Here is a 43,087-nt window from a genome sequence, read left to right as displayed (position 1 = left end):
ACCCGCGCGAGGCGGCGCCCGCGCTGGCCCGCTGGGTGGCCGAGCAGCCGCGCGGGCGGGTCCGGTGGGGCACCGCCGTCACCGGCGTCGAGTCCGGCACGGTGCACACCACCCGCGGCCCGGTGCACGGCGACCGGATCCTGGTCTGCGTCGGCCACGACGTGGACTACCTGTTCCCCGACATCGCCGAGGACCACCAGGTCCAACGCTGCCGGCTGACCATGGCACGGGCCGAGGCCCCGGCCGGCTTCCGCACCAACACCGCGGTGCTGACCGCCACGTCGATGCTGCGCTACGACGCCTTCACCTCCCAGTCCTCGGCCGCCCTGCTTCGGGCGGAGGTGCTGGGCCACAGCGCGGAGCTGCTGGACATCGGCGCCAATGTGATGTTCACCCGGCTGCCGGACGGCAGCGTCCTGGTCGGCGACTCGCACCACTACGACGCCACCACCCCGCCGTTCGTCGACGAGCGCACCCACGAGCTGCTGATCGACGCCGTCGCCCGGGTGCTGGGCGTGCCGACGCTGCGGATCCTGGAGCGCTGGCAGGGCGTCTACGCCACCAGCCCGCGCGGCCCGCTGCTGGTGCGCGACCTGGCCCCGGGGGTGCGGGCCCTCTCGGTCACCTCGGGGATCGGGATGACGCTGTCCTTCGGCCTCGCGGCCGCCGGCTTCGACGGCACCCTGGCCGCGACCGGCTGACCCGGTCGGCACCTGTCACGGCCGGAGCGCCCCGCCAGGACGAAAGAACCGGCCGGACCTTCGCAGGTCCGGCCGGTCTCCTTCCGGGCGCGTCGCCCGGTGGTGCTCAGAAGGCGGAGTGGGCGAACCAGTGCGCCAGCAGCTCCGCGTCCCCGGCCAGCTCGATGCCGGCCGCGGTGCGGTCGAGCCGCCCGTACAGGAGCAGCAGCAGGTCGGCGGCGCAGGCCCGGACGGTGGCGTCGGCCGCCGCAGCGGAGTCGTCGAGGCCGAAGCCGTCGGGACGCAGCCGGACCAGCCAGTCGCCCTCGCCGTCGGTGCGGGTGAAGCGGATGGTCCGGTCCTCGGCGCGCAGCCGCGCCGTGTCGGGGGCGAACAGGGTGGCGAAGGGCAGGTTGGTCAGGAACTCGGCCACGCCGTCGGCCGCGAGGGCCGGGTCGATCTCCGGCGCCAGACCGAGCGCGGTCTCGGCGTCGACGCGGTGGACGAGGGTCTCGAACAGCATCCGCCGCACCCAGAACCGGGCGTGCTGGTCGGCGCCCCAGGCCCACATCGGCGCATCGAGGTCGCCCTCGGCGAACGCGGCGCCGGCCTCCTCGGCGGCCTCGGCCAGCCAGTCCGGGAGGTCCTCCGGCCGCTCCGGCAGCCGCAGGTCGACGTCCCGGCTGCGCGGCGGCTCCTGGATCCGCTGGTGGAGCAGCACGGTGAACCAGCGCTGGGCGCTGCCGGTGTGGCGGACGAGGTCGGCGAGCGTCCAGTCGGGGCAGCCGGGCACCGGGAGGGCGGGGTCGGCCTGCCGTACGGCGGCGACGAAGCGGGCGGTCTCGGCGGCGACGGCGGCGCCGTGGTCCAGCGGGGTCATGGGGGCTGTCTCCAGTGCTACGGGTGTCGCGTGCCACGGGTGTCGCGGCGCCTCGGGCCGGATGGCGCCCGATGGCTTGCACGCTCAATTTTTCATCAGCTGAAACAATCGCGACGACGCTAGGCCTGAAAGGTTGAGCCTGTCAAGTAACTCTCCGGGTGCGCACCTCCGGGACGGCCCCCGTCCGCCCCCCGCCGACCGGCTACCCGGCCGGCGCGGGGCGGACGGTGAGGCCGGGGCGGCGGCGGTGGACGGTGAGGTAGACCAGGCCGTCCTCGCCCGCGGAGAGGGCCCGGCGGGCGCCGTGCGGGAGCCAGGCCGTGCAGCCGGGGGAGAGGGCCTGCCGGCCGTTGTCCGTCGCCAGCTGGCCGCTGCCGCCGAGCACCTGGACCAGGACGTCGAGGTCCGGCTCCACGTGCGCGGCGACCTCGGCGTTCGCCGGGAGGCGGATGATGTTGGCGTCCAGCTGGCGCCCCTCCTCCCGCAGCCGCCACAGCGCCCCGCTCCGGTCGGCGGGGGCCTGGTGGAGCAGGGAGTCCAGGTGGGTGAGCACACCCGGTCCGGGGTGGGGCGTCAACGCGGTCTCCTGACGGTGGGTGGGCGGTTCGGCCCGTGGATTCTACGGAGCACCGCGGGCGTCCGGCTCAGTCGGCGGTGAGCAGCCGGGCGACGGTGGCGTCGACGTCCAGGTGGTCGGACTCCGATCCGGCGGGCACCAGGGCGAAGGAGTCCGAGAGGAACGCCGTGACGACGTCCTCCGGGGCGCTGACCAGGGCCCGGCCGACGGGCCCCCGCAGCGTGATCAGGACCTCGCCCTCGGGCCCCGGGCAGATCCGCACGTCGCCGCTGCCGACCGGGCCGAGCCGGCCCTCGTTGAGCAGCTCGCGGCTGAAGTACCAGGACACCCGGGCGCCGTCGCCGGTGCACCGGCACGGGGTGAGCGGGAACGCCAGGCAGGCCGCGTACGGGAGGCCGGCGTCGAAGCGGAGTTCCGCCTGGACCGGGACGTCCGGTTCCGCGCTGTCGGGGAAGGTGACGGGCACCGGGCGGACGGTGGACAGCTGCATCGCTTCGGCCTCCTGCGATCGTGACGCGCCGGGCGGGGGCGGCCCGGCCTACCCGGGGCGCCTACCCGGTGCACCGAGGGGCAGCGTCCAGGGGAGGAATCTCCACGATTCCCCCGCATCGCACCGCCGCGGAACCCCCTTGGCGTCAGCTCAGTACCAGTGCTTTCACTCGCACGAATGAATCGGCGGGCTGTCCGGAGGTCTCGGCCTGCCCGTGCCGGGCCCGTACCGCAGCACGCTGGAAGCGCGCCGCCCCCGCCCCCCGCCGGCGCACCCCTCCCGAACGGAGCCCGCACGTGACCAGCCCCCGGCCCCTCCAGGCAGCCGCCGCACTCCTGCTCGCCGCCGCCCTCGCGGCCTGCTCCAGCTCGGGCACGCCGACCAAGGCCAGTCCGAGCACCGCGTCCGGCCCGGCCGTGACCAGCCCCGCCGCCACCAGCCCGGCCGTGACCAGCCCCGCCGCCACCAGCCCGGCCATGACGAGCCCCGCGCAGAGCAGCACGGCGGCCAGTGCCGACGCCCTCCAGGTCACCATCAAGGACTTCGCGTTCGCCCCCGCGACCCTGACCGCGGGCCCCGGCCAGACCGTCACCGTGCTGAACCAGGACTCCGTCGCCCACACCCTCACCGCCGTCGACAAGTCCTTCGACACCGGCACGATCCAGCCCGGCGCCAGCGCGACCTTCACCGTGCCGCAGCAGACCGGCGCCCACCCGTACATCTGCACCATCCACCCGTTCATGCACGGCACCCTCACCGTCGGCTGAGCCGCCGTGGCGACCCCCGCACCCGCCCGGCGCACCGCCCACCTGCTGCTGCGCCTGGCGGCCGCCGCCGGACTCGCCGTGGACGCCGCCGTCCACGCCCGGCTCGCCGAGCGCTACGACGCCGTCGGCGACACCCTCAGCCAGGGCACGCTGTTCCGCGCCGAGGCCGCCGCCGCGAGCCTCGCGGTGCTGCTCGTCCTGCTGCTGCGCCGCCGCACCGGCGACCTCTTCGGCTGGCTGGTCGCCGCCTCCGGCCTGGGGGCGCTGCTGCTCTACCGCTACGTCGACGTCGGCCCCCTCGGCCCGCTGCCGAACATGTACGAGCCGTTCTGGTTCGCCGACAAGACGCTCGCCGCCTGGGCCGAGGGCGTCGCCCTGGTGGCGCTCACCGTCCTGCTGTCCGCCCGCGGCCGGCGTTGACCCGAGCCCCGGGGAGACCGCCCCGCCGCCCGGGTGAACGGGCGGCGCGGCGGGGGCGACGGGCCGGGGGCCGGGCGGACCGGCGGCGATGATCGCCGGGTTCCCGGAGGCCCTCACCGTCGGAGGCGGACATGCGGATCCTGCTCCTCGCCAGCGCGTTCAACAGCCTCAGCCAGCGGCTGCACGCCGAACTGCGCGACCGGCGTCACCGGGTCGACGTCCACCTGGCCGGTGACGACGACGAGTTGATGGCAGCGGTGAACCGGCTGCGGCCGGACCTGGTGCTCGCGCCGATGCTGCGCACCGCGATCCCGGAGCGCCTCTGGTCGCAGCTCACCTGTCTGATCGTCCACCCCGGCCCGCCGGGCGACCGCGGCCCCTCCTCGCTCGACCGGGCGGTCCAGGAGGGCCGCACCGAGTGGGGCGTCACGGTGCTCCAGGCCGAGGAGGAGATGGACGCCGGACCGGTCTGGGCCTGGGCGCCCTGCCGGCTCCCCGAGCGCGGCAAGAGCGACCTGTACCGCAACGAGGTCTCCGACGCGGCCGTGGCGGCCGCGCTGCTCGCCGTGGAGCGTGTCGCCTCCGGCACCCACGCGCCCCAGCCGCAGCACGGCCCCGGCTGGCGCAAGAGCATCCGCACCCGGCCGCTGCTGCGCCAGGAGGAGCGCCGGATCGACTGGACGGGCGACCCCACCGAGGAGGTGCTGCGCCGGCTCCGCGCCGCGGACTCCCAGCCCGGGGTGCTGGACGAGCTGTGCGGCGCCGAGTGGTACCTGCACGGCGGCCACCCCGAGCCCGAGCTGCGCGGCCGCCCGGGCGAGCTGCTCGCCACCCGGGCCGGCGCCGTCTGCCGGGCTACCCGGGACGGCGCGGTGTGGCTGCCCGAACTGCGCCGCCGCCGCACCCCGGGCGGCCCCGCCACCGTCAAGCTCCCGGCGGTCACGGCGCTCGGCGCCCTGCTGCCGCCCGTCCCGGAGCGGCCGGCCCCGCTGATGCCGGCGCAGGACGACGAGCCCGGGTGGTCGGACATCCGCTACCGCGAGGACGGCCCGGTGGGCTTCCTGCGGTTCTCCTTCCCGGGCGGGGCGATGTCCGCCGAGCACTGCCGCCGGCTGCTGGCCGGGTACCGCTTCGCCCTCGGCCGCCCGACCTCGGTGCTGGTGCTGGGCGGCGGCCGGGACTTCTTCTCCAACGGCATCCACCTCAACGTCATCGAGGCCGCGCCCGACCCGGCCGCCGAGTCCTGGGCCAACATCACCGCGATGGACGACCTGGTCGCCGAGGTGCTCACCACCACCGACCGCCTGGTGGTCGCCGCCCTCGCGGGCAACGCCGCGGCCGGCGGGGTGATGCTGGCACTGGCCGCCGACGAGGTGTGGTGCCGCCGCGGCTCGGTGCTCAACCCGCACTACCGGCTGATGGGCCTGTACGGGTCGGAGTACTGGACGTACACCCTCCCGCGCCGGGTGGGCGCGGCGGAGGCCGAGCGGCTGACCGGCCGGGCCCTCCCGGTGTCCGCGTCCGCCGCCGAGCGGATCGGCCTGGTCGACCGGGTGCTCGACGGCGGTCCGGAGGAGTTCGGCGCGGGCGCGGCCCGGATGGCCGGGCTGCTCGCCGCCTCGCCCGCCACCCAGCGCCGGATCGCGGCGAAGAAGGCCGCCCGCGAGGCCGACGAGCGGGTCAAGCCGCTCGACGCGTACCGGCGGGAGGAGCTGGCGGTGATGCGCGGGCAGTTCTTCACACCCGAATCGCCGTACCACGCGCTGCGGTCCGCGTTCGTCCACAAGCGCCCGGTCACCGCCGGGCTGCCCGCCCCCCGGTGACCCGAATAGCCCGCCGGGCTTGCGCGCACATGGCCGCCCCGCCGAGTCCGTGGACGGGCGGGCGGCCCGAACCGTTGCTATGACTGGGTCCGAGCCATTTCCTCCGGCTCCCATCCCCGAGGAGGCATCCTCATGGGTGCTGCAACAACCGACACCGACGTGGTGCACATTCTCTGGATCAACGCCGGTCTCAGCTGCGACGGGGACTCCGTCTCGCTGACCGCCGCGATGCAGCCCAGCATCGAGGAGATCGTCACCGGCGCGCTGCCCGGCCTGCCGAAGATCGCGGTGCACTGGCCGCTGATCGACTTCGAGTGCGGCCCGGTCCAGGGCGCGGACAACTTCATCGAGTGGTTCTTCAAGGCCGACCGCGGCGAGCTCGAACCGTTCGTCCTGGTCGTCGAGGGGTCCATCCCCAACGAGAAGATCAAGAAGGAGGGTTACTGGTGCGGCTTCGGCGACGACCCCGCCACCGGCCAGCCCATCACCACCAGTGAGTGGCTGGACCGGCTCGCCTCCAAGGCGACCGCCGTGGTCGCGATCGGCACCTGCGCCACGTACGGCGGCATCCACGCGATGGCCGGCAACCCGACCGGCGCGATGGGCGTGCCGGACTACCTCGGCTGGGACTGGAAGTCCAAGGCCGGGCTGCCGATCGTCTGCGTGCCGGGCTGCCCGATCCAGCCCGACAACTTCGCCGAGACGCTCACCTACCTGCTCTACCAGCTGGCCGGCTCCGCGCCGATGATCCCGCTCGACGACAAGCTGCGGCCCGCCTGGCTGTTCGGTGCCACCGTGCACGAGGGCTGCGACCGCGGCGGCTACTACGAACAGGGCCAGTTCGCCACCGACTACGGCACCCCCGAGTGCCTGGTGCGGCTCGGCTGCTGGGGCCCGGTCGTCAAGTGCAACGTCACCAAGCGCGGCTGGATCAACGGCGTCGGCGGCTGCCCGAACGTCGGCGGGATCTGCATCGCCTGCACCATGCCGGGCTTCCCCGACAAGTTCATGCCCTTCATGGACCCGCCGCCCGGCTCGCGGGTCTCCAGCGGCGCCAGCACCGCGTACGGCGCGGTGATCCGCCGGCTGCGCGCGATCACCCTGCAGACCGTCGACAAGGAACCGAAGTGGCGCCGCACCGGCCGCCACCTGACCACGGGTTACCGCCCGCCCTGGTGACAGGGGAGGGCCGCACACCACCCGGTGTGCGGCCCCCGTCGAGCTCCGCCCGGCCAGTGCGACCCGCAGACCCCGTAGACAAGGACACGCAGAGACGATGGCAACACCGACGACCAGGGCGGCCGGCGACGGCAGCGGCCTGACCGAGATGTCGTGGGACCCGATCACCCGCATCGTGGGCAGCCTGGGCATCCACACGAAGATCGACTTCAAGCAGAAGAGGGTCGCGGAGTGCTACAGCACCTCGTCGGTCTTCCGCGGCTACAGCGTCTTCATGCGCGGCAAGGACCCGCGCGACGCCCACTTCATCACCAGCCGGATCTGCGGGATCTGCGGCGACAACCACGCCACCTGCTCGGTCTACGCCCAGAACATGGCGTACGGCGTGAAGCCCCCGCACCTGGGGGAGTGGATCATCAACCTCGGCGAGGCCGCCGAGTACATGTTCGACCACAACATCTTCCAGGAGAACCTGGTCGGGGTCGACTACTGCGAGAAGATGGTCCGCGAGACCAACCCGGGCGTACTGGAACTGGCCGAACGCACCGAGGCCCCGCACGCCGGCGACCACGGGTACAAGACCATCGCCGACATCATGCGCTCGCTCAACCCGATCGAGGGCGAGTTCTACCGCGAGGCGCTCCAGGTCAGCCGCTACACCCGGGAGATGTTCTGCCTGATGGAGGGCCGCCACGTGCACCCCTCCACGCTCTACCCCGGCGGCGTCGGCACGGTCGCGACGGTGCAGCTGTTCACCGACTACCTGACCCGGCTGATGCGCTACGTCGAGTTCATGAAGAAGGTCGTGCCGCTGCACGACGACCTCTTCGACTTCTTCTACCAGGCGCTGCCCGGCTACGAGGAGGTCGGCCGGCGCCGCGTCCTGCTCGGCTGCTGGGGCAGCCTCAACGACCCGGACCACTGCGACTTCACGTACCGCAACATGACGGACTGGGGCCGGCGGATGTTCGTCACCCCCGGCGTCGTGGTGGACGGCAAGCTCGTCACCAACGACCTGACCGAGATCAACCTCGGCATCCGGATCCTGCTCGGCAGCTCCTACTACGAGGACTGGCAGGGCAAGGAACTGTTCGTCACCCACGACCCGCTGGGCAACCCGGTCGACCCCCGGCACCCGTGGAACCAGCACACCATCCCCCAGCCGCAGAAGCGCAACTTCGACGACAAGTACAGCTGGGTGATGTCCCCGCGCTGGTTCGACGGCAAGGAGCACCTCGCGCTCGACACCGGCGGCGGCCCGATCGCCCGGCTGTGGTCCACCGCGCTGTCCGGCCTCGTCGACATCGGCTACATCAAGGCCACCGGCCACAGCGTCAAGATCAACCTGCCCCGCTCGATGACCAAGCCCGAGGTCACCTTCGAGTGGAAGATCCCGCAGTGGAGCAACGCCATCGAGCGCAACCGCGCCCGCACCTACTTCCAGGCCTACGCGGCCGCCGCCGCCCTGCACTTCGCCGAGAAGGCGCTGGAGGAGGTCCGCGCCGGGCGCAGCCAGACCTGGGAGCGCTTCGAGGTGCCGGACGAGTCGATCGGCTGCGGCTTCACCGAGGCCGTCCGCGGCGTGCTCTCGCACCACATGGTGATCCGCGACGGCAAGATCGCCAACTACCACCCGTACCCGCCCACCCCGTGGAACGCCAGCGTGCGCGACAGCTACGGCACGCCCGGCCCGTACGAGGACGCGGTGCAGAACACCCCGATCTTCGAGGAGAACTCCCCGGAGAACTTCAAGGGCATCGACATCATGCGCGCGGTGCGCAGCTTCGACCCCTGTCTGCCCTGCGGCGTGCACATGTACCTCGGCAACGGCCAGACCCTGAAGACCATGCACGTGCCCACCGGCCTGAGCGGGCTCACCGCATGACGGCCGAACAGACCGGGCAGCGGATCCAGCAGGCCCTGGACGCCCTGGCCGGCAGCGGCGCCGAGCAGGCGGGCGAGCAACTCGTCCGCGACCTCATGGAGTTCTACGGCGAGGGGCTGGCCAGACTCGTCCCCGCGCTGCCCCCGCCCGCCCTGGACCGGATGCTGGACGACCCGGCGGTGGCCGGGCTGCTGCTCCTGCACGACCTCCACCCCGAGGACCTGACCGCCCGGATCGACCGGGCGCTCGCCGGCCTGCCCGAGCGGGTCGAGGTGCTCGGCTACGAACCCGCGACCGGCACCCTGCGGCTGCGCCGGACCGCCTCCGGCTGCGGCTGCGGCGAGCCGGAGGTGGAGGCCGCCCTCGCCTGCCACGCCCCCGAGGTGACGGCCCTGGAGCTGGAGCGCGCCCCCCAGCTGCTCCAGATCGGCACCCGCCCGCCGCAGCCCGCGGAGGCGCGGTGAACACCCGCAGGGTCTCCCGGGACGGGACCGCCCTGCTGCGCCGGCTGCGCGAGCCGGCCCCGCCGCGCCCCGAACAGTGCGGCCTCTGCGGCCGGGACCTCCCGCCCGGCCACCGCCACCTGGTGGACGTCGAGGAGCGCGCCCTGGCCTGCACCTGCACCGCCTGCGGCCTGCTGTTCCAGCAGCCGGGCGCGGCCGGTGGCCGCTACCGCACCGTGCCGGACCGCTGCCTGGTCGACCGGGACGCCGAGGTGGACGAGCGGGCCTGGTCGGTGCTGGGCGTCCCGGTCGGCACCGTCTTCCTGTTCCGCAACGCCGTGCTGGACCGGCTGCTCGCGTTCTACCCCGGGCCGGCCGGCGCCACCGAGAGCGAGGTGGACGAGGAGGCCTGGCAGCGCGCCCTCGGCACCAGCCGGCTGGCCGCCGCCCTGGAACCGGACGTGGAAGCGCTGCTGCTGCGCCGCACCGAAGGCCGGATCGACTGCTACCTGGTGCCGATCGACTACTGCTACGAGCTGGTCGGCCGGCTCCGGCGGTGCTGGCACGGCTTCGACGGCGGGGCCGAGGCTCGCGCCGAACTCGACGCGTTCTTCGCGCAGTTGGCCGACCGGGCCCGCCCGCTGCCCACGGCGGTGACGGCATGACCGCGCTCGGCTTCGCCTGCACCGGCGTCCGCTCCGCCCCGTACGCGGCCGGGCCGACGCTGGTGTTCCGGCTGCGGATCACGGCACCCGCCGACACCCGGGTGCACGCCCTCGCCCTGCAGTGCCAGCTGCGGATCGAACCCGTCCGCCGGCCCTACACCGACGCCGAGGGCGAGCGGCTGGCGGACCTCTTCGGCGGGCGGGAGCGCTGGGCGACCACCCTCAACCCGATCCAGTTCGCCACCGTGCCGCTGCTGGTGCCCGGCTTCACCGGGGAGACCGAGGCCGACCTGGTGGTGCCGTGCGGCTACGACCTGGAGGTGGCCTGCGCCCGGTACTTCCGGGCACTGGAGGACGGTGAGGTGCCGCTGCTGCTGCTCTTCTCCGGCACCGCCTTCGCCGGCCCCGGCGGCTTCCAGGTCACCCCCGTGCCCTGGGACAAGGAGGCCCGGGTGCGGATGCCGGTGCGGGTCTGGCGGGAGGCCGTCGACCAGCACTTCCCAGGCTGCGGCTGGCTGCGGCTGCCCGAGGACGTGCTGGACGACCTGCTCGCCTACCGCTCCGGACGGGCCCTGCCCTCCTGGGAGGCGACGGTGCGGGCACTGCTCGCGACCGCGGCCGTCGGGGAGGGGGCCCGGTGACGACCTTCCCCGAAGGCATCGAGCACGGCTTCGCGGCCGCCCGGCAGATCGCCGACGCGGTGCTGCTGGAGGGCTACGTGCTCTACCCGTACCGGGCGTCGGCCGCCAAGAACCGGCTGCGCTGGCAGTTCGGCGTGCTGGTGCCGCCCGAGTACACCGTGCAGGGCGGCGAGCACTCCCACCAGCGCACCGAGTGCGTCATGGAGGCGCGGCAGGGCGACCGGCTGGCCGTCGAGCTGCGCTTCCTGCGGGTCCAGCGGCGTACCGTCGAACGGGCCACCGCCACCGGCGGGTTCGAACCGGTGGAACGGCTGGAGCTCGCCGACCGGGTGCTCGTCGAATGGGACGAGGGCGTCGAGGAGCGGGTCGAACTCCTGCTGTCAGTCGAGGAGTTGGCCGACGGCGGAGTGCAGCGGGGGTTCCGGCTGCCGGGCGTCGGCGGCACCGAGCTGGTGCACGAGCACGGCAGTGCCGTCGGCCGGCTGGTGCGGCGGCGCGAGGAGGTCGAAGGGCTGGTGCGGTTGCGGGTCGAGGAACTCCCCGGCCCCTACCGGGCGCAGCGACTCACCGCCGAGGTGGAGAACGCCTCCGCCTGGACGCCGCACCGGAAGGACACCCGGGAGGAGGCGCTGCCGCGCTCCCTGGTCTCCGCCCACCTGCTGCTCGGGCTGGAGCACGGCCGGTTCGTCTCGGCCACCGATCCGCCCGAGTGGGCCCGCCCGGCCGTCGAACGGTGCCGCAACGAGCGCACCTGGCCCGTCCTGGCCGGACCGGACGACGGGTGCCAGGTGATGCTGTCCTCGCCGATCATCCTGGAGGACCACCCGAGGATCGCCCCGGAGAGCCTCGGCACCCTCTACGACTCCACCGAGATCGACGAGATCCTGGCCCTGCGCACGGCGGCCCTGACCGACCAGGAGAAGCGCGAGGCCCGGGGCACCGACGACCGGGCCGGGGCGGTGCTCGACCTGGCCGAGTCCATGCCGCCCGAGGTACTGGAACGCCTGCACGGCGCCGTGCGCGGGCTGCGCGAGATCACCGGCGGCTCCGACCCCGAACAGCCCTGGTGGGACCCGGGCGGCGACCCGGACGTCGACCCCGAGCGGGACCGGGTGCTGGTCGACGGCCGGTCGGTCGGCGCGGGCAGCCGGGTCCTGCTGCGGCCCGGACGGCGGCGCACCGACGCCCAGGACCTCTTCCTGGACGGGCGGACCGGCGTCGTCGAGGCGGTGCTGCACGACGTCGACGGCTCCGTCCACCTCGCCGTCACCGTGGAGGACGACCCGGGCGCCGACCTGTGGCGGGCCCAGGGGCGCTTCCGGTACTTCCAGCCCGACGAGGTCACCCCGCTGGAGGAGTCGTGACCGGCGCGAAGGTGCTGGTCGCCGGGGTGGGCAACATCTTCCTCGGCGACGACGGCTTCGGCGTCGAGACCGTCCGGCGACTGTCCGCCCACCCGCTGCCGGACGGCGTCGAGGTGGTCGACGTCGGGGTGCGCGGCGTCGACCTCGCCTACCGGCTGCTCGACGGCTACCGGACCGCCGTCCTGGTGGACGCCACCTGCCGCGGCGGCGCGCCCGGCACCGTCTACCTGATCGAGGCGGCCGCCGAGCCGCTGGAGGTGCCCGTCCTGGACGGCCACCGGATGGGCCCGGACGCCGTCCTCGGCCTGCTCGCCACGCTCGCCGCCGGCACCGGGGGCCAACCGCCCGCGCGGGTGCTGGTGGTCGGCTGCGAACCGGCGTCGCTGGAGGAGGGCATCGGGCTGAGCGCCCCCGTGGCCGCCGCCGTGGCGGAGGCCGTCCGGACGGTGCTGGAGGCCGTCGAGGAGGCCCTGCGGGAGGCCGCGTCGCCGTCGGGCCCGCAGCCGGAGAGGACTCGGGCGGAGAGGACTCGGGCAGAGAGGAGGACAACACCATGCTGAGGAAACTGTTCTGCGCGGCCCTGCTGGCGGGGATCGGCGCGCTGGTCTGGCAGAGCCTGCCGGACCTCAAGCGGTACGTGAAGATCTCGCGGATGTGAGCCGCGGATTGCTGCGAACGGTGCAGCCCCGGACGCGGTGGCGGCGCGGCTTCGAGCCGTCGCCGCCACCGCCCCCTGTAATGGGGCGCGTTGCCGCCCGCCGTGGGAAGGGACCGATGCACGAGATGTCGATCGCCGCCGCCGTCGTCGAGCAGGTGGACACGGCCGCGCGCGAACACCGGGCCGCCGGAGTGGCCCGGGTCCGGCTGCAGGTCGGCGAGTTGGCGGGCGTGGTGCCCGAGGCCCTCGACTTCTGCTTCGAACTCGCCTGCGCCGGAACGCTGGTGGAGGGCGCGGTGCTGGACACCGAGGCCGTCCCGGCGCGGGCCCGCTGCGCGCCCTGCGCCGTCGAGTGGGCCGTCGGCATGCCGCCGGACCTCGGCTGCCCGGACTGCCGCACCGGCACCGGCGTCGAGCTGCTGTCCGGGCGCGAGCTCCAGATCCTCGACGTCGAGTGGGCCAGCCGCCCCGGCGTCCCGGCCGAACAGAAAGGCTGACGCCGATGTGCCAGACAGGCCACACGGTCGACCTGCGCCGGGCGGTGCTCGCCCGCAACGACGACAGCGCCCGCGAACTGCGGGCCGCGCTGACCGCCCGCGGGACGGTCGCAGTCAACCTGCTCTCCAGCCCCGGCAGCGGCAAGACCGCCCTGCTGGAGGCCGAGCTGGGCCTCGCCCGGAAGCGCGGGATCGAGGTCGCCGCGCTCACCGCCGACCTCGCCACCGAGAACGACGCGCTGCGGCTGGCCCGTTCGGGCGCGCCCGTGAAGCAGGTGCTCACCGACGGCCTGTGCCACCTGGAGGCGCGGATGCTCGCCGGCCACCTGGACGGCTGGCTGCCCCGGGACTGCCGGCTGCTGTTCGTGGAGAACGTCGGCAACCTGGTCTGCCCGGCCTCCTACGACCTCGGCGAATCGCTGCGGGTGGTGCTGGCCTCCGTCACCGAGGGCGAGGACAAGCCGCTCAAGTACCCGACCGCGTTCGGACTGGCCAACCTCGTCCTGGTGACCAAGGCCGACCTCGCCGTGGCGGCCGAGTTCGACGAGGCGGCGTTCCTGGCGAACGTCCAGCGGGTCAACCCCGGCGTGGAGGTGGTGCGGACCTCGGCCCGCAGCGGTGACGGCGTCGGGGCGCTGCTGGAACGGGCGCTGGGCGTGCTGGACGGCGGCGAGGTGCACCGGCCGGTGATGGCGGCGGGGCACGAGCACGCCGGGCACCACCACCACGACGCGGTGCCGGAGCGGCCGTGACGGCACTCGACCGCGAACGGCGGCGGGTCGCCGTCCGCGGCCTGGTGCAGGGCGTCGGCTTCCGGCCGTTCGTCTTCGCGCTCGCCGGGGAACTCGGACTGGCCGGCAGCGTCACCAACACCGGCGAGGGCGTCCTCGCCGAGGTCGAGGGCGACCCGGCCGCCCTGGACGCCTTCTGCCGACGGGTCGCCGCCGACGCGCCGCCGCTCGCCCAGGTCGCCGCGGTGGACCACGCGCCGCTCACCGCCACCGGCGCCACCGGGTTCACCATCACCCCCTCCCGCACCGACGGCCCCCGCGCCACCCTGATCCCGCCCGACGTCGCGACCTGCGCCGACTGCCTGGCCGAACTCACCGACCCCGCCGACCGGCGCCACCGGCACCCGTTCATCAGCTGCACCAACTGCGGCCCCCGGCACACCATCGTCACCGGCCTGCCCTACGACCGGGCCGAGACCACCATGGCCGGCTTCCCGATGTGCCCGGACTGCGCCCGGGAGTACAGCGACCCCGCCGACCGCCGCTTCCACGCCCAGCCCGTCGCCTGCCACGCCTGCGGACCGCGACTCGCCCTGACCGTCCCCGGCCGGGCCGGACTCGGCGGCGAGGACGCCCTCGGCGAGGCCCGGCGGCTGCTCGCCGGCGGGGCGATCCTCGCGATCAAGGGCCTCGGCGGCTACCACCTCGCCTGCGACGCCCGCGACGCCGACGCCGTCGCCCTGCTGCGCCGCCGCAAGCGGCGCGGCGACAAGCCGTTCGCCCTGATGGCCCGTGACCTCGCCACCGTCGAGGGCCTGCTGCCGGTCGGGCCCGTCGAACGGGAACTGCTCACCGGAGCCGTCCGGCCGATCGTCCTGCTGCGCCGCTCCGGCGGCTGCACGGCGCGACTGCCGGCCGTCGCCCCCGGCAGCCCCGACCTCGGGGTGATGCTCCCGTACACCCCGCTGCACCACCTGCTGCTCGCCGCCCCCGGGCCGGACCTGCTGGTGATGACCAGCGCCAACCTCTCCGGCGCGCCCATCGTCACCGACGACCGGGACGCGCTCACCACGCTCGCCCCGCTGGTCGACGGCTGGCTCACCCACGACCGGCCGATCAACGTCCCCTGCGAGGACTCGGTGGTGCGGGTGGTGGACGGCGAACAGCTGCCACTGCGACGCTCGCGCGGCTACGCGCCGCTGCCGCTCCCGTTGCCCGTGCCCGTCCGGCCGGTGCTGGCGGTCGGCGGCGACCTGAAGAACACCTTCGCGCTCGCCCGGGACGGCTACGCCTGGCTGTCCGGCCACATCGGCGACATGGACGACCTGGCCACGCTGCGCGCCTTCGACCGGGCCGTCGAACAGCTCGGCACCGTCAGCGGGGTACGGCCCGAACTGCTGGTCGCCGACCGGCACCCCGGCTACCGCTCGCTGCGGCACGCCGAGCGCACGGCCGCCGGCCGGCCGGTGCGCCGGGTGCAGCACCACCACGCCCACATCGCCGCGGTCATGGCCGAACACGGCCTGGACGGCGGCCGGCCCGTCCTGGGCGTGGCCTTCGACGGCACCGGCTACGGCGAGGACGGCGCGATCTGGGGCGGCGAGGTGCTGCTCGCCGACTACGACGGGTACCGCCGCCTCGCCCACCTCGGCTATGTGCCGCTGCCGGGCGGCGACGCCGCCGTCGAGCGCCCGTACCGGACGGCGCTCGCCCACCTGCGGGCCGCCGGGCTGCCCTGGACCGCCGCGCTGCCCTCGGTCCGGGCCTGCCCGGAGGAGGAACTTCGGCTGCTGGAACGGCAGTTGGAATGCGGGCTGAACTGCGTGCCGACCTCCAGCATGGGCCGGCTGTTCGACGCGGTGTCCTCGCTCGCCGGGGTCTGCCAGCGGGCCGGGTACGAGGCCCAGGCGGCGATCGAACTGGAGGCGGCCGCCGTGGAGTTCGGCCCGGCCGAGGGCTACGCCTTCGACCTGGTCGCTCAGCGGGACAGCTGGGTCCTCGACCCCGGGCCGGTGCTGGCCGGGGTGGTCGCCGACGTGACCGCCGGGGCGCCGGCCGGGTTGGTCGCCGCGCGCTTCCACACGGCGGTCGCCGAGGCCGTCCGGCGGGTCTGCGCGGTCGTCCGGGACCGGCACGGCACCACCACGGTGGCGCTCAGCGGCGGCGTCTTCGCCAACGCGCTGCTCTCCTCGGCCTGCGCCCGCGGCCTCGGGGAGGACGGATTCACCGTGCTGCGGCACCGCCGGGTGCCGCCCAACGACGGAGGGCTGGCGCTCGGCCAGCTGATGGTGGCCGGCCGGTCGTCGGCCGCCCGGGAGGAGTGAGAGCGGATGTGCCTGGCGGTGCCCGGCAGGGTGACGGAGATCGGGGAGCGGGACGGGACCCGGATGGCGGTGATGGACTTCGGCGGGGTGGTCAAGGACGTGTGCCTGGAATACCTGCCCGATCTGGCGGTGGGGGAGTACGCGATCGTCCACGTGGGCTTCGCGTTGCAGCGCCTGGACGAGGAATCGGCCCGGCGGACGCTGGCGCTGTTCGAGGAACTCGGCTTGTTGCAGGAGGAGTTCGGCGACCCGTGGGAGGCGGCGGCGGGTGAGCCGGCGGCCGGATCGGCTGAGGAGGTCGAGCGGTGAAGTACCTGGAGGAGTTCCGCAACCCCGAGCTGGCGGAGGGCCTGCTCGCGGACATCAGGGCGACGGTCACCCGCCCCTGGGCGCTGATGGAGGTGTGCGGCGGCCAGACGCACAGCATCATCCGGCACGCCATCGACCAACTCCTGCCGGACGAGGTCGAGTTGATCCACGGGCCGGGCTGCCCGGTGTGCGTCACCCCGCTGGAGGTGATCGACCGGGCCCTGGCGATCGCCGCCCGGCCCGGAGTGATCTTCTGCTCCTTCGGCGACATGCTGCGGGTGCCCGGCACCGACCGCGACCTGTTCCGGGTCCGGAGCGAGGGCGGCGACGTACGGGTGGTGTACTCGCCGCTCGACGCGCTGAAGATCGCCCGGGAGAACCCGGACCGGGAGGTCGTCTTCTTCGGCATCGGCTTCGAGACCACCGCCCCGCCGAACGCCATGGCCGTCCACCTGGCCCGGAAGCAGGGCCTGCGCAACTTCAGCATGCTGGTCTCGCACGTCCGGGTGCCCCCGGCGATCGAGGCGATCATGGAATCGCCGGACTGCCGGGTCCAGGCCTTCCTGGCCGCCGGGCACGTGTGCAGCGTGATGGGCACCGCCGAGTACCCCGCGCTCGCCGAGCGCCACCGGGTGCCGATCGTCGTCACCGGCTTCGAACCGCTGGACATCCTGGAGGGCATCCGGCGCACGGTACGGCAGCTGGAACGCGGGGAGCACACCGTCGACAACGCCTACCCCCGGGCCGTCCGCCCCGAGGGCAACCCGGCGGCCCGCGCCATGCTGGAGGACGTCTTCGAAGTCACCGACCGTGCCTGGCGGGGCATCGGCGTCATCCCGCAGAGCGGCTGGCGGCTCTCCCCGCGCTACCGGGACCACGACGCCGAACACCGCTTCGACGTCACGGGCATCCGCACCAGCGAACCCGCCCAGTGCCGGGCCGGCGAGGTGCTCCAGGGGCTGCTCAAACCCCACCAGTGCGAGGCCTTCGGGACCGTCTGCACCCCGCGCACACCGCTCGGCGCCACCATGGTCTCCAGCGAGGGCGCCTGCGCCGCGTACTACCTCTACCGGCGGCTGAGCACGCCGAGCCCCGTCCAGGAGGCGAGCCCCGTTGGCTGACACCGAGACGCTGACGCAACCGTCGGCCGTGCCCGACTTCTCCGGCTGGAGCTGCCCGCTGCCGCTGCGCGACCACCCCCGGGTGGTGATGGGGCACGGCGGTGGCGGGGCGATGTCCGCCGAACTGGTCGAGCACGTCTTCGCGCCCGCCTACGGCGGCCCGGCGCTGGCCGGCCTCGCCGACTCCGCCGTGCTGGAACTCGGCGGCGCCCGGCTCGCCTTCTCCACCGACTCCTACGTGGTGCGGCCGCTGTTCTTCCCCGGCGGCTGCATCGGGGACCTCGCCGTCAACGGCACCGTCAACGACCTGGCCATGAGCGGGGCCCGGCCGGCCTACCTGTCCTGCGGCGTCATCCTGGAGGAGGGGGTGGAGCTGGCCGTGGTGGACCGGATCGCCCGGGCCATCGGCGCCGCCGCCCGCGCGGCCGGGGTGGAGGTGGCCACCGGGGACACCAAGGTCGTGGAGGCCGGGCACGGCGACGGCGTCTACCTGAACACCGCCGGCATCGGGCTCGTCCCGGCCGGGGTCGACATCCGGCCGCAGCGGGCCCGCCCGGGCGACGTGGTGATCGTCAGCGGGCCGATCGGCCTGCACGGAGTGGCGATCATGAGCGTCCGGGAGGGTTTGGAGTTCGGAGTCGAGGTGCGCAGCGACTGCGCGGCGCTCGGCGGGCTGGTCGAGGCCATGCTCGCGGCGAGCCGTGACCTGCACGTGCTGCGCGACCCCACCCGGGGCGGACTCGCGGCGGCGCTGAACGAGATCGCGGCGGCCGCCGGGGTGGGCGTGGTGCTCAGCGAACGCGCCGTCCCCGTCCCGGATCCGGTGGCCAACGCCTGCGCCGTCCTGGGCCTGGACCCGATGTACATCGCCAACGAGGGCAAACTGGTCGCCTTCGTCCCGCGTGACGAGGCCGAGGCCGTGCTCGCCGCGATGCGGGCCCACCCGCTCGGGGCGGAGGCGGTGGTGATCGGCGAGTGCGTCGAGGACCACCCCGGGATGGTCGTCGCCCGCACCGGCTTCGGCGGCACCCGGGTGGTCGACCTGCCGATGGGCGAGCAGCTGCCGCGGATCTGCTGACCTCGCGGCGCCCCTGGGGCCGGTCCGGATCCACCCGGGCCGGCCCCAGGGCGAGAGGGTCCTGTAGGCCGAGTCGCTCCGTTGGCAGTGAGACCTGCTGAGACCCCGGATTCCATGTCGCGTCAGCAGCGGGCCGATCGGCTGATCTTCGGCAATCGTGTGGCCCGCAGGGACGGACCGTTGGGCTGAGGTCCGGTGCAACAAGCCGGAGAGCCTTTCCCGCTACCCCGGGGGCGTCGCCGAGCTCATGAGTCTGCTCGTGCCCGGCGACGCCCGACGTTTGCGGCGGTCAGGCTGTAGGGGAGCGGGTCGAGGTGATCACGACGGATGTGTAGGGCACGGTGGCGTGGCCGCCGAGCTTGTCGATCGCGGTCCCGGCGCTGTTCAGGACCTCCGCCGTCTTGTCCGCGGGGAGTTGGGTGAGGCCGCCGAATGTGGGGAGCTGGTCGAGCCACTGGTCTCGGGAGTAGGTGCGCTCCCAGGCGAAGCGCCACTGTTCCGGCTCGCTGAAGCTGCCGGTCTGCCGGATCCCGTCGGCGACTTTCGCGAACAGTGGCTGGTAGGCGTCCACGGCCGAGCCTCTGAGCACGCCGGGGTTGAACGGGGAATCGGGGGCGAACCGTCGGAGTGCTTCGGCGAGGGCGTCGATCACCTCGGCCGGGAGCTGGGGGACGTGGTGGAAGGGGGCGAGTCGGCCGCCGGGCCCGAGTACCTGGGCTGCCTTGGCCGCACCGGCGACGGGGTCCACCCAGTGCCAGGCGGTGCCGGCGATGACCGCGTCGAACTGCCGCCCGGCCGGCTGCCAGTCCTCGAACCTGGCAACCTCGACCTCCACACCGCTGCGTCGTGCGAAGGCGGCCATCCGTTCGTCGGGCTCGATGCCGAGCACCGTGCAGCCGGCAGCCTGGAACTGCCGGGCCTCGATGCCGGTCCCGGCTCCGACGTCGAGGACGCGCAGGCCTGGGCTCGCCGCGACGATCCTGTCGATCAGGCCCTGGGGATACGGCGGTCGGGCGCGGTCGTAGCGTTCGGCGTCCACGCCGAACGACTCGGCCGTCTGCCGGTGGCGGTGGGGTTCGGGGCCGGACTTGTCGGGTTGTCCCTGCGATAAAGTGGGCATGCGCCCACACTAATGGGCAGCTGCCCACTTGTTAAGACGGGGCGGCGCGGAAAGGGAGACAATGCCGTCAGGAGTGCACATCCACAACGTCCGCGGCCAGTTGTTCGAAGCCGCCGAGCGCGTCCTGCTTCGGGACGGGCCCGACGCGTTGACCAGCCGGGCGGTCACGGAAGAGGCGAACTGCGCCAAGGGCGTGCTGCACCGGCACTTCACCGACTTCGACGCCTTCCTGGCAGCACTGGTCCTCGACCGCATCCGCGGAATCGAGGACCGCACCACGACTCTGCGTGCCGCCGCCGGCACCGGGAGCGTGGTGGACAACCTGGCCGACGCACTGCAGGACCTGTTCGGGCCGGTCACGGTGGCGATCGTCGCGCTCATCACCTTCCGCGACGGCCTCCGCGCACGGCTGCGCGAGGCCGGTCTGGCCGGCATCCCACTGCTCATGCAAGGCACCGCCATGATCGCCGCATACCTCACCGCGGAGCGGGAGTCGGGTCGCCTGGCCGGCGACGCTGACATCGACACGCTCGCCCCCACCCTCGTCGGGGCCGGGCACCTGCTGTTCGCCGACCGGACGAGCGCCCCGCCGCAGACCACCGCCATCCGCAGGATGGTGGCCGCCGTCCTCGCCGGCGCCTTGGTGGCCATGGGCTGACCGTGTCGCCGGCCGGCTGCCAGAGACCGACCGACGGTGCTGACGCAGCCGTGGAACCTGGAGTCTGCGGGAAGACGATTTCCGTTTCGGGTGGGTGGTCGCATAGGGTGGTGTCAACGACGCGGGGTGGAGCAGCTCGGTAGCTCGCTGGGCTCATAACCCAGAGGTCGCAGGTTCAAATCCTGTCCCCGCTACCAGCAGGAGCCGGGGTCGGCGCACTTGGTGCGTCGGCCCCGGCTCCTTTGCGTTGTGCGGGGCCGGTAGCCGCGACGGCTGCCAGGGCGTGGCCGGCGACTGCCGCCATCCGTGGGCTCCTTGGTGATGTCCGGGCACGGTACCTGCACGGCGCTGAGGGTGAGTCAGGCCGGTTCGGGCTCCTTGATGGGACCCTGACAGCACATCAGGTTACTTTGAGGTAATTTATCGGTGTCGTCCGGGTGAACGTCCCCGGCCCCGCATGAAGGACTCGTACGTGCTCTCTCACCAGTCCCGCCACTCCCGCCGTTCCGGCCGCCGTCTGGCCGGTTCCGCGCTGGCCCTCGCCGCCGCTGTCGGTGTGCTGCCCGTCGCCCCCGCGTTCGCGGAGGCGGTGCCCGCCGCGGTGCCCGTCGATGGCACTCCGCACCTGGACGCGGTGGAGCGGACGTTGCGTCAGGTGTCGCCCGGGCTGGAGGGCGTGGTGTGGCAGCGGACGGCGGGGAACCGGCTGGACGCTCCGGCGGGGGATCCGGGTGGGTGGCTGCTGCAGACGCCGGGGTGCTGGGGGGACGCCTCCTGCGGTGACCGGGCCGGGACCAAGCGGCTGCTGGACCGGATGCGGGAGAACATCTCGCGGGCCACGCGGACCGTCGACATATCAACTCTGGCCCCGTTCCCGGACGGTGCGTTCCAGGACGCCATCGTGGACGGCCTGAAGGCGTCGGTGGCCGCCGGGAACGCGCCGCACGTGCGGATCCTCGCCGGGGCCGCCCCGCTGCTCAACATCACCGCGCTGCCGTCCAGGTACCGTGACGAGCTGGTGGCCCGGCTCGGCGGGGCGGCCGGCCGGGTGACCGTCGAGGTGGCCTCGATGACCACCGCGAAGACCGCGTTCTCCTGGAACCACTCCAAGTTGCTGGTCGTCGACGGGCAGAGCGTCATCACCGGCGGGATCAACAACTGGAAGAGCGACTACCTGGACACCGCCCACCCGGTGACGGACGTCGACCTCGCGCTGAACGGTCCGGCCGCCGCCTCCGCCGGCGCCTACCTGGACACCCTGTGGGACTGGACCTGCCGCAACAGCGGTGTGCTCTCGGCCGCCTGGTTCGCCTCCTCCAACGGCGCCGGGTGCACCCCCGACCTGGAGAAGCGGCTCAACCCGGCGGCCGGGCAGGTGCCCGCCACCGGCACCCTGCCGGTGATCGCCGTCGGCGGCCTGGGCGTCGGGATCCGCGACACCGACCCGGCCTCCGGGTACCGCCCGGACCCGGCGGCCGGCGCCGAGGACGTCAAGTGCGGCCCGATCGGCCTGCGCGACCGCACCAACGACGACCGCGCCTACGAGACGGTCAACCCGGAGGAGAACGCGCTGCGCGCGCTGGTCGCGAGCGCCGGCAGCCGGATCGACATCTCCCAGCAGGACGTGACCGGCACCTGCCCGCCGATGCCCCGCTACGACGCACGGCTCTTCGACCTGCTCGCGGGCAAGCTCGCCGACGGGGTGAAGGTCCGCATCGTGGTCAGCGACCCCGGCAACCGGGGTGCGGTCGGCAGCGGCGGCTACTCGCAGATCAAGTCCCTGAACGAGATCAGCGACACCCTCGCGGCGCGCCTCACCGCCCGGCTCGGCGACCCGGCGCAGGCCCGGACGGCGATGTGCCGGAACCTCCAACTCGCCCCGTTCCGCGCCGCGTCCGCCCCGACCTGGGCCGACGGGCACCCGTACGCGCTGCACCACAAGCTGGTCTCGGTCGACGGCTCGGCGTTCTTCATCGGGTCGAAGAACCTCTACCCGGCCTGGCTGCAGGACTTCGGCTACGTCGTGGAGGACCGCGCCGCTGCCGCGCAGGTGGACGCGCAGCTGCTCGCCCCGCAGTGGCAGTACTCGCAGGCCGCCGCGACCTTCGACTACAGCCGGGGCCTCTGCCAGGGCTGAGCCCGTACCACCGCTGCGGGCCGCCGCGCCGAACCCCGCGACGGCGGCCCGCAGCGCGGGTGGTCAGAGCAGGGTGTAGACGTTGTCGCTGACCTGCTGGTGGCGGGGCGGGCGGGTGCCCTTGAACCAGGTGACCCAGGACTGCGGCAGGGCCGAACGGTCCAGCACGAAGTCGTCCAGCACCAGGCAGTCGATGTCCGAGCGCAGGAAGCAGAGCAGGGCGTCGACCGGGGTGTGCACGATCGGCTCGCCGCGCAGGTTGAACGAGGTGTTCAGCAGCAGCGGGCAGTCGGTCCGCTCGGCGAAGGCCTTGATCAGGCGGTAGAACCGGCCGTTCTGCTGCTCGGTGACGGTCTGCACCCGGGCCGAGTTGTCGACGTGGGTGATGGCCGGCAGGTGCAGAGGGGAGTCCACCTCACAGGTCTCCAGCATGAACGGCGACTCGTGGTCGAGCCTGAAGTGCTCCCGGGCGTGCTCGGCCAGCACGGCGGGGGCGAAGGGGCGGAAGGCCTCGCGCATCTTGACCGAGGCGTTGATCCGGTCCCGGGTGTCGTCGCCGCGCGGGTCGGCGAGGATGGAGCGCCCGCCGAGGGCGCGCGGACCGAACTCCTCCCGGCCGTAGTACCAGCCGATCACCTTGCCGTCGGCCAGCCGGGACGAGACCGCGTCCAGCAGGCCCGCCTCGTCGCCCCGGAAGTCCAGGAAGGAGTGGCCGGCGTAGGCGCCGAGCAGCCCGGCGATCTCGTCCGAGCCGGTGCCCGAGCCGAGCAGCGCCGAGCGCTGCCGCTCCCGCGCGGGGCGCTCGCCGGTCAGCCGTTGGTGGGCCACGGCCGCGCAGCCGAGGCTGCCGCCCGCGTCGCCCGAGGCGGGCTGGACGAAGACGTTCTCGAACGGGCCCTCCTCGACGATCCGGCGCACCGCGACGACATTGAGCGCGACCCCGCCCGCCATGCACAGGTTGCGGCTGCCGGACATCCGGTGCGCCTTGTCGGCCATCCGCAGCAGGGTCTCCTCGGTGACCAGCTGGATGGAGCGCGCCAGGTCGTAGTGGACGCCCTCGATCTCCGACTCCGGGACGCGGGGCGGCACTCCGAGCAGCTTCTCGAAGCGCTCGCCGAGCATGCCCTCCGGGTCGGCGAAGTCGAAGTACTCCAGGGCGAGTCGGAAGCCGCCCTCCTCGTCGAGGTGGATCAGCTGCTCGATCTGCTCCTTGAACCGCGGCTCGCCGTACGGGGCGAGGCCCATCACCTTGTACTCGCCCTCGTTGACCTCGAAGCCGAGGTAGCCGGTGACGGCGCTGTAGAGCAGGCCCAGCGAGTGCGGGAAGCCGACCTGCTCGCGCAGCTCCAGCTCGGCGCCGCGGCCGACGCCCCAGGTGCTGGTGGCCCACTCGCCGACGGCGTCCACGGTCAGCACGGCGCTGTCCTCGAAGCCGGAGAAGTAGTAGGCGCTGGCCGCGTGCGAGAGGTGGTGGTCGACGATCTCGACCGGGCCGTCCCAGCCCAGCAGGTCGCGGATCTCCCGGCGGGGGCGGTCGGCGTCCAGCCGGTAGCGGGCCATCGGGCCGTTGTCCGGCAAGGCCGGCAGGCCGGCCCAGAGCTGGCGGTGCAGCTTCTTGACCGGGTCCTCGTAGTAGGCGACGCAGTCCACGTCGGTGATCTTCAGCCCGGCCTGGCGCAGGCAGTCCTGGACGGCGAGGCGGGGCAGCTCCGGGTCCTGCTTGCGGCGGGTGTAGCGCTCCTCGTGGGAGGCGGCCACCAGTCGGCCGCCGACCAGCAGGGCGGCGGCGGAGTCGTGGAAGTGCGCCGAGATGCCCAGGACCACCGGCCCGTCGGCGGTGGCGGTGTGGGTGGTCTGGCCGGTCATCGCTGGTCTCCTTGACCTCGGGAGGGGTTCGGCATGTCGTGGTGGGGCGTAGGGCCCGTCATCGGACGTCCAGGTACGGCGCGTCGGAGGGGAAGAGCGGTTTCAGGTCGCTGAGCCAGGTCGCCCGCGGGTCGTACTCGGCGAAGAACGGGCGCCCGACGATGCTCGGGTCGCGGGCCTGGAGGTAGCGCAGGGCGAGCGCCCGCCGCCCGGCGACCTCGGTGACGCCGTCGACCACGACCTTGCCGCGGGTCGCGGACATCGACGGCCCGCGGACCGTGCGGGCCAGTCCGGTGACGCCGGACACCGCGTCCCGGTAGATCTCCCAGGCCCGCACCAGCGGCACCTCGAAGTAGTTCCGCGGGCCGGTGTCGCGCTCCACGAACAGGTAGTACGGGACGGCGTCGAGCGCGAGCTGGCGCGTCCACATCTCCCGCCACAGGGCCGCGTCGTCGTTGATGGTGCGGATCAGCGGCGCCTGGGTGCGGACCACCGCGCCGGCGGCGCGGACCCGCCGGACCGCCTGGTGCACCGCCTCGGGGTACAGCTCCCGGGGGTGGGTGACGTGGGCCATCAGGGCCAGGTGCTTGCCGGCGGCGCGGATCTCCTCGAACAGCCGCATCAGGTCGTCGGCGTCCTGGTCGCTGGTGAAGCGGTACGGCCAGTAGGTGAGCGCCTTGGTGCCGATCCGGATGGTGGTGATGTGCGCCAACTCCGGGTCGAGGAAGGGCTCCAGGGCCCGGCGCAGCGGGCCGGTGCCCATGATCATCGGATCGCCGCCGGTGACCAGGATGTCGGAGATCTCGGTGTGCTCGCGCAGGTACCCGCGCAGCGCGGCCGTCTCGTCCGAGGCCGCCGCGATCTTCAGCTCCGGGTCCCCGACGAACTGGGCCCAGCGGAAGCAGTAGGTGCAGTAGGCGTGGCAGGTCTGGCCCTGGCGGGGGAAGTAGAGCAGCGTCTCGCGGTACTTGTGCTGCACGCCGGACAGCGGAGTGCCCTGCCAGCGGGCGACGTTGAGGTCCGTCTGCCCGGCCGGGTGGGCGTTCATGCCGGCCCGGATCTGCCGTGCGGCGCGGTGCAGGTCGGCCGGGCCGGCGCCGTGCCGCAGCAGGTCGGTGACGGTCTTGAGCTCGTCGGCGGCCAGCATGTCCGGCTGGGGGAAGACCAGCCGGAAGATCGGGTCGTCCTCGGCGGCGTCCCAGTCGATCAGCTCGTCGACCACGAACTGGTTGGTCTTGAACGGCAGGATCGCCGCCACCGCGCGGGTCTGCAGCCGGGTCTCGGCGTCGGCCCCGCAGCGGTCGAGCAGGGTGTCCAGGTCGCGTGCCGTGTAGGCGCGGAACCGCGGAGTGCTGGTTTCGGTCACGATCGCTCCTCGTCCGGGCGGGCGCTGCTCGCCGCGAGCACGCGGGCGATCCGCTCGGCGACGGTGCGGGCCGCCGGGCCGCGCAGCAGGGTGAAGTGGTCGACGTCCGGCACCGTGAGGGTGTCGACGTCGGTGCCGAGCGCCTCGGTCCAGCCGAGGGTCGGGGTGCTGCCGTCCGGGCGCTCCTGAGCGCCGGCCAGCAGCAGGGTGAGCCGGGTGTCGCGCAGCCGGGCGCGGCGCAGCTTGTACGCGACCAGGGCGGTGGCGTTGGCGTCGAACACCTGGAAGCGCCGTTGCAGCGAGCGGGTCTCCTCGTCCTCGGCCGGGGCGCCGCGCAGCAGCCCGGTGGCGGGCCGCTCGCCGGTCATCCGGTCGAGGTCGTGGGCGAAGGACTCCGCCCGGTCGGTGTCCGGGTCGGCGAAGCGGGCGAACGCCCCGGAGCCGGGCGCGTAGCTGTCCAGCAGGGTCACCGAGGCGGTCCGGACGCCCTCGAAGGAGAGCTGGCGGGCCATCTCGTAGGCGACCACGCCGCCCATCGACCAGGCCGCCAGGTGGTACGGGCCCTCCGGCTGCGCCTTGCGGACCTCGGGCAGGTAGGCGGCGGCCAGCTCCTGGACGGTGCGCAGCGGGGTGCCGGACTCCAGGCCGGGCGCGCGCACGCCGAGCACGGTGACCTCGGCCGGCAGGGCCGCGGCCAGCTCGCGGTAGCAGAGCACGTCGCCGCCGATGGGGTGCACCAGGAACAGCACCGGCCCGCCGGGGGTGCCCGGGCGCAGCGGCAGCAGCAGTTCGCTGCCCTGGTCGGCGCCGTCGCCGGCCAGCTCGCGCACCCCTTCGGCGAGGTGCTCGATCCGCGGCCCCTCCAGCAGGCGGCGCAGCGAGAGCGCCACGCCGGTGCGCTTGCGCAGCCGGGTGAGCAGGATGGTGGCGAGCAGCGAGTGGCCGCCGACCGCGAAGAAGTCGTCGGTGACGCCGAAGTCCCGGTGTTCGAGCAGCTCGGACCAGAGCTGCCAGAGCGTCTGCTCGGTCTCGTCGCGCGGCTCGACCCGTTCGACGGTGCGCCGGGGCGCCGCGCCGTGCAGGGAGGAGCGGTCGAGCTTGCCGTTCGGCAGCAGGACGAAGCGGTCGACGAACAGGAAGAGTCCGGGCACCAGGGCCAGGGGCAGCCGCTCGCGGGCGTAGCCGCGCAGGGTCTCGGCGGTCAGCGTGGCGCCGGGCTCCTTGACCAGGTAGGCGACGAGGGTGCCGTCGCCCTCCTTGTCGGCGTCCACGTGCACCTGGCGCACCTCGGGGTGGGTGGCCAGTTCGGCCGCCACCTCGCCCGGGTGGATCCGGATGCCGCGGACCTTGAGCAGGTCGTCGCGGCGGCCCTCGATGTGGATCTCGCCGTGGGCGCCGACCACGGCGAGGTCACCGGTGCGGTAGAGCAGGTCGTCCGGGTCGGTGCCGCGCGGGTTGGGGCGGAAAGCCGAGGCCGGGCCGGTGCCGCCCAGGTAACCGAGGGTGCGGTAGGGCGTGCGCAGCACGATCTCGCCGCGCTCGCCGGGGCCGCACGGGCGGTCGGCGGTGCCGAGCACGACGGCCTGGCCGCCGGGCAGCGCCCGGCCGACCGGGACGGGACCGTGGTCCTGATCGGCGGCCACCCGGTGGAAGGTCTTGATCATCGTGGTCTCGGTGGGACCGTAGAAGTTGACGATCTCGGCGTCCGGGCCGAGCAGCCGCTCGCGCAGCCGGGCGACCAGCCGGCCGCTCAGCGGCTCGCCGGACAGGCAGAGCAGCCGCAGGTGGGGCAGCCGGGCGGTGGCCGGGTCGGCCTCGCGCAGCCAGGCGGTGACCACGCTGGGCGTGGTGTGCACGACGGTGACCCGCTCGCGGGCCAGCCACTCCACGGTGCGCGCGGTGTCGTCCAGGTCGGCGGCGGAGGGCAGGCAGAGCGTGGCGCCGCGGGTGAGCGGGACGAAGACGTCGCGCAGCATGGCGTCGAAGGACAGCGTGGTCAGCTGGGCCACCCGGTCGCCGGGGTGGATGCCGAACTCGGTGGTCTCCCAGTCGATGAAGTGGTCCAGGCCGCGGCGCCGGCCGAGCACGGCCTTGGCCTCGCCGGTGGTGCCGGAGGTGAAGAAGACGTACGCGGGGTCGTCCGGGCCGGCCGGGGTGGGTGCGGGAGCGCCGCCGGTGTCCGCGAGCAGGGCGTCGAAGGCCAGCCGGTGCACCTCGACTCCGGTCAGTGCGCCGGTGGCGGTGCTGGGCTCGGTGAGCAGGACGCGGCGGACCTCGGCCCGCGCGGCCATGGTCTCCAGCCGGGGGCCGGGCAGTCCTTCGTCCATCGGGACCGGGACGGCGCCCGCGTCGAGCGCGCCCACCAGGGCGGCGACCGTGGCGGGGGACTTCCCGCCGAGCAGGCCGACCCGCTCGCCGGGGGCCAGCTTGCGGGCCACCCCGCTTGCTGCATCCGCGAGTTGACGGTAAGTCACCTCACCCTCGGCCCAGCGGACGGCGATCGCCTCCGGAGTGGCGGTGGCCTGCCGCCGGACCGCCTCGGCGACCGGGACGGGCTCCGCCGGGGGCAGCGCGGTGTCGAAGGGGTGGGCGTCGCCCTGGGCGAGGCTGAGCGGGCGGTCCGGCTGGGCGGCGGCGAAGGCCAGCAGCCGGGTGAGCCGGTCGGCCAGCGCGGCCACGTACTCGGGCTGGACGGTGTCGGCGTCGTACTCCAGGTCGAGGACCGTCCCGGTCGGTTCCGGGCGCACCACGACGGTGAGGTCGAACTTGGCGGTGGGCGCGGCGCCGGTGCCGTCCGCCGCCTCGGCCACCGCGTCCAGCGGACGCAACACGGCGGCCTCGCGCGGCAGTTCCTCGCGCGGCGGCATCCGCAGCAGCACCGAGAAGAGCGGGTCGCGGTCCCCGCCGCGGGCGGCGGTGACGGCGTCCACGACCTGGGCGTAGGAGACCTCGCGGTGCCCGGCGGCCTCGACCAGGGTGGCGCGCACCCGGCCCAGCGCCTCGGCGAAGCCCGGATCGCCGGACAGGTCGAAGGCGTAGGCATGGGTGCGCACGAAGAAGCCGACGACCTCGTCGAACTCCTCGCGGTCCCGGCCCGCGCTGTCGCTGCCGATGACCACCTGGTCCTGGGCCGCGGCGCGGGAGAGCGCGTAGGCCAGCACCGTCATCATCGCCATGTACTCGGTGGCGTCCGCCCGGGCGCACAACTCGCCCAGCGGGGCGGATACTTCGGGCGCCAGCGCGACGCGGACCACCCGGGCCTGGTGCGGCCGGCCACCGGGGACGGGCCGGCCGAGCGGCAGCTCGGGGCGGCGGACGTCGGCCAGCAGGTCGCGCCAGTAGGCGAGGTCGGCCTCGGCGCGCTCACCGGTGATGCGGCCGGCCCGCCAGGCCGCCCAGTCGCCGAACTGCAGCAGGGGCCCGGCCGAGTCCGGCCGGGAGTGGCGGTCGGCGCCGGCCAGCAGCGCGTCGACCTGCTCGCAGACGATCCGCCAGGACACCGCGTCGCAGCACAGGTGGTGGACGGTCAGGCCGACCAGCAGCTCCCGGCCGGCCACCCGTACCGTGCGCACCCGCACCGGGGGACCGGCGACCAGGTCGAACGGGACGGCGGCGGTGGCCGTCAGCGCGGCCAGGCCCGCCGCCCGGTCGGCGCCGTCCGGGAGCCGGGCGAAGTCCACCTCGGCCGGGCCAGCCAGCTGCACCGGGTGGTCGTCGACCTCGTGGAAGCGCAGCCGCAGCGCCTGGTGGCGGCGACAGACGGTGAGCACGGCCTCCCGCACCACCTCCTCGTCCAGCCCGGCGGGCAGGGTGAAGACGCCCGCCATGTTGTACGCGGAGCTGCTCGGGTCCAGCTGCTGGAGGTACCACAGGCCCTCCTGCTCGGGGGAGAGCGGCTGGGGGCCGTCGGTCGTGGCGGGAGCCGGAAGGGGCTCCTCGGCGACGGCGGCCCCGGTGCGCAGCGCCTCGTCGACGGCGGCCGCGAGGGCGGCGACGGTGGCGGCGCGGAACAGCGTGGTCAGGCTCAGCTCGACGGCGAAGGCGCGCCGGATCCGGGCCACCACCCGGGCCATCAGCAGCGAGTGGCCGCCGAGGTGGAAGAAGTTGGCGTGCCGGGCGGTGACCTGCCGCCCCAGCACCTCGGACCAGATCGCGGCGACCCGCTGCTCGGTGCCGCTCCACTCGCCCTCGTCCGGCTCCGGCGCGCCGGCCTGCGCCGCCTCCTCGGGCGCGGGCAGCGCGGCCCGGTCCAGCTTGCCGTGGCCGGTCAGCGGCAGCCGCTCCAGCAGCACCACATGGGCGGGGACCATCGCGTTGGAGCCGTGCGCCGCCACGTGGGTGCGCACCAGCTCGGCGTCCGGGCGGGCGCCGGGCGCGGGCACCAGGTAGGCGGCCAGCGCGGGGCCGTCCGCGCCCGGGCGGACCACCACGGCGGCGTCCTTGACCTCGGGCAGCCGGCGGATCACCGCGGCGACCTCGGCGGGCTGGACCCGCACGCCCAGGATCTTCACCTGGTCGTCCGCCCGGCCCTGGATCTCGACGTCGCCCCGCGGGTCGATCCGGCCCAGGTCACCGGTGCGCTGCACCAGGTCGGTCGGGTCGGTGGGGTTGAGCGGGTTCACCTCGAACAGCGGCTCGGCGCCGGGTTCGGGCCGCCACAGGCCCCGGGTCAGGAAGCGGCTGCGGATCAGCACCTGACCGGGCTCGCCGACGCCGCAGCGGCGCCCGCGCCTGTTGACCACCAGCAGCTCGGCGCCGTCGGTGGCGGTGCCGACCGGCAGGATGCCGGCGGGCACCTCGCCCTGCGGCACCGGGTACCAGGCCTTGAGGATGGTCGCCTCGGTGGTGCCGTACAGGTTGACGAAGCGCACCTCGGGGGCGTCGGTGGCGGCGCGCCAGCGGTTGACCAGGCTGCCCGGCAGCGGCTCGCCGGAGAGGCAGACCAGCCGCAGCGCCGGGAAGCCGTGGCCGGCGGGCAGTTCGGAGAGCAGCGCGCCGAGCACGCTCGGGACGGTCTGCAGGACGGTCACGGCGTCGGCGCGCAGCCAGTCGAGCACCCGCGTCACGTCGACGAACGGGCGGTCGGTGGGCGGCAGGCAGACGGTGGCGCCGCCGATCAGCGCCGGGAAGAGGTCCTTGAAGAGCGCGTCGAAGGTCAGCGCGGCCATCTGGGCGACCCGGTCGCCGTCGGTGATGGCGAGCGCCCGCTGCTCCCAGGCGCAGAACTGGGTGAGCGCGCCGTGCCAGCCGAGCACGCCCTTGGGGCGGCCGGTGGTGCCGGAGGTGAAGCACAGGTAGGCGGGGGCCTCGACGTCGTCCTCGGGCAGTTCGGCCTGCCGGTCCGTCAGCTCGTCGGGCCGCAGCACGCGGTGGTCGGCGAGTTCGGCGGGCAGGGCCGTACCGGTGGTGTCCAGGACCAGCCGGGGCTCGGCGGCCGCCAGGATGTCGCGGACCCGGCCGGCGGGCTGGGTGACGTCGACCATGGTGAGGATCGCGCCCGCCCGCAGGACGCCCAGCAGGGACACGACCGTCTCCACCGAGCGGCCGCCGCGCACCGCCACCACGTCGCCGGCGCCGACGCCGGCCGCGAGGAGGCCACGGGCGGTGGCGCGGTAGCGCTCGACCAGCTCCCGGTAGCTGCAGGTCCGGTCGCCGCGGACCAGAGCGATGGAGTCCGGGCAGCGCGAGGCGGTGGCCTCGATCAGTGCGGGGACGGTGTGTTCGGGCGATGGCCGCGCGGCGGTGGGGGTGGGGCCGCGGTGATCGCTGACGTGCGTCATCTCAGTGTCAGTCCAATCTTCCGGTCGGGGACGACCTGGGCCGGTCAGAGCGGGATCTCGTCGATGTACGCGTCCGGCTTGTCGACCGCGGCCTCGATGTAGGAGGCGAGTTGACGGGCCATCACGGCGGCGCGTTCGGCGGAGATCCGCCCCCGGGCGTGGACCAGGCGTGCCTCGTACCCGGTGGTGAACGGGAAGACCTCGAACTTGAGGTCGTAGTGCGTGTGGCGCGGGGGGAACTGGTGGACCCGCACGGCGCGGCCGTCGGCCTCGCGCCGCCAGGCGGGCATGTTCTGGAAGACGAAGAGGTTCTGGAAGACCGGCAGCCGGTCGGCGCCGCGGGCGCCGCCGAGTTCGGCGACGATCCGTTCCATCGGCACCACCGAGTGCCGGGCGCCGTCCACCACCGAGGTGCGGGCGCGGTCGAGGAGGTCGAGGAAGGTGGTGTCCTCGTCGACGTCCAGGCGCTGCGGGACGGTGGTGATGAAGTTGCCGGCCATCCGGTCGGTCCACTCGGGGGTCCGGTTGGCCATCGGGGTGCCGACGACCACCGTCTCCTGGCCGCTGATCCGGGCCAGCCAGGCGGTGTACCCGGCGAGCAGGGCCATGAACTCGGTGACCTTGCGCTCCCGGCACAGGGCGCGCAGCCGGTCGTCGAAGCCGGGCGACCAGGCGAGGTCGACGCTGTCGGCCGGGACGCTGAGCGCGGCCGGGCGGGGGGCGTCGGTGGGCAGGTCCAGGCCGTCCGGTGCGCCGGCCAGCGTTGTGCGCCAGTGCCGCAGGGACTCCTCGACGGCGGCGAGGTGTGCGGGGCCGGCCTCGTGGCGGCGCTGCCAGGCCGCGTGGTCGGCGATCTGCAGGCGCTCGGGGCCGGTGGGCGGTTCGCCGCCGGTCAGCAGGGCGAGCAGGTCCTCGGTGAGCAGCGACCAGGTCCAGCCGTCGCTGATGATCTGGTGGGTGGCGACCACCAGCAGCTGGTCGTGGTCGCCGAGGCTGGTGCCGCGCACGCGCAGCGGGGCTCCGGCGCCCAGGTCAAAGGGCTGATCGGCGAGTTCGGTGGCCTGGGCGCGGATCAGGTCGGCGGGGTCGGCGCCGGCCGGGGCCGGCGACCAGGCGATCCGGGGGCCGGTTGGGTCGATGACGGCGAGCGGTTCGCCGTCCACGGCGGTGTACCGGGTGCGCAGCACCTCGTGCCGCTCCAGCAGCCGGGCGAAGGCCTCGTCGACCTGCGCCGTGGTCGCGCCGGTGATCCGGAACGCGGTGGGGGCGCTCATCGCGGTGCTGCCGGGCTCCAACTCCTGGAGGAACCACAGGCGTTCCTGGGCGTGGTTGGGCCGCAGCGGGCCGCTCCGAGGGGTGGCCTCCGGCAGCTCCGCCGGGTGCCGGCCCGCGCCGGCGACCAGGGCGCGCAGCCCGTCCAGGGTGGGCCGGGCGAGGAACTCGGCGACCGGCACCCGTACGCCCAGCTGTTCGGCGAGGTCGCCGAGCAGCCGCACGGCGTGCAGCGAGGTGCCGCCGGCCTCGAAGAAGTGCGGCAGCCGGCTGCCGAGCACGGTGGCCCAGGCGCGCTCCACCGGCTCCAGCTCCTCGGCGGCCGGGGCGGCGGCGTCGGGCGCGGTGGCGTCGGGTGCCGGCTCCACCAGCAGGCGCAGCGCCGCCGTGTCGGCCTTGCCGTGGGCGGTCTTCGGGATGGCGGCGACGGTGGTCAGGGTGGCCGGGATCGAGGCGGCGGGCAGCACCCGGGCCAGGTCGGCGCGCCAGGCCTCATGGGCGGTGGCGGTGGCGGTGGCGGTGGCGGTGCCGATGTCGGGGTGGGTGGCGGCGGCCGGGACGGCGACGGCGGCGAGCCGGGTGGTGCCGGCCGGGTCGGTGAGCGTCAGCACGACGCACTCGTCCAGGTAGGGCAGGGCCAGCAGGGCCGCCTCCACCTCGCCGAGTTCGATCCGGACGCCGCCGATCTTCACCTGGCGGTCGTTGCGGCCGTGGTAGAGGTAGGCGCCGTCCGGGCGGCGGGAGGCCAAGTCGCCGGTGCGGTAAATCCGTTGCCGAGCGTCGGCCGGGTGCGGGACGAAGCGTTCGGCGGTGAGCTCGGGCCGGTTGAGGTAGCCACGGGCGACCCCGACGCCGGCGATGCAGAGCTCGCCGGTCGCGCCGGCGGGAAGTTCGGCGCCGTGCTCGTCCACGACCAGCAGCTCGATGCCGGTGATCGGACGGCCGATCGGCACCGGCTCGTCGAGCGGGCGGCCGGGCTCGCACTGCCAGTGGGTGACGTCCACGGCGGCCTCGGTGGGGCCGTAGAGGTTGTGCAGTTCGACGTGCGGGAGCCGCTCGAAGAAGCGCTGGGCGAGGTCCTGGCCGAGGGCCTCGCCGCTGACCGTCACGACGCGCAGTTCGGGGCAGGCGCCGACGGGCAGCCGGCGGAGGAACTCGCGGAGCATGCTGGGGACGAAGTGGGTGACGGTGACCCGGCGTTCGGCCAGGAAGTCGGCCAGGTAGTCGGGGTCGCGGTGGCCGTCCGGTTCGGCGAAGGTGAGGTGGGCCCCGGTCAGCAGCGGCCAGAGGAACTCCCACACCGAGACGTCGAAGGTGTACGGGGTCTTCTGGGCGACGACGTCGGCGGGGCCGAGGCCGAAGCGGTCCTGCATCCAGCGGAGCCGGTTGACGATCGCGGCGTGCTCGGTCAGCACGCCCTTGGGGCGGCCGGTGGAGCCGGAGGTGTAGATGACGTACGCGAGGTCGGTCGGTGCGGCGGCGTCGATCAGGACCGGGTCGGCGGGCCCGTCCGCGGTGCCGTCCGGTTCGCCGTCCCAGCGGGCGTCCCCGACGTCCCTCGTGGTCAGACAGGGTGTGCCGGAGGCGAGTCGGCGGATCCGGTCAGGGTCGCCGGTGAGGATGGCGGCGGGATCGGCGTCCCGCAGCAGGTCCTGGAGGCGGCCGTCCGGGTCGGTGGTGGCGAGCGGCAGCCAGGCGGCGCCGGCTCGCAGGACGGCGACGATGGCGACGGCGAGGTCCACCGAGCGCTCCAGGTGGAGCGCGACGATGCGGCCCGCGGCGGCCCCGGAGCGGGCCAGCCGGTGCGCCAACTCGCTTGATCGGCGGTCGAGTTCGCGGTAGTCGAGCACCTCGCGGCGGTCCGACACCGCGGGGCGGTCGGGTGTCCGCCGGAACTGCTCGACCAGCAGGGTCACCAGGGTGGTGGTGGATGGGCGTGGGTGCTGAATCGGCCCCGACCGGGAACCAGGCACGGTGAATCCTTCTTCCCCGTTGATTGATTGTGCATCAGCTCATCGAGCGGTTCGGACAGCTGTCGCGGAATCGGCTCGGAACGCTTCCAATGCTCCCCGAACAATCGCACGCCGAAAGGAAGTTCGGTAGATCGGCCAGGATGTGAGCTGGGTCACAGTGGGATGTCATGACCGCTGCTAGGCTCCCCGGTCGCAGCCGATAGGATTGGCTCCATCCAAACGCCACTGAATAGGGGGAGTTGGCGTGTGTGGACTCGCGGGCTTTGTAGGCTTGCGGCACGATCCGCGATGGGCGCGAGAGCGACTCGAGGCGATGACCGCGACAATCGGACACCGGGGCCCGGACTCACGGGGCTTCCACGTCGACGAGACCGTCGCCTTCGGATTCAGCCGCCTCGCCATCAGGGACTTGGCCTCCGGCAATCAGCCGATGTACAACGAGACTCGTGAGATCGTCGCCATGACGACGGGCGAGATATACAACTACCCGCAGTTGCGTGAACTTCTTGTGGCGCGTGGCCACACTTTGCACACGCGTTGCGATACCGAAGTCATTCCGCACCTTTACGAGGAGTTTGGCCGGGATTTTCTCGGCAAGCTCGACGGGCAATTCGCGATTGTGCTGTTCGACTATCGCGAGAAGATCTTCTTGGCTGCTCGTGACCATTTCGGTGTGACTCCGCTCTTCTATGCGCACCAGGCCGGCGGGCTCGTTTTCGGGTCCGAAATCAAGGCCATGCTGGAACACCCGGCCGTCGAACGCCGGGTCGACCTGATCGGACTCGACCAGGTCCTCACCCTGCCGGGACTGGTCAGCCCGCGGACCATGTTCGAGGGCGTCCACAGCGTTCCGCCGGGCACCGCCGTGGAGTTCCGCCCGGGCGAGCAGCCCAAGACCTGGACGTACTGGGACCTCGTCTACCCGCGCGCCGGCGCCGAGCTGGAGCGCCACGACGAGTCCTACTACGTCGACCGGGTCGAGGAGTTGCTGATCCGCTCGGTCGAGAAGCGGCTGCAGTCCGACGTCGAGGTGGGCTTCTACCTCAGCGGCGGCCTGGACTCCTCGCTGATCGGCGGCATCATGCGGCATCTGCTGCCGGACGCCGAACTCCGTTCGTTCGCCGCCGCGTTCCCGGAGCGCGAGCTCTCCGAGAGCGACTACCAGCGGCTGATGAGCGATGTGCTCGACACCACGCACCGCGAACGCTTCGTCCACGACGAGGAGATCGGCGCGCGGCTGCGCGACGTGGTCTGGCACGCCGAGTGCCCGCTCAAGGAGTCCTACGACTCCGCCGCGCACGCCCTCTCCGAGGCCGTCCACGAGTCCGGCGTCAAGGTGATCCTCACCGGCCAGGGCGCCGACGAGTTCTTCGGCGGCTACATCGGCTACCGCTTCGACCACCTCCGCCGGGCCCAGCCGGGTGCGGTGGTCTCCACCGACCTCGCCGAGGCCAGGCTGCGGGCCCGGCTGTGGGGCGACGAGAGCTTCTTCTACGAGCGCAACGACGTCGCGTTCCGGTCCGTCAAATCGGGCCTGTACTCGGCCGCGGTGCGCGAACGCGGGCTGGCGATCGACTGCCTGGAACACCCGCTGGTCGACCCGGAACGCCTGGCCGGCCTGGACGACCTGCACCGCCGCTCCTACCTGGACCTCAAGCTCCGGCTCGGCGACCACCTGCTCGCCGACCACGGCGACCGGATGACCTTCGCCCACTCGGTGGAGGGCCGCCACCCGTTCCTGGACCGCGAGTTGGTCGAGTTCCTGGCCACCGTGCCGCCCGAGCTCAAGTTGAAGGGCCTGGAGGAGAAGTACCTGCTCAAGCAGGTCGCCCGGAACTGGATCCCGAGCCGGATCGTCGACCGCGAGAAGTTCGGCTTCACCGCCCCGGGCAGCCCGCACCTGCTCCGCCAGGACGACCCCGCCATCGAGGCGCTGCTCTCCCGCGAGCGGATCGAGGCCGACGGCTACTTCGACCCGGACCGGGTCGAGCAGCTCGTCCGGCAGTACTCGACCCCGGGCTTCCGGATCAACGTCCCGTTCGAGACGGACCTGCTGATGACGGTCATCACCTTCAACATGCTCGTCGACCTGTACGACCTTCCGGCGCACACCGCCTGACGACCGCGCCCACCCGGCGCCGACCAGCACCCCCACCCGGACCACAACGCCGAGGGAACCCGATGCAGCACAGCGACCCGACCCAGAGCCTCACCGAAGGCCTCAGCGACTTCCTGTCCGGACCGGACGGCACGCTCGCCCTCGCCCGGATCCAGACCCTGGGCCAACCCACCACCCGCTCAACCGAGTTGACCGTCCCCGTGCCCGCCGGCGACACCGTCGGCATCTGGCGCCGCGAGGACGGGCGGCTCCGGCGCGACACCGGGCGCCGCGAGGAGTGGCGCTACTGGGCCGACCTGCCCGAGCTGCCCCTGCGCGCCGGAACCCGCCGGGTGGCCGTCCTCGGCGAGTCCGCCACCCGCGGCTACTTCTTCGACCCGGTGTACTCGCTGGCCGGCCTGATCGACTCCCGGCTCACCGCCGGCCAGGCCGACGTCCTCGACCTGGCCCGCACCAACTGCTCGCTCCCCGAACTGCTGCGCACCGCCGCCGAGGCCTGCGCGCTCGGCGTGGACGCGCTGGTGGTGCACGCCGGGAACAACTGGAACAACGTCGACCCGACGCCCACCGAGCGCCACCAGCTGGCGGGCCTGATCGCCGAGGGCGGCTTCCCGGCCGCCACCGCGGCCTTCCGCACCCTGGTCGCCGACGTCGCCGCGAGCGCGCTGGACCTGCTGCGGGAACTCGCCGGACCGACCCCCGTCGTCCTGGTCGTCCCCGAGTTCAACCTCGCCGACTGGGTGGACGAGCCGATGCTCGACTGCCCGGCGCTCCCCGAAGGCCGGCTGCCGCGCTGGCTGGAACTCCGCCGCGCGGCCGAACAGGCCCTCGAAAGTGGAGAGTTGACGCAGGCCCGGACACTGGTCGCTGAGCTGCTGCGGCTGGACGGCGGCAGCTCGCCGGTCACCCACCGGCTGGCCGCCCGCTGCGCCGAGACCCCCGACGCCGTGCGCGCGGCCCTCGGCGCGGCCCGGGACTCGGTGGTCAGCCCCTTCGCGGTGCACTCCCCGCGCACCCTGACCGCCGTCCAGGACCTGCTGCGCGAGCGCGGCGAGAAGTTCGGCTTCCGGGTGGTCGACCAGCGGACGCTCTTCCAGGACGGCCAGGCGGGACAGCTGGGCCAGGACGGCCTGCCCGGGCGGCAGTTCTTCCTCGACTACTGCCACCTGAGCTTCGACGGCCTGCGGCGCACCGCCGACGCCGTCGCGGACACCCTCGCCGAGGTTCTCAGCCTGACCGTCGAGGCCGCCGCCCCGGTCGAACCCGCCGCCGACCGGCTCGCCCTGGCGCACTTCCTCGCCGCCGTGCACAACGCCCACTACGGGCAGGGCGAGGAGATCCTGCGCCACCACGTGGCCCGGGCGCTGGACACCGACGCCGCCGTCGCCGAGCGGATCGAGGACTACCTCGACTACCAGACCCGGCGCGCCCCCAACTGGATGTGCTCCTCCTACGAGCGCTCCGCCCAGGACCCGTCGGTGGCCCGCTACCTGGTGGTCGGCGACGGCCGGCTGAACGGCAAGCTCGCCGACCACGCGCTGCGCGAGGTCATGCTGGACGAGCTGGAGCGGCACGGCCGCCCGGTGCGCGAGCGCCACCAGGAGCTGCTGGTCGCCGAACACGCTGCCGAGCACACCGCCGAACACGTCGCCGGTGCCGACCTGTTGGCCGACCCCGCGCTGGCCGCCACCTTCAACGAGCGGCGCGGCACCGCCTTCGCCCGGCGGGTCGCCTACCTGCGCGCCCACGCCCCGCTGACGCGCTCCACCCTCGTCCTGGCCGAGCCGGCCGAGCTGACCGTCGAGGTCACCTGGCGGCTGCCCGGCGGGACCGTACCGGCCGGCGTCCGCCTCGCCGTCAACGGCCAGGACGTCGGCGCGGCCGAACTCGGCACCGACTGGCGCTCGGACGCCTTCACCGTCCGGCCGGAGCTGCTGCGGCGCGGCGGCAACACCGTCGAGATCCACTGGCCGCTCACCGGCGACGGCCTCGACGGCGTGCTGCGCGACGCCGGGCCCCGGCTGGAGTGCGCGGAGACCGTCCCGTGCCACCCGGTGCACGGCCACGTCCACGACTGGTCGGTCCGTCCGGTCGGGTCTGTCGGCGCCCGATGAGCGCCCGACCGGGCCCGTGGGCACGGCTGAGCACCACGCTGATGCTGGAGCGGCGGGAGACCAGGCTGCTGCTGGCCAGCGCCACCGCCGACTCCTTCGGCACCGGCATCTTCACGGCCACTTCGGTGCTGTTCTTCACCCAGGTGCGCGGCTTCGACGTCACCTCGGTCGGCCTCGCCATCTCGCTCGGCAGCCTGTGCGCCTTCGTGCTCAGCCCCCGGATCGGCAAGCTGGCGGACCGGGTCGGGGTCAAGAAGAGCCTCATCACGCTCTTCCTGATCCGGGCCTTCGGCTACGCGCTGTACCTGGCGGCCGACCGGTACTGGCTGTTCGCGGTGCTCGCCTGCCTGGTCACCACCGCCGACCGGTCCAGCCCGGCGATCAACATGACCGTGATGGGACGGCTGTTCGAGGCCAAGGAGCGGGCGACCATCCTGGGCACGATGTACACCGCGCGCAACGGCGCGATCGTGCTCGGCTCGCTGGCCGCCACCCTCCCGGTCGTCACCGGCTCCACCGCGCTCTACATGGTGGGCGTCGCCGTCAACGCGGGCTCGTTCATCGCCGCGGCGGTGCTGATGTCCCGGCTCCAGGTGCCGGAGCCCGCCACCACGACCGGCGGCGAGGGCGGGAAGCGGGCCCGGGGCAAGGGCGCGTCCCCGCTGCGCGACCGGCGGTACCTGGCGATCACCGTGGTCAACGGCGTCGCCATGACGCACAACACGATCCTGGCGCTGGTGCTGCCGCTGTGGGTCACCCAGGCGACCGACGCGCCCAGTTGGGGCCTGACCACACTGCTCGCGTTGAACGGCGCGCTGGCGATGGCCGCCCAGGTGCCGGTGAACCGCCGCTTCGCCGACTTCGCGGCCGCGCTGCGCGCCCCGGTGTTCGGCGGGGTGGCCGTGTTCCTGGCCTGCGCCGCCTACGCCGCCTCCGGGACGGTCTCCCAGGGCTGGGCGGCGCTGGCGATCCTGGTGGTCGCGATGGTCGCGCACACGGCGGGGGAGTGCCTCTTCACCGCCAGTACGCCGCTGTCCTACGAGTTGGCGCCGAAGGAGTCACTGGCGCAGTACCTGTCCTTCTACAACCTGGGGCGGGTCGGCCAGGACCTGGTGGGGCCGGTGCTGATCGTGGCACCGCTGGTCAAGCACGGCACCCCGCTCTGGCTGCTGATCGGCGTGCTGGTGATGGCGGCGGGTCTGGTGCCGCGGGCGGTGCTGGGGCGGCACCACCTCGCCACGGGCGCGGCGCCGGCCGTGGCCGAGGAGGCCGCGGGATGAGCGCGGTGAGCGCGGTCGCCCCGGGGGAGCCGGAGACGTGCGAGCAGCCGGGCGCCGTCCGCGCCCGGCGCTCCGCGGGGGCTGCGGGGTCCACGGCGGCCGAGGGGGCCGAGAGGGCCGAGGGGGCTTCCGGAGCCTCCGGGTCCTCCGGGTCCGACATCGTCGGCGTGCTCGGCGGCATGGGGCCGGCCGCCACCGCGGACTTCTTCGCCAAGCTGGTGCAGGAGACGCCCGCGGCCAAGGACCAGGAGCACCTGCGCACCCTGGTGTGGTCCGACTCCACCGTCCCCGACCGCACCGCGGCGATCCTCTCCGACGGCCCCAGCCCACTGCCCCACCTGCGCGAGGGGGTGCGGCTGCTGGAGTCCGCCGGGGCCACCCTGATCGCCATGCCCTGCAACACCGCCCACGCCTTCCTGCCGGAGCTGCGGCGCGAGGCCGGGGTGCCCGTGCTCAGCATGATCGACGCCACCGTGCGGCGGCTGCACCGGGCGGACCCGGCCGTCACCAGTGTCGGACTGCTGGCCACCACCGGGACCCTCGTCGCCGGGCTCTACCAGGAGGCCCTGCGCGAGTACGGCATCGCGGCGGTGGTGCCGGCGCCACTGCTCCAGCAGCGGTGCGTCATGCGGGCCGTCCGGCTGGTCAAGGCGGGCCGGCTGGAGGCCGCCGGGGAGAGCCTCGAACCGGCCGTGCGCAACGTGGCCGAGGCCGGTGCCCAGATCATCGTCGCGGCGTGCACCGAACTGCCCCTGGTCCTCGGTCACCGGGCCGGTGACCTCCCGGTGTTCGACCCCACCACGGCGTTGGCCCAGGACGTCGTCGCCCTCGTACGGCGCCGTCCGCAGAACGATCACACGAAGGAAGCACTATGACGAAGCGTGTCTGCCTGGTCTCTCCCAAGCCGCCGATCATCCAGCGGGCCAGGCAGCTGGAACTCGACGTGGTCTGCGTCTACACCCCGGAGGAGTTCCACACCGTGTCGCCGAGCGCCATCGAGGGCGAGACCTGCCTGGTGCTGCGGCACCGGGAGGACCCGCGGGCGATGGTGGCGGCGGTCCGGGCCCTGCACGCGCAGGCCCCGTTCAGCGCCGTGTTCACCGTCCAGGAGGAGGCCGTCATCCCGGCCGCGCTGCTCAACGAGGCGCTCGGGCTGGACGGCACCCACCCGGACACGGTGGCGCTGCTGACCGACAAGTGGCGGATGCGGCAGCACACCGCCGAACGGGGCGTCAGCGCGGTGCGGGCCGCCGTCGGCACCACCCTCGCCGACATCACCGGGTTCGGCGCCACCGTCGGCTACCCGCTGATCGCCAAGCCGGTGGGCGGCTCGGCGAGCCTGGGCATCCACCGGATCGACGGCCCGGAGGAGGCCGGGCGGGTGCACGCCGCGCTCGTCGAACTCGGCCTGGACCGCTTCCTGCTGGAGGAGTACCTGGAGGGCCCGGAGATCAGCGTCGACATGATCTCCGCCGGCGGGCGGCACGTGCTGATCGCCATCGCGGACAAGGTCACCGGCGCCGGGTTCATGGAGTACGGCCACTCCATCCCGGCCGCGCTGGACGCCGGGCTGGAGGACGAGATCGCCCGCACCGCCGGCGAGTTCCTGGACTCGGTCGGCCTGCGGGACGGTCTCTCGCACACCGAGATGAAGCTCACGCCGAACGGGCCGAAGGTGGTCGAGGGACACAACCGACGCGGCGGCGACCGGATCAACACCATGGCCGAGCTGGTCTACGGCATCGACCTGGAGGGCACCGGCCTGGCCGTCGCGGTCGGCGAGCGCGAGCCGGTCACCGAGCGGCCCGCCGCGAAGTGCGGGGCCGCGGTCGCCTTCTTCGAGGCCGAGCCGGGCCGGCTGCTGGCGATCGAGGGCGCCGAGGAGGTCCGCAACCACCCCGCCGTCGTCGAGTTCCACCTGCAGTTCGAGGTCGGCAAGGTGCTCCCGCCGGTGCGCTGGTCGCCGGACCGGGCCGGCTTCCTGACGGTCACCGCCGAGACGGGCGAGGCGGCGGGCGCGCTCGCCCGCTCGCTGGCCGCCCGGGTGCGGTTCGTCACCGAGCCGGTCGCGGACGAGGGCGAGGACCTCAACCGCCACCGTGACCTGATGACCGAACTCGACCAGGCCGGGTACGTCGACGCGTTGAACGCCGAGCGTTGAACGCCGAGCGCTGAACGCCGAGCGCTGAACGCCGAGCGCTGAACGGCGCGCCTTGAACGCCCAGCGTTGAACAGCGAGCGTTGACCGCCGAGCGTTGATACCGCCGCTGACCCGCCGTCCGGAGCCTTGCGCCCTGGACGGCGGGTCGGCCGCCGGGCCAGCATGGGGGCATGCCCGAGACGCCGAAGACCGCCCGTAGGATCGCCGATCACCACGTCGCCCAGGTCGCGGCCCTCGACCCGGCGACCGCGGCCAGACTCGGGCTGCACCCCCAGGACGACCGGCAGCCGGACCTGTCGCCGGAGGGCTACGAGGCGCTCGCCGAACTGGCCCGGCGGACGCTCGCCGAGCTGGACCGGGCACTGCCCGTCGACGGTCGCGAGGGCGACGGCCCCGTGGGCGATCCCGCCGACCGGGACTGCGCCCGGCTGCTGCGGGAACGGCTCACCGCCGAACTCGCCGTCCACGAGGCCGGGGACCACTTCCGCCAGCTGCGCAACGTCAACTCCCCGCTGCACAAGGTGCGCGGCGTCTTCACCATGATGCCCACCGACACCGACGAGCAGTGGGCGGCCGTCGCCGGGCGGCTGCGTAACGTGCCCGGCGCACTCGCCGGCTACCGGGCCACCCTGGCCGAGGGCATCGGCCGCGGACTGCTGAGCGCACCCCGGCAGGCCCGCGCGGCCATCGCCCAACTCGACGCCTGGAC

At 73.8% G+C, this 43,087-nt stretch carries 34 protein-coding genes and 1 tRNA gene; 27 read left to right on the top strand and 8 right to left on the bottom strand.

Annotated elements, in window-relative coordinates; translation table 11 throughout:
- A partial coding sequence (locus BG452_RS37950; protein WP_188308887.1) for an FAD-dependent oxidoreductase occupies positions 1-701 on the top strand: 701 nt, incomplete at its 5' end.
- A 106-nt stretch (positions 702-807) separates the two neighbouring features.
- On the opposite strand, the gene BG452_RS37945 is transcribed toward BG452_RS37950, so the two are convergent.
- The 3 genes from BG452_RS37945 to BG452_RS37935 all read right to left on the bottom strand — a co-directional run bounded on the left by BG452_RS37945 (position 808) and on the right by BG452_RS37935 (position 2,627).
- Complete coding sequence (locus tag BG452_RS37945) at positions 808-1,560, bottom strand: maleylpyruvate isomerase family mycothiol-dependent enzyme (RefSeq protein WP_188308886.1); 753 nt, start codon at positions 1,558-1,560, stop codon at positions 808-810.
- Between the two features lie 202 nt (positions 1,561-1,762).
- Positions 1,763-2,137, bottom strand: coding sequence for a cupin domain-containing protein (locus tag BG452_RS37940; RefSeq protein WP_188308885.1), 375 nt, complete (start codon positions 2,135-2,137; stop codon positions 1,763-1,765).
- Between the two features lie 67 nt (positions 2,138-2,204).
- On the bottom strand, positions 2,205-2,627 hold the full coding sequence (locus BG452_RS37935) for an SsgA family sporulation/cell division regulator (protein ID WP_188308884.1): 423 nt from the start codon (positions 2,625-2,627) through the stop codon (positions 2,205-2,207).
- 296 nt (positions 2,628-2,923) lie between these two features.
- Here BG452_RS37935 and BG452_RS37925 point away from each other — a divergent pair, with 296 nt between their 5' ends.
- The 17 genes from BG452_RS37925 to hypE all read left to right on the top strand — a co-directional run bounded on the left by BG452_RS37925 (position 2,924) and on the right by hypE (position 18,532).
- Positions 2,924-3,394, top strand: coding sequence for a cupredoxin domain-containing protein (locus tag BG452_RS37925; protein ID WP_317621416.1), 471 nt, complete (start codon positions 2,924-2,926; stop codon positions 3,392-3,394).
- Positions 3,395-3,400: 6 nt separating this feature from the next.
- Positions 3,401-3,814: a hypothetical protein gene (locus tag BG452_RS37920; protein WP_188308881.1), complete on the top strand. Its 414-nt coding sequence runs from the start codon at positions 3,401-3,403 to the stop codon at positions 3,812-3,814.
- A gap of 131 nt (positions 3,815-3,945) precedes the next feature.
- Positions 3,946-5,637: an enoyl-CoA hydratase-related protein gene (locus BG452_RS37915; protein ID WP_188308880.1), complete on the top strand. Its 1,692-nt coding sequence runs from the start codon at positions 3,946-3,948 to the stop codon at positions 5,635-5,637.
- Between the two features lie 132 nt (positions 5,638-5,769).
- A complete protein-coding gene (locus BG452_RS37910; protein ID WP_188308879.1) occupies positions 5,770-6,816 on the top strand; it encodes a hydrogenase expression protein HypE in 1,047 nt (348 codons plus the stop codon).
- A 97-nt stretch (positions 6,817-6,913) separates the two neighbouring features.
- Positions 6,914-8,701: a nickel-dependent hydrogenase large subunit gene (locus BG452_RS37905; protein WP_188308878.1), complete on the top strand. Its 1,788-nt coding sequence runs from the start codon at positions 6,914-6,916 to the stop codon at positions 8,699-8,701.
- Positions 8,698-9,165: a thioredoxin gene (locus tag BG452_RS37900; RefSeq protein ID WP_188308877.1), complete on the top strand. Its 468-nt coding sequence runs from the start codon at positions 8,698-8,700 to the stop codon at positions 9,163-9,165. The genes BG452_RS37905 and BG452_RS37900 overlap by 4 nt, the downstream gene beginning before the upstream one ends.
- Positions 9,162-9,809 (top strand): DUF5947 family protein, encoded by a 648-nt coding sequence (locus BG452_RS37895; RefSeq protein ID WP_411293085.1) that lies wholly within the window; start codon positions 9,162-9,164, stop codon positions 9,807-9,809. Before BG452_RS37900 ends, BG452_RS37895 begins: the two co-directional genes overlap by 4 nt.
- On the top strand, positions 9,806-10,450 hold the full coding sequence (locus BG452_RS37890) for a DUF6084 family protein (protein ID WP_188308876.1): 645 nt from the start codon (positions 9,806-9,808) through the stop codon (positions 10,448-10,450). Before BG452_RS37895 ends, BG452_RS37890 begins: the two co-directional genes overlap by 4 nt.
- Positions 10,447-11,814: a hypothetical protein gene (locus BG452_RS46475; RefSeq protein WP_317621415.1), complete on the top strand. Its 1,368-nt coding sequence runs from the start codon at positions 10,447-10,449 to the stop codon at positions 11,812-11,814. The genes BG452_RS37890 and BG452_RS46475 overlap by 4 nt, the downstream gene beginning before the upstream one ends.
- Positions 11,811-12,374 (top strand): hydrogenase maturation protease, encoded by a 564-nt coding sequence (locus BG452_RS46470; protein ID WP_317621414.1) that lies wholly within the window; start codon positions 11,811-11,813, stop codon positions 12,372-12,374. Before BG452_RS46475 ends, BG452_RS46470 begins: the two co-directional genes overlap by 4 nt.
- On the top strand, positions 12,368-12,472 hold the full coding sequence (locus tag BG452_RS48280; protein ID WP_411293084.1) for a DUF6893 family small protein: 105 nt from the start codon (positions 12,368-12,370) through the stop codon (positions 12,470-12,472). The genes BG452_RS46470 and BG452_RS48280 overlap by 7 nt, the downstream gene beginning before the upstream one ends.
- 116 nt (positions 12,473-12,588) lie before the next feature.
- Positions 12,589-12,969 carry a hydrogenase maturation nickel metallochaperone HypA gene (hypA, locus tag BG452_RS37880; protein WP_188308875.1) on the top strand — a complete coding sequence of 127 codons (381 nt, stop codon included), beginning with the start codon at positions 12,589-12,591 and terminating at the stop codon, positions 12,967-12,969.
- 5 nt (positions 12,970-12,974) lie between these two features.
- On the top strand, positions 12,975-13,721 hold the full coding sequence (gene hypB / locus BG452_RS37875) for a hydrogenase nickel incorporation protein HypB (protein ID WP_188308874.1): 747 nt from the start codon (positions 12,975-12,977) through the stop codon (positions 13,719-13,721).
- Positions 13,718-16,024 carry a carbamoyltransferase HypF gene (gene hypF, locus BG452_RS37870; RefSeq protein WP_188308873.1) on the top strand — a complete coding sequence of 769 codons (2,307 nt, stop codon included), beginning with the start codon at positions 13,718-13,720 and terminating at the stop codon, positions 16,022-16,024. Before hypB ends, hypF begins: the two co-directional genes overlap by 4 nt.
- A 6-nt stretch (positions 16,025-16,030) precedes the next feature.
- Positions 16,031-16,333 carry a HypC/HybG/HupF family hydrogenase formation chaperone gene (locus BG452_RS37865; RefSeq protein ID WP_188308872.1) on the top strand — a complete coding sequence of 101 codons (303 nt, stop codon included), beginning with the start codon at positions 16,031-16,033 and terminating at the stop codon, positions 16,331-16,333.
- Positions 16,330-17,454 (top strand): hydrogenase formation protein HypD, encoded by a 1,125-nt coding sequence (gene hypD / locus BG452_RS37860; protein ID WP_188308871.1) that lies wholly within the window; start codon positions 16,330-16,332, stop codon positions 17,452-17,454. Before BG452_RS37865 ends, hypD begins: the two co-directional genes overlap by 4 nt.
- Positions 17,447-18,532 (top strand): hydrogenase expression/formation protein HypE, encoded by a 1,086-nt coding sequence (gene hypE, locus BG452_RS37855; protein ID WP_411293083.1) that lies wholly within the window; start codon positions 17,447-17,449, stop codon positions 18,530-18,532. Before hypD ends, hypE begins: the two co-directional genes overlap by 8 nt.
- A 289-nt stretch (positions 18,533-18,821) precedes the next feature.
- On the opposite strand, the gene BG452_RS37850 is transcribed toward hypE, so the two are convergent.
- Entirely contained in the window at positions 18,822-19,652 is an 831-nt protein-coding gene (locus tag BG452_RS37850; RefSeq protein WP_188308870.1) for a class I SAM-dependent methyltransferase, read from the bottom strand.
- 73 nt (positions 19,653-19,725) lie between these two features.
- Here BG452_RS37850 and BG452_RS37845 point away from each other — a divergent pair, with 73 nt between their 5' ends.
- The 3 genes from BG452_RS37845 to BG452_RS37835 all read left to right on the top strand — a co-directional run bounded on the left by BG452_RS37845 (position 19,726) and on the right by BG452_RS37835 (position 22,447).
- Positions 19,726-20,310, top strand: coding sequence for a TetR/AcrR family transcriptional regulator (locus tag BG452_RS37845; RefSeq protein WP_188308869.1), 585 nt, complete (start codon positions 19,726-19,728; stop codon positions 20,308-20,310).
- Positions 20,311-20,430: 120 nt separating this feature from the next.
- Positions 20,431-20,507, top strand: a tRNA-Met gene (locus tag BG452_RS37840).
- Between the two features lie 275 nt (positions 20,508-20,782).
- Positions 20,783-22,447 (top strand): phospholipase D-like domain-containing protein, encoded by a 1,665-nt coding sequence (locus tag BG452_RS37835; RefSeq protein WP_317621413.1) that lies wholly within the window; start codon positions 20,783-20,785, stop codon positions 22,445-22,447.
- 63 nt (positions 22,448-22,510) lie between these two features.
- On the opposite strand, the gene BG452_RS37830 is transcribed toward BG452_RS37835, so the two are convergent.
- Genes BG452_RS37830 through BG452_RS37815 form a run of 4 tightly spaced genes read right to left on the bottom strand, consistent with a single transcriptional unit; the run spans position 22,511 to position 34,647 of the window.
- On the bottom strand, positions 22,511-24,313 hold the full coding sequence (locus BG452_RS37830; RefSeq protein ID WP_188308867.1) for a carbamoyltransferase: 1,803 nt from the start codon (positions 24,311-24,313) through the stop codon (positions 22,511-22,513).
- A gap of 58 nt (positions 24,314-24,371) precedes the next feature.
- Positions 24,372-25,679, bottom strand: coding sequence for a lysine 2,3-aminomutase (locus tag BG452_RS37825; protein WP_317621412.1), 1,308 nt, complete (start codon positions 25,677-25,679; stop codon positions 24,372-24,374).
- Complete coding sequence (locus tag BG452_RS37820; protein WP_188308866.1) at positions 25,676-31,459, bottom strand: AMP-binding protein; 5,784 nt, start codon at positions 31,457-31,459, stop codon at positions 25,676-25,678. Before BG452_RS37820 ends, BG452_RS37825 begins: the two co-directional genes overlap by 4 nt.
- A gap of 44 nt (positions 31,460-31,503) precedes the next feature.
- The gene (locus tag BG452_RS37815; RefSeq protein WP_188308865.1) at positions 31,504-34,647 is read right to left on the bottom strand and encodes a non-ribosomal peptide synthetase; all 3,144 of its coding nucleotides are present in this window, start codon (positions 34,645-34,647) and stop codon (positions 31,504-31,506) included.
- A 301-nt stretch (positions 34,648-34,948) separates the two neighbouring features.
- Here BG452_RS37815 and asnB point away from each other — a divergent pair, with 301 nt between their 5' ends.
- From asnB to BG452_RS37785, 6 genes are all read left to right on the top strand, one after another.
- The gene (asnB, locus tag BG452_RS37810; RefSeq protein ID WP_188308864.1) at positions 34,949-36,823 is read left to right on the top strand and encodes an asparagine synthase (glutamine-hydrolyzing); all 1,875 of its coding nucleotides are present in this window, start codon (positions 34,949-34,951) and stop codon (positions 36,821-36,823) included.
- A gap of 62 nt (positions 36,824-36,885) precedes the next feature.
- Positions 36,886-38,937, top strand: coding sequence for a hypothetical protein (locus BG452_RS37805; protein ID WP_188308863.1), 2,052 nt, complete (start codon positions 36,886-36,888; stop codon positions 38,935-38,937).
- Entirely contained in the window at positions 38,934-40,217 is a 1,284-nt protein-coding gene (locus tag BG452_RS37800) for an MFS transporter (RefSeq protein ID WP_188308862.1), read from the top strand. Before BG452_RS37805 ends, BG452_RS37800 begins: the two co-directional genes overlap by 4 nt.
- Positions 40,214-41,092 (top strand): aspartate/glutamate racemase family protein, encoded by an 879-nt coding sequence (locus BG452_RS37795; protein WP_188308861.1) that lies wholly within the window; start codon positions 40,214-40,216, stop codon positions 41,090-41,092. Before BG452_RS37800 ends, BG452_RS37795 begins: the two co-directional genes overlap by 4 nt.
- Positions 41,089-42,378, top strand: coding sequence for an ATP-grasp domain-containing protein (locus BG452_RS37790; protein ID WP_188308860.1), 1,290 nt, complete (start codon positions 41,089-41,091; stop codon positions 42,376-42,378). Before BG452_RS37795 ends, BG452_RS37790 begins: the two co-directional genes overlap by 4 nt.
- 170 nt (positions 42,379-42,548) lie before the next feature.
- Positions 42,549-43,087: DUF885 family protein (locus tag BG452_RS37785; protein ID WP_188308859.1), on the top strand; the 539-nt coding region annotated here is incomplete at its 3' end.

Source organism: Streptomyces sp. CBMA123 (assembly GCF_014596465.1).
Taxonomy (GTDB): domain Bacteria; phylum Actinomycetota; class Actinomycetes; order Streptomycetales; family Streptomycetaceae; genus Kitasatospora.
Note: the sequence above shows the minus strand (reverse complement) of the source record. Positions and strands in the feature narration are given on the sequence as shown.

Excerpts from the sequence above, each read along its gene's own strand:
- BG452_RS37905 (WP_188308878.1), top strand. The coding sequence starts at position 6,914 with ATGGCAACACCGACGACCAGGGCGGCCGGCGACGGCAGCGGCCTGACC.
- BG452_RS48280 (WP_411293084.1), top strand. The coding sequence starts at position 12,368 with ATGCTGAGGAAACTGTTCTGCGCGGCCCTGCTGGCGGGGATCGGCGCG.
- BG452_RS37790 (WP_188308860.1), top strand. The coding sequence starts at position 41,089 with ATGACGAAGCGTGTCTGCCTGGTCTCTCCCAAGCCGCCGATCATCCAG.
- BG452_RS37795 (WP_188308861.1), top strand. The coding sequence starts at position 40,214 with ATGAGCGCGGTGAGCGCGGTCGCCCCGGGGGAGCCGGAGACGTGCGAG.
- BG452_RS37900 (WP_188308877.1), top strand. The coding sequence starts at position 8,698 with ATGACGGCCGAACAGACCGGGCAGCGGATCCAGCAGGCCCTGGACGCC.
- BG452_RS37850 (WP_188308870.1), bottom strand. The coding sequence starts at position 19,652 with ATGCCCACTTTATCGCAGGGACAACCCGACAAGTCCGGCCCCGAACCC.
- BG452_RS37805 (WP_188308863.1), top strand. The coding sequence starts at position 36,886 with ATGCAGCACAGCGACCCGACCCAGAGCCTCACCGAAGGCCTCAGCGAC.
- BG452_RS37800 (WP_188308862.1), top strand. The coding sequence starts at position 38,934 with ATGAGCGCCCGACCGGGCCCGTGGGCACGGCTGAGCACCACGCTGATG.
- hypB (WP_188308874.1), top strand. The coding sequence starts at position 12,975 with ATGTGCCAGACAGGCCACACGGTCGACCTGCGCCGGGCGGTGCTCGCC.
- BG452_RS37915 (WP_188308880.1), top strand. The coding sequence starts at position 3,946 with ATGCGGATCCTGCTCCTCGCCAGCGCGTTCAACAGCCTCAGCCAGCGG.
- hypA (WP_188308875.1), top strand. The coding sequence starts at position 12,589 with ATGCACGAGATGTCGATCGCCGCCGCCGTCGTCGAGCAGGTGGACACG.
- BG452_RS37830 (WP_188308867.1), bottom strand. The coding sequence starts at position 24,313 with ATGACCGGCCAGACCACCCACACCGCCACCGCCGACGGGCCGGTGGTC.
- BG452_RS37890 (WP_188308876.1), top strand. The coding sequence starts at position 9,806 with ATGACCGCGCTCGGCTTCGCCTGCACCGGCGTCCGCTCCGCCCCGTAC.
- BG452_RS37945 (WP_188308886.1), bottom strand. The coding sequence starts at position 1,560 with ATGACCCCGCTGGACCACGGCGCCGCCGTCGCCGCCGAGACCGCCCGC.
- BG452_RS37910 (WP_188308879.1), top strand. The coding sequence starts at position 5,770 with ATGGGTGCTGCAACAACCGACACCGACGTGGTGCACATTCTCTGGATC.
- BG452_RS37865 (WP_188308872.1), top strand. The coding sequence starts at position 16,031 with ATGTGCCTGGCGGTGCCCGGCAGGGTGACGGAGATCGGGGAGCGGGAC.
- BG452_RS37820 (WP_188308866.1), bottom strand. The coding sequence starts at position 31,459 with ATGACGCACGTCAGCGATCACCGCGGCCCCACCCCCACCGCCGCGCGG.
- BG452_RS37935 (WP_188308884.1), bottom strand. The coding sequence starts at position 2,627 with ATGCAGCTGTCCACCGTCCGCCCGGTGCCCGTCACCTTCCCCGACAGC.